The organism is Microbacterium azadirachtae, from assembly GCF_000956505.1.
Classification (GTDB): Bacteria; Actinomycetota; Actinomycetes; order Actinomycetales; family Microbacteriaceae; genus Microbacterium; species Microbacterium azadirachtae_A.
This window is the reverse complement of record NZ_JYIX01000031.1, coordinates 55923-113593: the sequence shown is the minus strand read 5'-3', so window position 1 is coordinate 113593 and position 57671 is coordinate 55923. Positions and strand designations below refer to the sequence as shown.

Sequence of the window (57671 nt, the reverse complement as noted above, 5' to 3'; positions counted from 1 at the left end):
CGACGACCAGCACGAGCTCATCGTGATCGACGGTCGAGGTGCCGAGATCCGCGGGCACCTCCGACGACTCGATGAACGCCAGGTCGGCATGCCCGTCGCGCACCAGGGCCTCGGCGTCCGTGCTGTTGCCGGACAGCAGCTGCACCGCCGTCGGGGTGCGCCCTGCCTCGACCTGGCGCCGGCGCAGCGCGACCAGCCACAGCGGCAGCAGCCGCGCCGACACCGTCTGGCTCGCGGCGATCGTGAGCCGTGCCGTGCTCTCGCCCCGCAGGGTCCGGGTCGCCGCGCGGAAGCGTCCCACCGCCGCCAGCACGTCGTCCGCCCAGGAGGCGACGACCTCGCCCTCGAGCGTGGGCCGCGTGCCCGATGGGGCACGATGGAACAGAGCCAGCCCGAGCTGGCGCTCGACCGCGCGCAGCCGCGCGGACGCCGACTGCTGGGTCACCCCGGTCTCCCGCGCCGCACCCGAGATCGACCCCGTGCGCACGACCGCGACCAGCAGTTCGAGCGATCCGATGTCCGGCATCGATCCGTCTGTCACCCCATTCGCCACAGTCCATGACTGTACCCCTATCGAGAGCCGCGGGATACCAGGGATGCCGAGGGCGGACGAGCCTGGATCCATGATGTTCCGCCCTGCCAGCACTTTCCCGCTCCGCCTCGCTCGACGAGGGGCGGAGGTGCTGCCGGGGCTGGCGCTCACCGTGCCGATCGCGATCGTCGCCACTCTGATCGGCACGGTCGTCCCCGTGCTCGGATCCGCCCTGCCCGCGATCGTGATCGGCGTGGTGGCCGCCGTGATCCGCCGCCCCGGCGCCCGCTTCCAGCCCGGGGTGGAGTACTCCGGGAAGTTCCTGCTGCAGGTGGCGGTGGTGCTCCTGGGCGCGCAGCTCTCGCTCGACGCGATCCTGCGCGTGGGGGCGGAGTCGCTGCCGGTGATGCTGTCGACCCTCGCCGTGTGCCTGCTCGGCACGTGGGTCATCGGCCGGGCGCTGCGCGTGCCGCAGCGGCTGCGCACCCTGATCGGCGTGGGAACGGGGATCTGCGGCGCCTCCGCGATCGCGGCGGTCTCGCCCGTGATCGGGGCGCTGAGCGCCGAGGTCTCCTACGCGGTGTCGACGATCTTCGTCTTCAACATCCTCGCCGTGGTGCTCTTCCCGCTGCTCGGCCATGCGCTGGGCATGGATCCGCACACCTTCGGACTGCTCGCCGGCACCGCCGTGAACGACACCAGCTCGGTCGTCGCGGCGGCCGGGGTCTTCGGCGCGGCGGCACTCGGCTACGCGGTCGTGGTCAAGCTCGTGCGCACCCTCATGATCATCCCGATCTCGATCGGGCTCTCGGTGATCGAGTCGCGCCGTTCCGCCGAAGGGCGACGGATGACCCTGCGCGGTGCGATCGGACTCGTCCCCTGGTTCCTCGTCGGCTTCCTCGCCGTCGCGGTGATCGGATCCCTCGGGGTGATTCCGCCGGGTCCCCGCGAGGCCATGGTGCATGCGAGCGGCTTCCTCATCGCGACGGCGATGGCCGGCATCGGTCTGTCCACCGACGTCGCCGCGCTGCGCCGCGCCGGCTGGCGACCGCTCGTGCTCGGCGCGATCCTATGGATCCTGGTCACCGCCACCGCCCTCGCGGTGATCGCGCTGACGGGCTTCGGATACTGACGCCTCCTACAGCCAGCCGCGCTTCTTGAACACCAGGTAGAGCACGAACGCGCCGCCGACCATGAGGCCGATCGCCATCGGATAGCCGGCGGCCCATTTCAGCTCCGGCATCACCTCGAAGTTCATGCCGTAGATGCCGGCCACGATCGTCGGAGCGAAGAAGATGGCCGCCCAGCTGGAGATCTTCTTGACCTCCTCGCCCTGACGGATGCTCTCCTCCGTCATCCGGCGCATCTCCTCGTTCTGGCGCCGGGCGACGATGGTCGCCTCCACGGTGAGCGCGTTGTCGAGGTTCGCGCGGAACGTCGAGACCCGCTCGGACAAGGTCAGGATGTGGTCCAGCACGTCGCGCAGGTAGCGCTGCAGTTCCAGGTCGACGGCGTACTTCGCGGATCCGCGCAGCAGGTTCTCCAGCATCGGCTGCAACGGCTGGGTCGCCTTCTGGAAGTCGATCACCTCGCTGGACAGCTCGTAGATGCGCTGGGTCACGTCGGACTCCTCGAGGAACAGCTGCGCCTCGATCTCGTCGATGTCGTTCTCGAGGCCCGCGAGCACCGGCGAGTACTCGTCGACGAGCTCGTCGAGGATCGCATAGAGCACGGCCTCCGGACCCCGGGCGAGCAACTCAGGATCGTGCTCCATCCGTCCGCGAACCCGGCTCAGGCTCGGCGTCTCGGCGTGCCGGATCGTGACGACGAAGCTGGGGCCCACGAACACGTGCAGCTCCCCGAACTCGACCTCCTCCGCGACATCGAGGTAGCGGGCGGGGCGCAGGACGATGAAGAGGGTTTCCCCGTAGCGCTCGAGCTTGGAGCGCTGATGCCCGGTCAGCGCGTCCTCGACCGCGAGCTCGTGCAGCCCGAACTCCGCGGCGACCTGTCGCACCTCCTCCTCGCTGGGGCGGTACAGGCCGATCCAGCCCATGCCCTCGCGGGCGTGCATGAGCTGGAACGTCTCATCCAGCGTGTGCGGGGTGTCGGTGCGGACGCCGTCCACATAGATGCCGTTGTCGACGATCGCCATGGCTGCTCCTCGGGTCGTGCGCGTACGTCGGCCTGCGGGCCCTGCCGAAGCGCGGGGAGGCGTCGAACGGACCGGTCAGCCCTGCGGCAGCGGGCAGATGGCCGCGCCGTCGACCGCCTTAGCGTAGTCGCCCGCGGTGAACGGCAGCGCGAACTCCGGTGCGGTCCCGCCCTTCCCGGCGGGCGCCTTGGAGGCGATCGCAGCGAGTTCGAACGCGAGGTCGCCGATGAACGCCTCGCCGGCCGTGGAGTCGTTCAGCACCACGGCGACGGTGAATCCGGTCGCAGGATCCGAGTAGGCCGCCGTCAGGTAGCCGGGCGTGCCGCCGTGCTGGCCGATCATGGATCCGACCAGCTTGGCCCCGCCCGTGGTCTGGTACCAGCTCGGTGCGCCGTCGGCGATCGGGAGCGGTGCACCGAAGCGCTTCGGCGTCTTCTTCAGGCGCAGCGCCTGCGCGGCCTCGGCCTGCACGTACCGGCCGAGATCCTCGATCGTGGAGACCACCCCGGAGTCGGTGTAGCCGTTGCTCGACGAGCTCACCGTGATGTCGGAGGGCTTCGCGCACTGGTAGGCGCCGTCGACCTGGGCCAGGTAGGACCCGTCCAGAGCGGGCGACGGAGTGGGCGCCGCGGCGCCGGATCCGGGCAGCGACGTCGAGTTCAGCCCGAGCGGGCCGGTCACGTACTGCCGGATGAGCTGTGCGGCGGTCTGGCCCGAGGCGCGCTCGAGCGCCTGACCGAGCAGCAGGTAGCCCGCGTCGGAATCGCGGTAGCCGGTGTGCGGAGGGGTGCGGTTCTGCGCGAGGCCGTACGACGCGAGCTCCTTCGGATCCCACTCGCGCGCGGGGTTGTTCAGCAGCATCGGCATCGCCGTCGCCTGGGACGACCCGATCCCGCCGGTGCCGTTGCACAGGTCGAGGAGGGTGACGTCCTGCAGATCCGGCACTCCGGAGACGTATTCGGTGATCGACGCGTCGAGCTTGATCTTGTCCGCGTCGGCCATCGCGTACAGCACGTCGCACGTCATCAGCCGGGTGACGTCGCCGATGCGGAACGACATGTCGGTGCTCACCGGCGTCTTGTCCTCGACGGACACCGTGCCGAGGCCGGTGACGTAGGAGCCGCCCCACGGCGCCCATACGCCCACGATCGCGCCGCTCGAACCGCTCTGCGCCATGGCCCGCGTGACCGCGGCCTTGATCTCGTCCTTCATCTCGGACGGCAGCTCGCCCTGCACCTGCGGCTTCGGGGTGTACGAAGGGGCCTGCGCGCTGCCGGAGCAGCCGCTCAGCGCCAGCGTCGCCGCAACGACACCGGCGACCAGCGCCCCCACTCGACGCCGTGTGATCCCACTCATTCGCCCCCCTGACATTCCTCACGATTGTAAGCGGCCCTTCTCAGGCCGCCGTCATCCCGAAGGATGATCCCTGATTTCGGGTGGAGATCGTGATGTACGGATCCGCGGGCACACGACGGCTCAGGCGCGTCCCAGCCCCTTCGCGATCGCCTGCGCGCGGTCGCGCACACCGAGCTTGGCGAAGACCGCGTTGACGTGCGTCTTCACGGTGGCGACCCCGACGTAGAGCGCCTGGGCGATCTCGCCGTTCGAGCGCCCCTGCAGGATGAGGGCGTAGACCTCGCGCTCCCTCGCGGTGAGCGCAGGGAAACGCGCAGCCAGAGCGTTCGCCGAGGCGGGATCCGCATCCGCGGCCGCGTCGGCGGCCACTCCGGACTCCGTGCCGGGCGTGACGGGCGCTTCGGACTCGGCCGCGTCCCGCGCCGGGTCCGGGGCTCCGATCCGTCCCAGCAGCACGTCGCGCACCGGCGCGGAGAACGTGGACTGCCCGGCGGCGACGGCGCGGATCGCGGCGGCGAGCTCCGCGCGTCCCGCGTCCTTGGTGAGGTACCCCCGCGCGCCCGCGCGCAGCGCGGCGACGATGTCGGCGTCGTCGGCGAAGGTCGTGAGCACCAGCACCGCCGTCTCCGGCGTCTCCTCGGTGACCCGCCGCGTGGCGGCCGCGCCGTCGAGCACCGGCATCCGCAGATCCATGAGGGCGACGTCGGGGTGCTCCGCGGCGATGAGCGCGACGGCCTCTGCCCCGTCGGCGGCGGTGCCGACGACCTCGAAATCCTCGACGAGGTTCAGCACGGTCTCCAGTCCTTCGCGGATGATCGCCTGGTCATCGGCGAGCACGATGCGGATCCGCGCGGTCATGCCGGTGCCTCCGCCCGCAGGACGAAGCGGTCGGCGTCGCTCTCCTGGCCTTTCGAGGCGCCTGGCTCCACGCCCGCCTGGACGGTTCCGCCGAGCACCGCGAAGCGCTCGCGCACGCCGCGCAGCCCGTAGCCGCCCCCGGTCGCGGCGAGAGCACGGTCCTGCGGCGGCGCCGCGGAGACCGGATTCTCGATCGTGCACTCCGCACGGTCAGGATGCCAGACGAGGCCGACCCGTACCGCGGCGCCGGGCGCGTGCTTGCGCGCATTGCTGAGCCCCTCCTGCACCGCGCGGACCAGCGCCTCGGCGAGCGCGGCGGACACCGGGTGCGCGAAGCCGGCGACATCGAGCCGGACGCCCTGCTCCGCGGCGATCAGCGCCCGGATGCGCGATTCGACCACGGCCGGCGGGACCGGATCCGCGGATCCTGATCCGCGCTCCGGCTCCGGTTCGCGCAGCGCCCGCACCGCCTCGCGGGCCTCGCCCAGCCCCTCGACCGCAAGACCGCGCGCCGCCGCCACGCGCGCGGCAGCCTTCTCTGTCTCGCCCGCGTCGAGCAGGGCCTCGACCGCATCCAGCTGCACCACGAGACCGCCCAGGCTGTGCGCGAGCACGTCGTGCAGGTCGCGTGCGATCGCGATGCGGTGGGCCGCGGCCTGCGCCCTCAGCGCCTCGGCGCTCGCGCGCTCCCGCTCCGCCAGCAGCACACGCTGGGCGCGCCGTCCCAGACCCACGACCACGGCGAGCGCGAGGGCCGCGAGGATGGTGATCAGGCCGAGCGCCGACGGGGTGAGTGAACCGGCGAATCCCGCCGCGGTGAGCAGCGCCCCGGCCGCGACGCCCAGAGCGCCCAGGATCGCCGCCGCGATCCCGAGACCCGGCGGCACCGCGGGGTCGCCCGTGAGCGTGATCACCGCCACGACGAGAAGGGCCGTTCCGAGACCCTGGGTCGGGACCGCCGTGAGCGAACCGGCGAGCCCCATCACGGCCAGCAGGATGGCGGCCGCCCAGGCCTGTGCAGCGTGACTTCTCGCGGCGACCCGACCGGCCGGCGCGGCTTCCTGGCCGGGCTGCGGCGCCGGGTCTCCGCCGTCTGCGGCGATCCGCACCGCGAGCACCATGCGCACGGCCCACGCGGCGAGCCCGGCGCCGAACAGCCAGACCACCCACGGCGCGGTCTCCGGCGCGACGCGCCACAGCACCCAGCCGACCGCGAGCAGGCCCGCGGTATTGACGGCGGCGCGCCAGCCCGTCATCGGCTGGATGCGCAGCGGGATTCGACTCACGGAACAATGATGCGCGCGGATCCGCTCTCCGCGCTCGTGCGGCGCAGCGCGTCCACCCGGCGGTGCAGCACCAGCACCCGTGCCGCACGGTTCGCGGCGAGCACGATGAGGATGAGTCCGGTTGCGACACCGATGTGCGAGCCGAGCTGCTCGAAGCCGAACATGAGGCCGACCCGGACGCCGATGAGCACGACCCAGAGCGCAAGCCCCCACGGTCCGGTGCGGGTCTCGAACTCGGCGGTCGCCTGCGCCGCGGCCCGGTCGGAGAGCCCCGCGGCGGGCTGGTAGCCGGCGGGACGGGCGATGCGGCGGATGTGCGCCATCGCGCCCATCGCCGTGCCGAGCGCGAAGGCCACGACGAGCTCGACCACGAGGGCGACCACGTCCATCACCCCGATCACCTGTCCGCTCAGCGTCTGCAGCGGCAGCACCACTCCGATCACCGCGATGATCGCGGGCAGCATCCAGTCGCGGCCGCCGAGCACGGGCCGCCAGGTCATCTGCCGGACGGCGATCACGCCGACGGCCAGGAGGATCAGCAGGACGTTGGAGACGATCGAGAGGTTCATGTCCTCGATGCTCCTCGGATCCGGGATCCACCGGCACCACCCGGGGGTGGAGATCCCCGGGTGGACGGGTGGAGATCTCATCCGCCCCTTCCGAGCGGCGCGAAGACGCCCGCGATGATCCGGCGACGGTCGTACGGGGTCCCACCGCGGGATCGCGGTCGATGCCAACCGCCGTAGGGGTCCCACCAGTGCGGTCCGCGGATCTCAGGGACCCCGCCACCCATCCGAATCCGCCACCCCGACGACTCCAGCGTGCGATGGTGATGCCAGCAGAGCGCGACGCCGTTGCTCGTATGCGTCGTCCCGCCCTGCGCCCATTCGCGGACGTGGTGGATCTCGCACCACGTCGCCGGGATCCGGCAGCCCGGGATCACGCATTCCCGATCGCGGAGCACGATCGCTCGACGCTGCACAGCGTTGAACAGCCGGGCACTGGTGCCGATGGACGCGATCTGCCCCCGATCATCGAACAGCACCCGCTGGACCCCGCCCGCGCAGGCCGTGTGGCGGGCCACCCCGATCAACGTGTCCCATTCCGTACCCTCGATGTGCGACCTCCCCGCGCCGCGCGCGTAGTCCTCGGCGGTCACCGAGACGACGAGGGTCGGCGCAGCGCCGCCCAGCTCGGGAAACCCACCCGAGGCGGCGGCGACGTTCACGATCATCGCGAACGCATCGTGCCGCTTCTGCGCCGGCGTCCGGTCGTCAGGAGGATCCGGCTGCGCATGCGCGTCCGGCAGATCGCTCCACCCCTGATCCGCCCCGTCTTCGGGCGCGAACGCCACCCGTCCCGCCGCCGGCGGCGGCGGCGCATCGGATGCGGCCGGGTTGTTCAGCGCGTCGATCAGACGCTGCACCGCGCCCGCGACCTCGGGCAGCAGCCCACCCGACACCGGCACCACGCCGTCTCTCAGCCGCCCCAGCGTGAACCCTCGACGCCGGTTCCCCGTTGCGTCATCGGGCTCCTTGCCGTCGGGATCCACTGCGAGAGCGAGCGCCGCCGCGAAGTCTGCCAATTCGTCGGTCGTCGGCGCCGGACCCGGCCGCCCCTGCGCGTCGGGAAGATCCCGCCCACGGGCCATGTCGGCCAGCAGCCGATCGATCGCCGCCCGTTCCTCGCCCCCGATCCGGTCGCCGCTCTTCGCCAGCGGCGCCGTCGCCGCAAGGAGCCCCGACACCGACATGACCCCGTCCCGCAACGTCGCGCCGAGCTCTTCGAACTCAGACGGAAGCAGCTCTCCCGAAGACAGTGCCCGGTCTCGATGGATGAGCCGAGCCGCGTGCACGAAACGTCGCGCCGTGCCTACGTCGACCCGCAGGGCGCGCCGCAGCAGCTCGGTCGCATCCCTGCAGCCTGCACGGGGCGAGACACGATCATCCGCCGGGCGGCCATCACGCTCATCCACGGCACCCGTGGCGGTCGTGATGATCGCGTCGAGCCGGCGCTGCACGCGCCCCGCCGCCTGCAGCACGTCGGTCAGGTCGGCCGCCGACAGCGTCTCGAGCTGCGCCTCGATCTCCTCCGACGCGCACGCCGCTTGGAGCAGCTGGTCGAGCTGCTCCAGTACGTGCGCCGTGGTCGACGTCATACCTCGATCCAACACCGTGCCACCGACATTAGAACTCCCGATCACAAGGGATTTCCAGAACTGTGCACAACTCTTCGGATCGGGCGTTCGGGGAGGAGGATCCATCCCGGCCGACCTGTCGGGACCAACCCGGCCGACCTGTCGGATCCAGCCCGACAGGCCCCGCAGGACCGGGAGCGACCAGGTGCTGCCCCGGGCGATGTGGTGCAGGCACCACATCGCTGTGGTGGCACCGCCATCGGCCCGCGCACCGTTGATTTCTAGCCTTCAGGGAGAAGAACTTCCCAGGTCGGGATTTCACAGTTGCCCCTCACGGGCAGGAGGAGAACGAACACCATGAACACCACGACTCATCGCCTCGTCGGAGCCGGGCTGATCGGCGCCACCGTGCTCGGCTCGATCGCGGTCGGCGCCATCACCGCGGCACCGGCGACCGCCGCGACACCGCGGGCCGCGACCGCCGCCGCCGACGTCACCCGCGGGTTCGACATCGTCAACACGACCAAGCACACCCTGGAGCTGCAGGGGATCGACGGTGCGGGTGACCGGGACGGCTATGCACCGACCGGCACGAAGATCGCGCCGGGGCAGTCCTACCACTACGAGAAGGTCTACTACCTCCTCAAGCGCGGCGAGACGACCCTCACGTTCAACTATCGCGAGGCGCTGGGCAACGGGTCCGAACGGATCTCCGCCTTCCAGGTCTCGCTCGTCGTCGACGCGGTCAGCGGCACGAGCATCCGCACCGACGCCGGTGACGCCTTCACCATCCACAATCAGGGTCTCTCCGGACGGTTGACGATCTCGGAGAAGGACTTCTCCGAGATCACGGTGCCGGCCTCGGATGCCCAGCGACAGGCCGAGCTACTCAACCAGACCTGCATCTCGGGCCTGGCGTCGTGCACGTTCACGCCCGTCGCGAAGGAAGAGGGCAAGGCCCAGATCCGGCTGGTCGCCGGGGGTGCGAACAACACGGAGAAGGCGCGTGAAGGAAGCGTCACCACCAAGGTCTCGGCCGGCACGACCTCATCGGTGGAGACCACAGGGTCGGCCAAACTGACCATCAACGGGATCCTGGAGGCCGGCCTGACCCACAAGTACGGCGGCACGTGGTCCAACACCAAGGAGGAGACCAAGGTCCAGCCGTACCAGGTGGGCGCCTACAAGAACTTCAACATGTGGTCCCGGGTGCTGACCGAGCGGGTGACCGGCGACTTCACGGTGAAGCTCGGCAAGACCACCTGGAAGCTATCCGGCGTGCACTTCGACATCCCGCGGGCGGACGCCGACGTGCTCTACGACAGCGCCGAGCGCGCGCTGACCGAGCAGGAGAAGGCCAACCTGCCGAAGATCGTCGACATCAAGCCGGTCAACTGATCCGTCGGACCATCGACGCCTGCGGCATCCGAACCGCCGTCCACCCCGGAAGGGTGTGGGCGGCGGTTCTCGCGCGGTACTGTCGGGTCACCGCCGGGAGTTCGCACACCGTCAGGCAGGAGCACGTATGCGCGTCGTCATCGCCGAGGACGAGTTCCTGCTGCGGGAGGGCATCTCCCGCATCCTCTCGGACGAGGGCCACGAGATCGTCGCGACGGCCGGAGACGCCGAGGACCTCATCGGCAAAGTCGGCGCGTATCGCCCGGATCTCGTGCTCACCGACATCCGGATGCCCCCGGACTTCACCGACGACGGCCTGCGGGCGGCGAAGCGGATCCGTCAGGATTTCCCAGGGACGGCCGTGGTCGTGCTCTCCCAGTACGTGGATGCCACCGGTGCGATGGAGCTGCTGGCGGACGGAGCGAACGGCATCGGCTATCTGCTGAAGCGCCGCATCCTCAATCTCGAGGATTTCCTCGATTCCGTGCAGCGGGTCGCGGCCGGCGGCTCGAGCATCGACTCGGACGTCATCACCTCGATGGTGCGCCGCGAAGTCCGCGATCACAAGGACGGCGGCATCGCCCAGCTCACGCCGCGGCGGCTGGAGGTGCTGCAGCTGATGGCGCAGGGGTACAGCAACGCGCGGATCGCCCGCGAGCTCTTCGTGACGGAGAAGGCGATCGCACGGAGCATCGCGCTCATCTTCGTGTCTCTCGACCTGCCTCCGGATCCCGACGACCATCGCCGGGTCCTGGCGGTGATGCGCTTCCTGGACCGGTGAGGGCCGCGCGCTCTCCGAGAGGCAGCTGCGCGCGCAATGTCGTCCCGCCGTCCCTCGCCGGCTCGAGCGTCATCGTCCCGCCCAGCGTCTCGACCCGGTCTCCGAGGCTGCGCATGCCGAATCCCGGGACCGCCCCGGCGGAGCCCTTCCCGTCGTCGCTCACGGCGATCCGCAGGCGGCCGTCCGAGACGGTCAGGACAACGACGATCTCCCGGGCGCCGGCGTGCTTCACGGCGTTCGTCAGGGCCTCCGCGATCACGAAGTAGCCTGTCGACTCGACCTCCGCGTCCATCCGGCCGAGGGGAGCTGCGACCTCGATCCGCACCGGGATCCGGATCTGATCGGCGAGCGCGGCGACGGCGGCCTCCAGGCCGTGGTCCTTCAGTCGACTCGGCATGAGCCCTTCGACCAGGCTGCGCAGCTCGTCGAGGAGGGATCCGCAGCGCTCCGCGATCCGCGCCGCCTCCGACCGGACGAACGAGGGATCATCGGCCTGCCGCGCCATCCGCTGCACGTCGATGCCGACCAGGACGATCCGCTGCTGGGCGCCGTCGTGGAGATCCTGCGCGATGCGCCGGCGTTCGGCGTCCGCGGCCACGACGATCCGGCGCCGGGAGGTCTGCAGCTCCTCCGCGGCCACGTGCAGCTGCTGCACCGCGGAACGCAGCTCGACGACCAGCCGCTGCTTCTCCATCGCGAGTCCCAGCTGCGCGCTCACGGTCGAGACCAGGCCGCGGTCCGCGATCAGCTCGCGATCGAACACGAGCCCGCCCACGGGCGCCTCGGGCGGGCCGATCGGCCACCAGCCGCGCTCGGGAGGCACGGGGAGCGCGTGCCCCGCACTGTCGACGAACCGAGCGGGATCCGCCGCCTCCGACGCCCACAGGACGCGGGCGCTGGGATCGCCGAGCGCCCTGACCGCGAGCGCATCGAGGAGCGCAGGCTCCACGGATGCCGCGGAGACGCCCGCTGCCACCTCCGCGACCTCGCCGGCATGGCCGAACGCGCCGAACGTCAGCCCCACGAGGAAGGCCACGGGAAGGCCGCCCAGCATCAGGAGCTGGACGACGGTGGCCGCCTGCTGCGCCCCGGGACGCGGGTCGACGTGCAGCACCACGACCGTCACGCCGATCACGGCGATGGCCGCGCACCCGTAGCCGATGAACGGGAGCAACTGGCGGCGCGGGAGTGCGGGCATCCGCGAGAGCCGAACACCCCAGAGGACGACCGTCGCCGCCAGCGCGCCCATCCCCACTGCGGCCTGCAGGGTCCAGGCGATCTCGGTGGCAGCCGGCCGCAGGACGACGACGATCTGCGGCGCCACGGAGACGAGATAGGACACCGCCACGATCGCGCGGGCGGCTCTGCCCCCAAGCCGGCCCGACGGGAACGCGAGCAGCAGGTGCAGGAGCAGTGCGAGCGGGAGGCTGGAGGTCAGCGTGCCCAGGACGCGCAGGGCCGGGATGCTGTCGTCGTACGTCCCGGACGCCCAGAGGGCCAGGGCCGCGAGCAGCATCAGCCGCCCGGTGGCGTTGTGCGGGCGGCGGTGCCACGCGGCCAGGCCCGTGACGGTGAAGATCGCGACCAATGCGCCGTCGAGGAGCGATCCGCCGAGCCCTCTCGACCGGGAGGGGATCGCGAGCTCGACCAGGCACAGAGCCGTCATCAGGATCCCGATGCCGATCAGCGCCGCGCGCAGGCTCGGCGCTCCGGACGCGCCCGCCGCCGCGGGGCGCCCGTCGGCTGCGGGGCGCCCGTCCGCCGAACCGTGGAGCGGTGTCATCGCACCAGGATCCCAGGACCGTGCGCGGAGCGGAACGGGTAGTCGGAACTGGGCGAGAAGGCCCGGGGCAAGCTGCCGATGATACCATTCTGGTATGGCAATGACGGTGCGGATCCCGGCGGAGCTGGACGCGCAGTTGAGCGAGCTCGCGGCACAGCGGCACACCTCCAAGCACGCGCTGCTCATTGAGGCGGCCGACAGGTTCGTGCGCGAAGAGGTCACGACCACGGAGGCCGTATCGATCGCGCTCGGCGTCGCCGACCGCTACGCCGAGCTGATCACGAAGCTCGAGGACGCGTGATCCGATACGTCGAGCTCCCTCAGGCGGTGGGAGTCCTCGACGCGCTGGGCTTGAAGATCCGCGATCTCGGGCTGCTGTCCTCCGCCCTCTCCCGTCCCGCGAGCTCGATGTTCGGCGTCGAGGCGTACCCCGAGATCGAGGTGAAGGCCGCCGCGCTGATGTCTTCTCTCGCGCAGAACCATCCGCTCTACGACGGCAACAAGCGATTCTCCTGGATCCTCACGCTGACGTTTCTCGAGCTCAACGGCATCCGGATCGACATGGACACCGACACCGCGTTCGGCCTCGTCCTCGGGACCGCCCAGAGCCGCCTCGACCTCCACGAGATCGCCGAGATCCTCGCGGCTCACGTCAGGGCACGCGGCTGAGCCGATCGCCTCAGCCCCTCGACTCCAGCACCGCGACGAGCGCACGATGGTCGGTGCCGCCCGTCGCGTCGACCACCCGCACCTCGCGGACGACCCACGCCGGACCGACGAGCACATGATCGATCGGCGCGGCGAGCCAGGCCGGTACCGTGGACGGCCACGTGCCCGTCGCCGCTGCGCCCGCCTCGACCGCCGCATCCCGGCATCCGCCGAGATCCAGGTGGTCGACGGTGGCGTTGAGATCGCCGGCGAGGATCAGGTCCGGGTGCGGCGAGCGGCATTGGGCGCGCACCCAGTCGAGCCCCGCGCGCCAGTCGTCCATGCCGTCGGTCAGCGGCGCGGCGGGGTGGGCGGCGATGATCGTCGGCCCCGTCCCGTCGACCGGACGCCAGACGCCGCTCGGCAGCCCTCTGGTCGTGCCCGCGGAGGCGTCGAGACGATAGGCGCCCAGGCGATCGGCGACGAGCAGTGAGGTCGGGATCCACGACGGGGTCGACGTCTCCGCGACGGCTCTGGTCGTCGCCGCCGTCATGCGGATGCCGCCGGCGCCCACCCGCCTCGCGACCTCGGCGGCGGCGTCGTCGTCCATCTCGGGCAGGCTGACCACGTCGGCGCGGACGGAGAGCACGAGTTCGGCGACCTCGGCGGGCGAGGTCGCGCCGCCCTGGGTGTTCCAGACGAGCACGGTGAGATCGCCGTCGCGCAATCCGGCGGCCTCGCTCTGGGCCTGTCCACGGGCCAGGAGCAGGGCGAGGTCCCCGCCCGCGGCGAGCGCGACGATGATCGCGAACACCCCGAGCACGCGCCGCACCCGTGCCGCGCGGCGGCGCAGCAGCAGGACGACGGATCCGACGACGATCGCGACGAGCGCCAGTCCGAGCGCGAGCGGCGCACGGAACGCGATGAGCTGCGCGACGCCGAAGAGACGCTGCGCACCGAACGCCTGAGGCCAGACCAGCAGCACGGCGGCCAGCACGCCGATCACGATGACGATCGCCGCGCCGAGGCCACCGCGGGTCGGTGGTCGATCGGTCATGGCTGCCCCCTTCGACGACGCGGATCCCGCTCGTCCATCAGCGACGCTACGGCAGCTGCGGCGTGGAATCGCCCTGACGCGCCTCCCAGGCGGCGCGCATGAAGCGGCGCACGTCCTCGTCGACGCGGATGTCGCGGGGGCGCAGCGGGCGGGAGAGATACAGCCCGTCGATCGAGGTCAGCCGCGACAGCGCGACGTAGGTCTGCCCGGGGGCGAACGCCCCGGATCCGAGATCCACGACCGCCCGCTCGTACGTCTTGCCCTGGGACTTGTGGATCGTGACCGCCCATGCCAGCCGCAGCGGGAACTGGGTGAACTCGGCGACCACCTCGCGCGAGAGCGTCTTCGTGCCGGGGTTGTAGATGTAGCGGTAGCGCTCCCAGACCGCCGGCTCGACGTCGACCTCCTCGCCGTCGATCTCCACGCGCACCGCGTCGCCGAGGATCCGCACGACCGTCCCGATCGTGCCGTTCACCCAGCGCGGCGGATCCGGCATCGCGGAGATGTCGTTGCGCAGGAACATCACCTGCGCGCCCTCCTTGAGCTGCAGCTCCTGGTCCGCCGGGTAGTTGGCGTCACCCCTGCCGAAGTCGCCGGAGATGTCCGCCCTGGCCTTCTGCACCTTGCCGGGCAGAGCCGCGAGATGGCGGGCGTTGATGCCGTTCACGATGTCGTTGCGCGTCGCGAGGGTGATCATGGGGATCTCGCCCGGGGCCGGATCCGGCGGCGTCCGCGCTCCCGCGTCGTTGAGGGCGCCGGCGATCTCCGCGGTCACCCGCCCGTAGCGCACGGCATTCAGCATCGCCTTGAACCCGGCGTCGGACTGCCGGTGGATGTGCACGAGCTCCCGCACGTGCAGCGTCGCGCCGTGCGTGCCGATGTCCAGCAGCCCGTCGGTGGCCTCGCCCCCGGTCCAGACCTTCGCGTCGAAGAACCAGAACGAGCGGTAGTGGTCCTGGATGTAGCGCAGCTCGTCGCCGCGCGGCGGCACGGGGGCCAGCTGATACGGATCCCCGAACATCACGACCTGCACGCCGCCGAACGCCTCGGCCCTGCGTCCTCGCGCCTGACGGAGCGACCGGTCGATCGCGTCCATCAGATCCGCGTTGACCATCGACACCTCGTCGATCACGAGCGTGTCGATCGCGTTCAGGATCTTGCGGGTCGCATCCGACTGGTCGATCTCGCTGTCGGCGATGAGGCCGATCGGCAGCCGGAACAGCGAGTGGATCGTCTGCCCCTCGACGTTGAGCGCCGCGACGCCGGTCGGCGCGCAGACGGCGATCTGCTTCTGCGTGTTGTAGGCGAAGTGCTGCAGCAGGGTCGACTTGCCGGTGCCGGCGCGGCCGGTGATGAACACGTGCTCACGGGTGTCCTCGATCAGCCGGAACAGTTCTTCCTGTTCGGCGGAGAGGGTCGGCGTGCTCACGGTCTACGGAGTCTACCGCGCCGCTTTCCCCACCCCCCCTCTCTGACCGCGAGACTCCAACTGGGCGACGAGACTGCGCGCGTGGGATGCAGTCTCGTCGCCCAGTTGGAGTCTCGCGGTAGAGGGCGGACTAAGAGGGCGCGCGGGCCACTCGGGGTTCCTGCAGGCTGCTCTTCGTAGACTTGCGCCATGGTGCAGTCGGCGGGGGTGCAGGCGCCAGGCGCGCGGTCGCGCCGGGCGCGGGCTGCGCGGCGCCGTGCCCCGCTCTGGTCCGACCTCGTCCTGCTCTCGATCGTGGGCGTCGTGCTGGTCGGCGCGCTCGCGGCCGGCGGACTCACCGCGTACCGCGAGTTCTACAGCCCGTCCGCGTTCGTCACCCGCTATCTGACGCTGCTCAGCGAGGGACGAGCGGCCGACGCGCTGCAGCTGCCCGGTGTCGCGCTCTCGCACGGCGACCTCGACAGCGACTCCTTCCGCTCCGCCTCCGACGCGCTGCTGCGCCGCGACGCGCTCGGCACGCTCACCGACATCACCGTGACCGATGAGCACCCCGACGGCGACGTCACCTCGGTCACCGTCCAGTACAAGGCCGGGGGTCACCTCGGATCCTCCACGTTCCGCGTCGCCCAGGACGGCTGGATCGGCGTCGCCCCCGCATGGGAGTTCGCGCAGAGCCCGCTCGCCGTGATCTCCCTCACGGTGCGTGGATCCGACCGGTTCTCCGTGAACGGCTTCGATCTCGACCGCCGCCAGGTCGCGGCGCAGGGCGCGGACTCGTCGGCGCTCGACCCGGTGCCGATGCTCGTGTTCTCCCCCGGGCTCTACTCGGTGTCGGTGAAGACGTCGACGGCGACCGCGAAGGGCATGGGCGTGCTCGCCGACAAGCCGCTCGCCGACGTGCCGCTGGATGTGCAGGCCACGCCCACCGAGGCCTTCGTCAAGATCGTGCAGCAGCGCGTCAACGAGTTCCTCAGCAAGTGCACGACGCAGCAGGTGCTGCAGCCCACGGGCTGCCCCTTCGGCTACGCGGTGCCGAACAGGGTCATCGACGGTCCGACCTGGAGCATGGTCACGAACCCCGACATCACCCTGCAGCCGGACGCCGAGGGCTGGAAGATCGCACCCACCCCGGCCACCGCGCACGTGCAGCTCGAGGTGAAGTCGCTGTACGACGGATCCGTGTCGCACGTCGACCAGGACGTGCCTTTCGACGTGGACGGCACGATCCGGTTCCTGCCCGACGGATCCGCCTCGATCAGCATCACGTCGCCCGAGCAGTCAGCACCTCCCCCCGGCTCCGAGGGCTGATCCGCGCGTTCAGCGCCCGCGGGTGGCGGCGCGGCGGTCCTTCTCGGCGAGCTCGGCGAGCCGCGCGTTGTAGTCCGCGAGTTCGGCGTCGCCCGAGCGATCGGCGGCCCGGTCCTGACGCTTCTGCACCTTCGCGTCGCTGCGGCTCCACTGGATCGCGACCGTGATGGCCAGGATCAGGGTCGGGATCTCCCCCACCGACCAGGCCACGCCACCGCCGACGTACTGATCCTGCAGCGGCGTCGCACCCCAGGCGCGCCCCATTGCCCCGAACCACTCGGCGACCATCAGACCCGACTGCATCATGATCGCCATGCCGAAGAACGCGTGCGTGGCCATCACGGCGATGAGCGTGATGAGCCGGCCCGCGTACGGGAGCCGGCGCGGAACGGGATCCACCCCGACCAGGGTCAGCACGAACAGGTACCCCGAGATGAGGAAGTGCATCGTCATCCACTCGTGCCCGATGTGGTCGGTCATCGCCCAGCGCACGAGGTCGGTGAAGTAGAACGCCCACAGCGACAGGACGAAGATCGCCGCCGCCACGAACGGGTTGGTGACCACACGCGAGAACGGCGAGTGCACGGCCCACAGGATCCACTCCCGGCCTCCGCGGGTGCCGTCGTCGCGCTTGTCGATCGCGCGCAGCGCAAGGGTGACAGGCGCGCCCGCGACGAGCAGCAGCGGGATCGCCATCGACAGCATCATGTGCCCGAGCATGTGCACGCTGAACAGGGTCTCCTGGTACGCGTTGATCGCGCCGCCGGTGACCCACACCAGCCCCAGCAGGCCGAGGATCCAGAAGACCGTGCGGTGGATCGGCCACGAGTCGCCGCGCTTGCGGAGCCGCAGCACGCCGATCGCGTACAGCGCGATGCCGAACGCCGCGGCGGTCGCCCAGATGAGATCGATGTTCCACGCCGTGATCCAGCGGATCGGGGTGAGCTCGGGCGGCAGCGGGGATCCGGTGAGGATCTCGGCCGGCGTGCGCACGGTCGCCACCTCGAGCCCGGTGGGCGGAGCCGTGCGCGACAGCGCGGCGGCGAGGCCCGAGGCGATGCCCATGAGCGCGAGCTCCAGCAGCACCAGCGTCCAGAACGGGCCGGATCCGCCCGCCTCGAGTTTCGGGATCAGGCGGGTGCGGTAGCGGGCGCCGAGCACGCCGAGCAGGATCAGCACCACCGCCTTCGCGATGATGAGGCCGCCGTACGGCGTGAGCATGCCGGCCCAGTCGCCCACGGCGACGATCGAGCGGGCGACGCCGGAGACGGCGACCACGATGTAGGCGGCGAGGGCGAGGGAGGAGTAGCGGCGCACGACGTCCGCGAAGCGGGCCGTGCCCTTCGTCTTCTTCGCGGGCTTCGCGCCGGGCTTCGCCGCCGTCGCTCCGGCCGTGCTCGCGGTCGCCCGTCCGGTGTCGGCGAGCTCGCTGCGGGATCCGCGCAGCACGATCAGCAGCACGAGGCCGCCGATCCAGACGGCCGCACCGATCGTGTGGAGCAGCAGGGAGTTCACGGCGGCGTCGTGACCGCTGAGCTCGCCCGCATGGCCCTGCGTGGCGAGCGGGACGAAGGAGGCGGCGGCGAGGATCGCGGTGAGCAGCGTGGCGGCCCAGCCGCGGAAGGCGAAGGCGGCGATCGTGATGACGGCGCCCGCGAGCACGGTCATCAGCCACGCCTGCCCCAGCGGGAGTTCGAGCAGGAACCGGCCCAGCTGTGCGCCGAACTCCGGCCCCGCGCTGAGCTTCACGCCGAGGGTCTGCAGGAACGTGAACAGGCCCGCCACGGCGCTCGCGACCGTGTAGACGGCGGCGCCGATCGACGCGGTGTCCAGCGCGATCTCGAACGAGCGGGCCCCGCTGCGCAGCGAGAAGAGCGCGAGTACGAGGGATCCGAGCATCGCCGCCGCGCCCAGATTGCTGATCGTCTTCACGACGGGGAGGCCCCAGCGCACGACGGGACCGGGGTCGAGCAGCAGGTTCGGGGCCGCACCCCCGCCGAACGCGAGACCGGCGACGACCGCGAGGATCCCGGCTCCGACGAGGATCACGGGACCCGCGATGCGCAGGGTCGGGGATCCGGCGGGCAGGGCAGAACGGGCGGCATCCGACCCGGTCTCGGGGCGGACCCCGGTGGCGGGGCGATTCACCCCTCCACCCTATTCCGGTGTCGCTCGGGGTCTGCCGGGAGCGGGCTTCGGCGGGATGGCCGGAGTCGCGGGACGGGGGGCCGGGCACCTCGGGTTCGGGGCTCGTTCCCACGTTTTGGGGCGCGTCACGCCCGATTCCACGGTCGCCGCGCGCCCCAAAACGGAGAAGCGCGCCCCAAAACGGAGTAGGTGCGTCCCGTACGGTCAGGCTCTGGCTCTGGCTCTGGCTCTGGCTCCGGGTCAGTCACCCTCGGCCGGGGCCGGGCACCTCGGGTTCGGGGCGCGTTTCCACGTTTTGGGGCGCGCCACGCCCGATTCCACGGTCGCCGCGCGCCCCAAAACGAGGAAGTGCGCCCCAAACCGGGAGGCAGGGCACGCGAAAGGCCGCCCCTCCGAGGAGGGACGGCCCTGCGAGGCGAAGCCGAATTACTTGACGGCGGCCTTGAGCTTGGAACCAGCGGTCACCTTGACGCGCTTGCCGGCCGGGATCTTGATCTCGGCGCCGGTCTGCGGGTTGCGGCCCGTGCGGGCAGCGGTCGCGACCTGCTCGAAGGAGATCCAGCCCGGGATCGAGACCTTGCTGCCCTTGGCAACAGCGTCCGAGACCGTGGCGAACAGGGCGTCGAGAACGCCGGAGACGGCAGCCTGGCTCTGGCCGGTGGCGCTGGCGATGCTCGCGACGAGCTCGGTCTTGGTGATGGACTTGTCAGCCATTTCATCCTCCAGCGACGGGATCCCGTCGCTTCGTATCAGAGTTCCGGATGGGCGGATGCCCCCCGTTGGTCGAACGACCGCCTTGAATGTATCAACCAAACCCCCGCTTTCCGCGTCATTTCGCGGGTTTTGACGTTTTACGGCGGCGTGTCGCGTCTCATCCGTCACTCCAGTCACACGTCGGATCCAGTGTCCGCCGATCGGGCTCCCCCGGATCCGGGCGGGAAGGTCCCCGGATCCGGGCACGCAGAAGGGGCGAGGATCCGAAGATCCCCGCCCCTGATTCCCTGAACCCTTCGACAGGCTCAGGGTCTGGAAAGACTTACCAGCTCGACTTGGTCACGCCGGGCAGCTCGCCGCGGTGCGCCATGTCACGGAAGCGGACACGCGAGATGCCGAACTTCGTGAGGACACCACGGGGGCGGCCGTCGATGGCGTCACGCGAACGGACGCGCGCCGGCGACGCGTTGCGCGGAAGCTTCTGCAGGCCGACGCGGGCGGCCTCACGGGCCTCGTCGGTCGCGTTCGGGTCGACCAGGGTCTTCTTCAGCTCGGCGCGACGCTCGGCGTAACGCTCGACGACGACCTTGCGCTGCTCGTTGCGCGCGATCTTGCTCTTCTTAGCCATGGATCAACGCTCCTCTCGGAATTCGACGTGCTTGCGAACCACCGGGTCGTACTTCTTCAGCACGAGGCGGTCGGGGGTGTTGCGACGGTTCTTCTTGGTCACGTAGGTGTAACCCGTACCTGCCGTCGAACGCAGCTTGATGATCGGACGGATGTCCTGTGCCTTCTTGGCCATTAGAGCTTCACACCCTTCGCCTGGAGGTCAGCAACAACCTTCTCGATACCCCGGGCGTCGATCACCTTGATGCCCTTGGCGGACACGTTCAGCGTGATCTTGCGACCGAGCGACGGAACAAAATACGTCTTCTTCTGCACGTTCGGGTCGAAGCGGCGCTTCGTCCGGCGGTGCGAGTGCGAAATGTTGTGACCGAAGCCGGGAACAGCACCGGTCACCTGGCACACTGCTGCCATGATGACTCCTTCTCTACCGTGAGGCCGGACGGCCTCACCCAAGATCCCTTGTCTGCACACCTCTCCCCTGCTGTCCTTCGACGAGCTCAGGACCGGAACGGGGAGGAGGCATACGAACTGCGCACAGGAGTGTGCGCAGACAAAGAGCTACTTTAGCACGGATCCGATGCCGGGCGTGTCGGCCGCCGCGGCGGCCTCTGCGGCACCCCGCCCCCAGCGGAACGGGGACACCGTCGGATCCCCGGGGATCCAGAACCGCCACGGGAAGGCACCGGTGCCGGCATGCCCCGCGACCCCCACCCGCGGACCGGATGCGACCTCGGCGAGCGGATCCGCGAGCCACAGCTCGGCGCGGGCTCCCTCCCACTCGGCGCCCGTGAGCGCGTCGATGCCGTCGTGGCGGGGGTGCCGCAGTCCCGAGGCCTGGCCGAACCGGCCGGGACCGCGGGCGAGGTCGCGCAGCTGGGTCGCGCCGAGTTCGGAACGGGCTCCAGGCCGGATCCCCCGCCGCTCCGCCGCCGGGTCGACACCGAGCTCCACCGCGCCGGCCCGGAGCAGCACACCGCCGGCCACCCCGTCGGGCCCGCACACCACGTTCACGCAGGAGTGGATGCCATGGCTGAGGTACACGTACAGATGCCCCGGTTCGCCCCACATCGTGGCGTTGCGCGCGGTGCGGCCCATCCGGGCGTGCGAGCCGGGGTCGGGAACGGGCCCCGCGCCCTTGCCGTGATAGGCCTCGACCTCGGTGATCCGCAGCTGCACCGCCGCGCCGTCCACGATCGTGCGCAGCCGGGCGCCGAGCAGGCGCGGCGCCACCTCGAGTGGCAGGGCCAGCAGGTCCTCTCGGCGAGCGGGACGCAGCCCGTCGCCGACGGAGGGCAGCCGGGTGCCGGCCATCAGCGGTGCGGGGCCTGCGCGCACCACGACGGGTCGAAGCCGGCCAGCACCACGAGCTCCTTGCCGGTCTTCGTATCGACGATGTGCGTCTGCATCGTGGTCGGCAGCGGCAGCAGCGACTGGTCGTACGGGTTGTTCACGAGCTTCGGCGCCACCACGATCGCGCTGTACTGCCCGCTCGGCGAGGGGCAGGCCTGCATGATCGCGTCGGATCCGGTGACGCTGAACAGCTTCGTGGCCTTGCCGTCGTCGTCCACGCGCGTGACGATCTGCCCCGTCGGCAGGCCGCTCGCGTCGCGGGTGGCGACCTGGCGCAGCGTCCCTCCGGGGAACGGGGCGATGGTCCCCGGCACCCCGAAGTCGGGGGTCGATGCGGCCAGCGGCTTCTCGGATCCGTCGGCGAGGTTCAGCTCGACGAGGTCGTTGCCCCGGCTGACGATCGCCGTGTAGGTGCCCCGGGAGATGCCCTCGACGGTCTGCGCGGAGCCGAGCGCGGTCGGGGCCGCTTTCGCATCGGCACGGTCTTGGACGAACAGGGCGCCGCTGAAGTCGATGAACAGGACAGACGAGGAGTCGGGCACGAACGCCCACTGCGAGATGCTCGGCATCTTGTCGCCGATCTTGACGATCTGCGGATCCCCGTCGCCGGTGAGCGACTGCGTCACCAGGATGCTCGCCCGGCCGCTGGTGGCGCTGATGCCCTTGTCCGTGAAGGTGTAGCCGACGAGATTGCCGCGCTCCGACACCTGCAGGTTCGAGAGGAACCCGGGGCCGGGGAGCTTGAGTCCGCGCTGATTCTTGCCCTTCCGGTCCATCACGAGCAGCTCGGAGATCCCGTCCTTCTCGGTCGCCACCACGAGATGGTCCGCGGTCGCGCGGAAGTCGTCGATCTTCTCGTGCTGCACGACCGGGACGGCGTTCTTGCCGCCGAGGTCCGTGAGGAAGATGGTGTCGTCGCCCTTGGCGTTGCGCTGCAGCAGGAAGATCGTGGACTTCGGCGTCTGGAAGCTCGCCTGCAGTGTGCTCTGACGCTGCTTGTCCGTTCCCGTCGCGTCCTTCACGGTGACCGTGTAGTTCGTGTCGTCGTCGAGCGGCACGGTGAAGCGGATCCCGAGGTTGCGCCCCGACGTGTCGACCGTGAACGGCGCCTGGGGGCTCACCGAGACCTGCTTCGGATCCACCTTCGCGAGCGGCTGGCTGGCCGTGATGATCATGCGCGTGCCGGAGGCGTCGATCGCGGACTGCGCGTCGATCTTGACGCCGCTGACGCGCGGTCCCTGCAGGAGCGTGATCACGCCGAACCCGGCGACCACGACGACGAGCACCCCGATCACCGCGCCGAGGATCAGCGGGAACCGGCGGCGGCGCGCGACCGGCGAGGGCGTGGGGTGCGGCTGCCACTCCGGCGTCTCGAGCCGCGGATCCGGCGCGGCGTCCGCGACCGGGGCGGCATCGAAGATCTCGGCGTCCGCGGCCTCGGCCGGTGGCCGTTCCGGACTCGTGACCGCTTCTGCGGCCGGCACGGGGCTCAGGTCCACATCGGCCTCGGGGACGCTCTCGGATGCGGTCGACGGCTCGGATCCGCCGTTCGGCGTGCGACGAGGTCCCGGCGCCCGGTCGAAGACCTCCGCGGGCGCGGCGGAGCGCGTGACGGGCTCGTCCGCGGGAGGAACCTCCGGCACGGCGGGCGCGGCAGCCGCGGCCTCTTCGGCCGCGCGGCGGGCGCGCAGCTCGGCGCGGGTGAGGGGGCGATCCGCGTCGTCAGTGCTCATAGGGGTCCTTCGGCTCCGAGATCTTCGACACACTGGCCGGCACGATCGAGAGCTTGCCGTCCGCTGTCGCGCGGACCGTCCCCTTCACCTGAACCCAGTCGCCCACAGCGTACTGGCCCTGCCACCCGCCGATCTGCACCGGCACCGACGCCGGCTGCGCGTCGAGCACGCAGTGCGTGATGACCATGCGGGTCAGATGCGCCTGATCCTTCGCGGATCCGCTGGGGGTGAGGAAGCCCGTGAGCGTCACCGAGGAGCCGTCGTACTTCTCCGGCCGGCTGCCCGTGGCGAACACGCTGGCCCAGCCGCCCACGCCGAACGTGCTGGTGTCGGTGTTCGCCCCGAGCGCGACGTTGTCCGCGCCGGCGAACAGCACGTTGCCCACGGGCGCGCGCTGCATCGCCATGTCGACCGAGAGAGAGGCGGGCGGCAGCAGCAGCGCCCCCGCGACGACACCCGTCGCGATCACTCCGCCGGTCGCGCCCACCACGGCGCCCAGCACGCGGCGGCCGGATGCGGCGGGCGCGTGGTCGTGGTCGTCGTGTCCCGCGTCTCCGTGATCGTGCCCGTGGTCCTGCTCCGCGCCGAGCGGCAGCATGCACGACCACACGGCGCCGATGAGCGTCACGATCGCCGCCGCGACTGCGAACCACACCGTCTCGGGGCTGATGTAGAGCGTGAGCTGCCCGGCGAAGGCGAGCACCAGCGTCGTGACGGCGAGCGCCGCGGCCAGGCCGGCGCCGAGCCAGCGGGTACCGAGCGCCTGCGCGCGGGAGGGCCGGTGCGCGGTCGTGGACTCAGGCAAAGACGTTCACCCCGATCCCCAGGGCGAAGCCGAACAGGATCACGATGCCGACGATCCCGGCAAGGGTGCGCGCGGTGAAGGTCGTGCGCAGCAGCGCCATCATCTTGATGTCGACCAGCGGGCCGACCAGGAGGAAGGCGACGATCGCGCCCGGCGAGAACGTCGAGGCGAAGGAGAGTGCGAAGAACGAGTCGATGTTCGAGCAGATCGCCACCGAGATGGCCAGCGCGATCATCGCGACGACCGAGAGCAGCGGGTTCGAGCCGATCGCGAGCAGCACGTCGCGCGGCACGAGCACCTGCACGGCGCCCGCGAGCGCCGATCCGACGATCAGCGCGGGCATCACGGCGCGCAGCTCGATGAGGAACTGGGCCAGACTCCGGCGGACCCCGGATCCCTCCTCGTGGACGACGACCTCGCAGGTGTCCCGGAACCGCGCCGTGAGGAGCGCGTCGGGATCCGGGTGCCGGCTGTACACCCAGCCGATCAGGTTGGCCACGAGGTAGCCGCCGACGAGACGGGCCACGAGGATTCCGCCGTCGAAGCCGAAGGCCGCATGCGTCGTGAGGATCACGATCGGGTTGACGATGGGCGCCGCCATGAGGAAGGTCAGCGCCTCCGCAGGGCCCAGGCCCCGCATCATGAGCCCGCGCGCGAACGGCACGTTGCCGCACTCGCACACGGGGATGAGCATGCCCAGCAGCGACAGCACGGCCCGTCGCGCCCAGCCGCGCTTCGGCAGGATCCGCTCGATCACGCCCGCGGGCAGCCACACCTGGACCACGATCGAAAGCAGGACGCCGAGGATCACGAACGGCAGCGCCTCGAACAGCACGCTCAGGGAGAGGGTGAGCCCGTCCTGGAGCCGGTTGGGCAGCCGCGCGGAGAACAGGTGCGGCGCGAACACGTCGATCGCGACGAGGACCGCGACCACGGCAGCGCCGATCGCCGCGCCGATGAGCGCCGTGCGGCCGGACAGCCGCGGCTTCGGGGCGCGCAGGGCGTGCGGCGTCTCCGCTCCTTCTCGCGCGGCGGTCGCGCGGCGGCCAGGGGTCGTCAGGGTCACGCGACGATCACTCCTGCGCGGCGGCGTTGGCGCAGCTCGCGCACAGTCCGAAGATGTCGACCACGTGCTCTGCATCGCGGAAGCCGTGCAGGGCCGCGGTGCGCTGCGCCCACTGCTCGACGTCGGTGGCCTCGATCTCGACGGTCATCCCGCAGGAACGGCAGATCAGGTGATGGTGGTGGCCTTCGCTGCTGCACGCGCGGTACAGCGCCTCGCCCTCGGGACTCTGCAGCGAGTCGGCCTCGCCGGAGGCCGCGAGCCCGGCCAGGGCGCGGTAGACGGTGGCCAGGCCGATGCCGGTGTTGGCCTCGCGCAGGGCCTGGTGCAGGGACTGCGCGCTCACGAATCCGCGCACGTCGGAGAGCTCCTCGCGCACGCGTTCGCGCTGCCACGTGTTCCGCTGGGCCATGCCCCGAGTCTAGAGCCGCCCCCTGGTCCACGGCTGGGAGCAGTCCTTCCAGCCGCTGGATGCCCTGCCCCGGCCGACCGCGCCCGGGGCAGGGTCGCTCAACGACCGCGGGGCAGGGTCACTCGGCGGACGCGGCCTCAGCGTCTCCGGAAGGCTCGGTCTCGGCGGCGGGGGCGGCCGGAGCGGATCCGGATGCCTCGCTGCCGAGAGCGCCGTCGGGGCGGATCAGCTCGCGCACCTCGGCCATGAAGCTCGTGAGCTGCTGCTGCTGCCAGCGCAGCTGACGGGCACGATCGTCCGCATCACGGACGACGTTCCCGGTGTGCGCGGTCACCATGTCGACGATCTTCTGCGACTTCGTGCGGGCGCGGTCAAGGGTCTCCCTGGCGCGCACCTGCGCCTCGGCTTCGATCGCGCTCGCCTGGGAGCGCATCAGGCGCTCGTAGTCCTCGGCCTTCGCCGAGATCCGCTCCGCGTGCGCGAGCGACGAGGAGACCTGCTCGTTCGCATCGGCGGTGATCCGCTCCGCGTGCGCGACGGCCTGGTTGTGCAGCACCAGGAACTCCTGCTGCGCATCGTCCTGCCGGCGCGTGAGGGACTCCTCCATCTCGAGCACGCGCGCGTTCATCTCGCGCACCTCGCGCTCGGCCGAGACACGCAGATCCGTCGTCTCCCTGGTGACCATCGCGCGCAGCGCCGCCGCACCCTTCTCCGCCTCGGTGCGGATCGAGTGCGCCTCCTGCTCGGCGTGGTTCACCTTCTCGGCCGCATGCGCGGCCTCGCGCTCGACCTGCGCGGTGTGCGCGGTGAACTCGGTCTCCATCTTCAGCCGCACCTGATCCGCGTCGCGCTCGGCCTGCGCCGTGATCCTGGCCACATCCGCGTCGAGCTCGGCGCGCTTCGTGGCCGCCTCGTCACGCGCGGCTTCGAGCAGCCGCTCGGCCTGCACCGCGGCGTTCTGGATCAGGACGCTCGCCTGCTCCTCCGCCACGCGCAGCACGGTTTCGAACTGCGAACGGGACGTGGCCTCGTCGATGTCCTCCTGAGATCCGGCGAGCGCCGTGCTCAGCGACTGGATCTGCTGCGCCGACTCGGTGACCTTCGCGTTCGCCGTCGCGAGGTCGGACTCGAGCTTCGTCGCGCGCTTGTCGTGCGCGGCTGCGGCCTTCGCCAGCTCCTGGCGGTGCTTCTCGGCCGCCTTGTCGAGCTCGCCGCGCAGGTGCGCGTCGGTCTTCGCGCCGGACTCCGCAGCGCGGCGCAGCTCCTCCTTGAGGGCCGTCAAGTGCGCGTCGACCTCGGTCTTGTCGTAGCCGCGGAAGCCGATCGTGAAGGACTGCTGCGTCGTCGGGTTGTCCAGCAGCTGATCGAAGAAATCGCCCTGCTGCGCCTTGTCCTCGGTTGCTCGATCCTCGGTTGCCTCGGCCACGTGCGGCGCCTTTCTGTTCGCCCCTCCTGCTCCCAGGCAGGGGGGATGCGCCGGGAGGGATGGATGCGGAGGGGGAATCGCGTCGTCCGGCATCCCTGGGTGCGGGGGCCGCGATCCGCGCGAGTCCTGACGATCCTAACCCGCGGTTCCGCCCTGCCGACAGGGCCGGTCGAGTGCGGGTTCCCCGGCTGCGGGGGATACGCGGCAGAGCGGTCCCCTTCACTCTGAGCCCATCCGGCGCAACGCGCGATAGGCGGCCGCAACCGACCCGAAGCCGACCGCGCTCACCACGCTCTGGATGGGCATCGGCGGATGGGAACGCCGGAGCGTCAGCGCCTCCCTGGTGCGAACCCTTCGCAGCTCGCCCGCCGGTGTCATGCCGGATTCTTTGAAGGCAGCGTGAAGAGTGCTCCGTGAGATCCCCAGGCTTTGTGCGATCTTGTCGATCGACAGATCCGGCTCCGGGTATCTCGAGGCGATGATCTCGAGGGCGCTGCGGACGACGTCCGCACTGCCGTGCGGACGAATCGTCTCGAAGCCCAGAATCTGTGCGACCGCAGCGCGACACACGCCCCGCATGGCACCTAGGACGTGCGTCGCATTGTCGTAAGTGCCCTCCGGCATCGCGCAGGTCGTGGAGAGGACCGCGTAGATGAGGCCGCTCAGCACCGCAGGAGGAAACGTGCGCGTCTCGGGGGAACGCTCCACGATGAGGTCCTTGACGAAGGCCTCAGGGAACCCCACGACCAGGATCTCGGATCGCCGGCCCGTGGTGCTGATCACCACGTCATCCGTGCCGGAGAGGAAGAGGAGCGTCCCGTCGCCGCGAGTGACGGGACGCTCTTCAGACTCGACCTCGACCTCGCCGGTGTTGGCAAGCAGCAGGAGGACCTGATCCTTCCGCTTGTTCACCGTGAGTTCCGCCTTGGGCGTCGCCAGATTGAGAAGCCAGACGTCGCCCACCACCGCGTGGCGCAGCACCGCCGGCCCCGGCTCCGAGATCCGCCGGAACTCGATGCCGGCATCATTCATCCGGCGCGTGAGCCCCGGCGGCAGTGGCCTGTCACCCCATTGGATGTGCCAGCGGTTGACCTGGAACGCCCGGTCATGTGTCGTGCATGATGACATCCCGCCACGCGACCGCGTCGCGGGACGTGACGATCTCAGCCCGATCACGGGCTGATCGAAATCGACAAGAGACACTGCAACCCCCATAGGCACGCGACGGCGCCTGATCCCCGGAGCCCCTCAGATAGCCCCTCGGTGATTCTGCGATTCCCCGGTAGCTCGAGCCCGCGAAGCCGAACCAGTTAACCCTCTGATTCACCCATCGGCAGCGTGAGGCCTCCGCGCGCTGCAGATGCTTCGCCCCCATCACAGGGATTCAGGAGGAGCCGCCGACTCCAGGCCCCCAGATGTACCCGGCTTCGATGGCTCGCACGACAGCTTCCCTCGCCGACTTCGCACCGAGCTTGCGGTAAAGAGAGCGCTGATGGGTCTTGATGGTGTTCGGCGAGCGGAACAGCTCTCTCGCGATCTGCTCGCGCGTCAGACCGCGCGCAAGCCGCTCGAGGATCTCCAGCTCGCTCGCGCTGAGATTGGGGACGTCGATGCCGCCCTCGGCACGAATTCTCATCCCCGCGGGGAGCAGATCAGGTCCGCATTGACCCACGAAGGCAAGCAATCGCGGGGCGAACGCTTCCATGACAGCGAGGTCGAACGCACCCAGGGTCTGATCCGTCCCTGCCAAGACCTCGACGATGCTCGAAAGGGCCGCCTCGTCTTCGACCGTTTGGTAAGCGAGCGCCAGCACGAGCAGCCGGTGACGCTCCGCCTGGGTCAGATGCGCAGTCATCGACCGCGCGTCGCGGAGGAGCCGGATCGCGGCCTGAGACGCACCTGAGGCGATCGCCACCAAGCATTGCGTGATGCGAGAAGGCCACATCTGATCGTCGGGGTTCCCCTGCTCACGTCGCGCCCCCGCGACGTTGCCGCACATCAACGCGTCGAGGGCCAGGATCGTCTGCGGCACGCTGCCCGGTAGACCGGTTCCGCCGTCGCCCAGTCCGCTGGCGAGGAGCGTGCGTATGCGCTCGCACAGTTCGCCGCCCCTGCCCGCGATGATGCCTGTCCTCTGCAGGGCCAGCAGGTAGAACGGCCACATCTCGCCCATCTGCCCGTAGGTGAGCGTCATCGCCGCATCGAAGGCGCCGTCCGGATCCCCGTCTGAGAGCAACGCTTCGACGAGACTCTGCTCCGAGTCGAGCTGCATCTCCGCCCAACTGGTCGAGCGGGGGACGCGGCGCGCCTCGGCCAAGTGCGAACGCGCAACAGAGGCGTCGCCGTAGAGTCCGTGGATCATCGCCGCCCGCAGGTTCGCCTCGCGTGTGAAGAACTCGACGCCTTCGGAGGGCGGCACACGAAGCAACCTCGTGTAAAGGGCCAAGGCATCCTGGAATCGCCCCGCCAGCGCTGCCGTCATCGCGGCCTGCTCGATCGCGAACGCGCGAGCGCCATGGGTCGGGTCCAGAACGGTCGGAGAGGAGTCCCGCACGTCGGGCAGTTCGCTGAGGATCCCATATGCATGCCCGACATCACCGACGAGGCGGGCCTGGGCGCCCTCGATGAGGCCGATCCAGTGACGATGCCGTTCGAGAGGGAGCAGCTCTCGGACCGCCGACAGCTGGCTCGAGGAAAGCCCTCCCTCGCCCATGGAGAGCAGGTGCAGCACGAGAGTCGCTTCCAAGCTGCGGTGAAGCTTCTCCTCGGCCACGGCGCCGAGCATGAAGGACAGCTCCGGCGGGGGCACTGAGAACCAGAGCTGGATCGGTCGCAGTGAGAGCAGCTCAAGGAGCGCATCGTCATCGCCGGCGAGCGACGCCTCCCGCGCTCGCGTTGCGATGTAGTTCATGAGCACCTCACCACTTCCCGGATTGGGATATTCCAGTATCTCGAACGGGTGACAGCTCACCCGATCACGCCGATCACGCCGATCACGCCGATCACGCCGATCGACTATCCGGCGCACTTTGTCCGAGTCTTCGACCATTTCCTACGAATGTCCCGCGAATAGCCCGCCCTTCAGTATCTTTTGAAAAGGCGGAGGCGTCCCCAGCGTCCTGCGCCGGTTGCAGAAGAAGAGGTCGGGTCCCCAGCCCGTTCGCATCGATGGCCCTCGAGCCGGTAGATGACTCGGCGGGGCGCGACGATCGTCGCGCCCCGCCCAACCGCATCCCGCGCGGTCGGCTTGAGCGGCGCTCGGCCTCGCGATCGTGGGCGAAGACGTCCCCGTCAGCGCAACGGCCGCGAGCGAGCGGAGTCCTGCGCGCCGACTTCTCACCGCTCTGACGCTCGGATCCGATCGGGGCGAGCGCTGCCGAGCACCGCCCGCCCCGATCCGCGTTGAGGGATCAGCCGATCAGCAGCTCCAGCTCAGCGTGACGCTTCCCGCCGTGCGGACTCCCGCAACCGATGCGGCCCCGCCGGAGTTGTCGATCGTGCCAGCGACGCCGCTGGCCACGTAGCTTGCACCGCCGGCGCCGGCGCCGCCATAGTTCTTGTGAACATCGGTCGCGTTGTCATCGATGTAGGCGATGGCCCCGGACCCGCCGCCCGTATAGCCGCCACCGCCCGCACCGGTTCCGATGTACTCGACATCGGTGCGGTTGGCTCCGAGTCGGCCGGTGACCACCCCGTCTGCGCCGTTGTGTCCCGATGCCGCCTGGCCGGCCGTGGTCTCCTGATAGGGGCCGGATGCAACGCCACCCGTGCCATCGGCGTGACCGCCGCCAGCAACGAAGCCATCGGCGCTCACGGCACCACCGTCAGTGCCGGCATCCCCGCCCACTCCGCCCGTCGGCCAGGTGCCGTAGATCCATCCCAGGGTGCCGGCGCCGCCGCCACCGCCGGCTACCACCAGTGGGGCGCCGTTGAAGACGATCGCGGACGCCCCGCCGCCTCCTCCACCGAGCAGGCGGTATGCAGGCACAGGGCTGATGGTGGTGGAGCCGCCGGTACCGAAGCCACCACCACCCGTGTTCTGGGAGCCTCCGCCGAGCCCGCCCTGCCCGATATTGATGGTGAGGACATCCCCCGGGGTGACCGCCAGAGTACCGATCACGCGAGCTCCATGACCGCCGAGAAGGTGACTTGCCCAACCTCCAGCGCCGCCGGTCACGACATAGCTCACGGCGGTGACGCCTGCCGGCACCGTCCAGTTCTCGAGACCGCCCGCAGCATCCGTCGCGCTGGGGACGGTGAAGGACTTCTGACCTGGCGTGCACCCGGCGACGGACGCGGCATGCGCGGGAACCGCGATCGCGGCCGCCACCACGGGAACGGACCACGCCGCACCCTTGATCAGGGTCCGCCTCTTGACGCTGCTCGGCGTCGACGAATCTGTCATCTTGTTCTCCCCTATAGATCGTTCGGCTGCCCGGCAGCCCTGTTGACCCTGTCCATGCTGATTCGCAGGCACGCCTCGAACGCTCCGATCGGATGATTCGAACCGGCGCTGGATAAAACGGCACAGGAGAGCTCAGTCGGCCGCCGCGCGGGGTGGGCGCGGAACGATCGCGCTCATCGCGCCGTGGATCGAGTGCGCCGTCGGCACCGCCTCCGGATGCCGGCCACGCGCCGGGGTGTCAGGCGCTGCCGGATCGGATCCCGGCGATCACGGCACGGATCGCGATGGCTCCGCGACGGCGCTGCTCCCCCCGTTCCACGCCCGCGAGCGGTCCGCGCAGGCAGAGCTCCGCGAAGCCGTGCACGGTGGCCCAGCACGCCCAGGCGGCGTCGTCCCGGCTGGCCGCGGAGAGATCGCCGGCGACCACGAGATCATCGAGCGCGGCGGTCAGCGCGTCGGCAATCGGATGACCTGGTACTCGTCCGCGGAGTCGGCCTTCGGCGCCGACATGGACTCCGGCCCCGGCGAGGGATTCGGCTTCAACGTGTTCCTGCGCGACGGCGATGACGTCTACCGCACCTGGCACACGAACGGCAGGGGCGCCGAGCGGTTCAGCGTCTCGTTCGCGATCTCCGACGTGCTCCCGTACGGACGGCAGGAGCAGTGGCAGGACGTGCCGGAGGGCTGGCCGCAGGATCCGACATACTCCCGCTGGTTGACCTCGCAGGACGTGGCCGCGATGTACGGCGACGCCCGCGCCTGACACAGCGCCGCGGCGCGGAGTGCACGCGGGTCACGCGACGGCCCCCTCCGAGACGCGGGGGGAGAGCCGCACGACCCGCTCCTGACGGGCGCCCACGATGCGGCAGACGAGGTAGATCGCGAACGAGATCGTCGTGATGTACGGGCTCACCGGAAGCGTGCCCATGACGGCGAGCAGAATTCCGCCGACGGCCGAGACCAGACCGAAGAGCGCCGCGAGCAGCGGCACCGCGATGGGGCCGGAGCGGATCCGCATCGCAGCGGCCGCGGGCGTCACCACGAGCGCCATCACGAGCAGCGCGCCGATGATGTGCACGGCGACGGCGACCACGAGCCCGAGCAGCAGCATGAACGCGAACGAGACGCCGACCGTGGGCACGCCGCGCGCGGCCGCGGACTGCGGATCGAGCGACTCGAAGCGCAACGGCCGCCAGATGAGGAGCAGCCCGACGAGCACGACGGCGCAGATCGCGGCCAGCCAGCCGAGCTGGGTCGACTGCACCGAGACGATCTGCCCGGTGAGCAGGCTGAACCGTCCGGCCGCGCGGCCGCTGTAGAGCGACAGGCAGAGGATCCCGAGGCCCAGCCCGAAGGGCATCAGCACGCCGATGATCGAGTTGCGGTCGCGAGCGCGGGCGCCCAGCCACCCGATGATCGCCGCAGCGAGGAGCGATCCCACGATCGATCCGGCGATCACGTCGACGCCGAACAGCAGCGCCGCGGCGGCACCCGCGAACGAGAGCTCGCTGATGCCGTGCACCGCGAACGCCATGTCGCGCTGCATCACGAAGACCCCGATGAGTCCGCCGACGAGGCCGAGGATCGCGCCGGCCCACACCGAGTTCGAGACGAGCCCGAGGATCTCGCCGTACTGCGAGAGGCCGCCGAACATCGCCTGGCCGATGTCGTCGATGTTCATGCGCCGTCCTCGTGGTCGTCGTGCTCGTGGTGGTGCGCGGCGATCTCCGCGTCGGGGGCGCCGACGACCACGAGCCGGCCGCCGACCTCCTGCACGAACACGGGCGCGCCATAGAGCGCGCTCAGCACCCGTGTGGTCAGCACCTCGCGCGGGGTGCCGAGCGTGAACCGCCCGTTCGCGATGTAGAGGATCCTGTCGACGATGTCGAGCACCGGGTTGATGTCGTGGGTCACGAGCAGCACGCCGGCTCCCGTGCGGCGATGCGCGTCGATGAGCCCGGTCACCGCCTGCTGATTCGCGAGGTCGAGACTCGTGAGGGGCTCGTCGCAGAGCAGCAGGCGCGGATCGTCCGCGAGCGCCTGTCCGACGCGCAGCCTCTGCTGCTCGCCGCCGGAGAGCACGCCGACCGGACGGTCCGCGAAGTCGCGGGCGCCGACCGCGTCGATGAGCGCATCGACGTGGGCCCTGTCGCCGCGGCGCGGGAACGGAAGGCCGAAGCGGTGCCCGTCCACGCCGAGCGCGACGAGATCCCGCCCCCGCATCGAGGTCTCGGCGGGCAGGGGCCTTGCCTGCGGCAGGTACCCGATGCGGCGGCTGCCGCGGCGTCGCACCGGTTCTCCGAGCGCGACCACGGTCCCCGCGGACAGCGGCTGGAGCCCCAGGATCGCCCGCAGCAGCGTGGTCTTCCCCGTGCCGCTCGGCCCGAGCACGGCGACGAGCTCACCGGGGGCGACGTCGAGGTCGAGTCCGCTCCAGAGCTCCCGGTCGCCGCGGTGGATCGCGGCGCCACGGATCTGCAGCACGGGCGCCGGAGCGGACGTCCCGTCGGACGCCGTCCCGGCCCGCGTGGCGTCGGAGGAGAAGGTCACTTGTCGAGATTACGGGTCAGAGTCTCGATGTTGTCCTGCATCCAGGTCAGGTAGGTCTTGCCGTCAGGGACGAGCTCGGTGACCTCCTGCACGGGGATGCCCTTGCCCTTGGCCGCATCGATCACGCGCGTGGTCTCGGCGCCGCCGGTCTGCGCGTTGGCGAAGAGCACCTTCACGTCGCCGGAGTCGATGAGCTTCGTGGCTTCGAGCAGGGTCGCCGGCGGCACGTCCTGTCCCTCCTCGACCGCGTGGCTGAACGCGTCGGGTGTGACGTTCACCAGCCCTGCCGCCTCGGTGAGGTAGAGCGGCACGGGCTCCGTCACGAAGATCTTGGAGCCGTCATGCGCGCCCTTGATCGCGGCGAGCTTCGCATCCAGGCCCTTCAGCCCCTCCTCGAAGGAGGCGAGGTTCTTCTCGAAGTCGGCTTTGTGCGCGGGGGCGATCGCGCCCAGCTCGTCGGCGATCTTCTTGGCCACGTCGTCCACGACCGCGGTCGAGTACCAGACGTGCTCGTTGAAGCCCTCGACCGTCTTGGCGCCGTCCTCGCCCTTCGGCCAGCCCGGGGCGAACGTGACGGCGGAGACGACCGGCACCGAGTCGGCGGCCTTCGCGACGAGGTCCCCCATGAACGCGTCGTACCCTCCGCCGTTCTCCAGGACGAGCTTCGCCTTGCTGACCGTGAGCTGGTCGGCCGCGGTCACCTCGTACTCGTGCGGATCCTTGGAGAGCGAGTCGATGACCGAAGTGACCTCGACGTGGTCGCCGCCGATCTGCTTCGCCACGTCGCCCCAGACATTCGTCGAAGCCGTCACCGGGATCCGGTCCGCGGAACCCCCGGTAGGCGATCCCGCCGCCGTCGTTGCGGAGCATCCCGCGAGCGCGAGGAGCGAGGCGGCGGCGAGGGCGAGGGCGGCGAGGGGCTTGGTCATGTCCTCGACCCTACGTTAAATGAGAATCATTATCAAAACGGACCACCCGCGGGATCCGACTTATTTTCCGGTCTGGCTCCACTTTGATTCTTGCTGTCAGAATCTAATTCGCCTCGCCGACGGCGCCGGGCTCGAAGATCAGAGGAGATCACCCATGGCGAACGGATCCCACGTCCTGCTCGCGCACGCTCATCCCGACGATGAGAGCTGCGCGACGGGGGGAACGATCGCGCGGCTGGTCGCCGAAGGGCACGGCGTGACCGTGGTGACGTCGACGCAGGGCGAGCAGGGCCGGATCGCCGTCCCCGAGCTGTCGCACCTGCACGTCGACCAGGACGACGCGCTCGGCCCGGAGCGTGCACGCGAGCTCGACGCGGCGATGTCCGCGCTCGGCGTGGCGGACCACCGCTACCTCGGCGGGCCGGGCCGCTTCCGCGATTCCGGGCGGATGGGGATCGCCGCCAACGACCGCGCCGACGCCTTCTGGCAGGCCGACCTCGATGAGGCGGGGCTGCTCATGGCGGAGATCATCCGCGAGGTCCGCCCTCAGGTCGTCATCACCTACGACCCGAACGGCGGCTACGGGCACCCCGATCACATCCAGACCCACCGCGTCGCGATGCGCGGCGTCGAGCTCGCCGCCGACCCCGATGCCGCACTCGACGGCCCGGTGTGGGACGTGCCGGCCGTCTACTGGACGGCCGTGCCCCGTCGCCTGATCGTCGACGAGCTGACCGCCCTCGCCACGCACGCGGACGAACTCGGGCTGTGGGTCGACCCGGATCCGGCCGAGTACCCCGACGGCGTGCACGACGACGAGGAGATCGACGTCGAGTTCGACGTGTCGGCGCACCTCGACGCGAAGGCGGCCGCCCTCGACTGCCATCGCACGCAGCTCACCGTGAAGGGCCCGTACTGGGTGCTCGCCTCCGGGCGGGGGATGCGTATCCAGGATCGCGAGTGGTTCATCCGCGTGAAGGGCGGGCACCGCACGTCCGCGGACTACGAGACCGAGCTGCTGCCCGTGGCGGCGCGATGATGGCGCGCCCGACCCTCGCGCTCGACGACCGTCGCACCCAGCGCGCCCGCATCGTGGGCGCCCTGCACGAGCAGCGCAAGAGCCGCACCGACCTCGTCGAGCAGTTCGGCGTCAGCTCCTCCCTCATCACCCGCGTCGTGCGCAGCCTTCTGGATGACGGCGTGCTGCGCGAGGTCGGCAACCAGGCCCAGAGCATCGGCCGCCCGCCCGTGCAGCTCGAGGTGGTGCGCGACTACGGAGCACTGCTATCCGTCTCCTGCGCCTCGGACTCGCTGCGGGCCCGCAGCATCAACCTGCACGGCGGCGTGATCGCCGAGACCGTCGCGCCCGCGACGTCGGGCCGGGTCGACCCGGCCGCCATCATCGAGCTCGTCGCGGGCCTGGTCGAGCGCACGCCGCACCTCCTGGCCATCGGCGTCGCGGTGCCGGGCGTGGTCGACGCGGAGACCGGCGACGTGAGCGCGGCTCCCGATCTCGGCTGGGAGTCGGTGGTGCCGCTGCGCACCATGCTGCGCGACCGCTTCGGGACCGTCGTCACGATCGACAACGACGTGAACCTCATGATGGCCTCCGAACGCCGCAGCCTCGACCTGCGCGCCGGCCGCAACGCCGTCTATCTCTACCTCGGCGAGCGCGGCATCGGCGCGGGCATCATCGCGGGCGGCCGTCTCATCGAGGGCGACCACGGCGCCGCGGGCGAGATCGGGCTCTTCCCGCTCAGCGCCACCGATCGCACCGACTTCGAGGACTCCACCTCCACGATCGCCATCGCGGCGCGGCTCGAGGCCGCCGGCCACGACATCGGCGGACAGGCCGTGGACCGCCTGCTCGCGCTGGCGGACGCCGGCGATCCCGCGGCCCAGACCCTCCGCACGGAGATCCTCGCCTCGTTCTCGCACGCGATCGCGGTCATCACCGCCATCCTCGATCCGCACGTGATCCTGCTCGGCGGGCACGCAAGGGCCTTCCGTCCGGAGGACCACGCGGAGATGCTCGAGCCCGTCCGCAGGAATCTCCCGTTCGCCCCCGACGTCAGAGCCGCCCGCGCGAATCCGAACGCGGTGCTCGACTCGGCGGTGAACCGCTGCTGGCAGCAGCTGCTCACGGGAGGCCTCTGATCGCATCCCCCATTCCCCCGAACCCCACCCGATCCGCGGCACCCGCCGCACCACTTCGACGAGGAAGACAAATGAAGGCACACAAGATCACCCGACCCCTGCTCGCCGCCGCGGGCCTCGCCTCCGCCGGAGCACTGCTGCTCTCGGGCTGCGCCGGCGACGTCAGCGCTGCGAAGCCGACCCAGACCAAGGCGTCCGCCACGGATGCGCCGAGCGAAGGCCTCACGATCTACACCGGGCGCGACAAGGACGAGGTCGCCTGGGTCGTGGGCGAGTTCGAGAAGAAGTTCCCCGAGTACAAGGGCAAGGTGCAGACGGTCATCGCCGGCGCACAGGACAACCTCGACCGGGTCCGCGCCGAGAAGGGCAACCCGCAGGCGGGCTTCCTCTGGGGCGGCACCCAGCAGCAGTTCGAGCAGGCCGCCTCCGAGGGGCTGCTCGACGCGTACACGCCGAAGAACGACAAGGGCGTTCCGGACAAGTACAAGGACCCCGAGAACCGCTGGACGGCGGAGATGCTGCTGCCGGAGGTCATCATCTACAACTCCGACCTCCTCACCGAGAAGACCGCTCCGCAGGATTGGGCGGACCTCGCGAGCCCCGAGTGGAAGGACAAGATCGTCATCCGCGACGTCATGCCCTCCGGCACGATGCGCACGATCTACGCCTCGATGGTCTACTCGGCGTTCGCGAAGGACGGCAAGCCAGAGGCCGGCTACGACCTCCTGAAGAAGATCGACGCCAACACCGTCTCGTACGCCGCCAACCCCGACGACATGTACACCCAGCTCGACCAGGGCACCGGTCAGGTCACGGTCTGGAACATGCAGGACGCGCTGATCCAGCCGCTCAAGAACAACCGCCCGTGGGGCTACATCATGCCGAAGTCGGGCGCTCCCGTGCTCGTCGACGGCGTCGGCATCATCAAGAACGCGAAGCAGGCATCCGCCTCCAAGTCGTTCATGGACTTCCTGATGGAGCCGGGGATGCAGGCGAAGCTCGCGACCGACTACTACCAGATCCCCGCGATGGACATCCCGAAGGACAAGCAGCCGACCTGGATGAAGGACTTCAAGATCAACGAGATGAAGATCGACTGGAAGGTGTTCGCCGACCACCAGAGCGAGTGGATGACCTACTGGGCCGACAACATCAAGGACAAGGGCTGATCTGACGCATGGTCTCGGTCTCTCTGCACCAGCTCCGCAAATCGTTCGCCCGCTCCGGCACCGTCGTGAACGGCATCGACCTGACGATCGACGACGGGGAGTTCTTCACCCTCCTCGGCCCGTCGGGTTGCGGCAAGTCGACGACGCTGCGCATGATCGCCGGGTTCGAGGAACCCGACAGCGGCACGATCCACTTCGACGATCGTGATGTGACGTACGCTCCGGCGAACAAGCGCGACGTGGGCCTGGTGTTCCAGAACTACGCCCTCTTCCCGCACATGTCCGTGAGCCGCAACGTCGGCTTCGGGCTGGACGTGCGCGGGGTGCAGAAGGCCGAGGCCGCCCGTCGGATCTCCGACGTCCTGCAGCAGGTGGGCCTCTCGGCCCAGGCGAATGCACGCGTGGACGAGCTCTCGGGCGGGCAGCAGCAGCGCGTCGCGCTCGCCCGGGCGCTCGTCTTCCGTCCGCAGCTCCTGCTGCTCGACGAGCCGATGTCGAACCTCGACGCGAAGCTGCGACTCGAGATGCGCAGCGCTCTGCGCGACCTGCACGCCGAGACCGGGATCACCTCGGTCTATGTCACCCATGACCAGGCGGAGGCGCTGGCGATGTCCACCCGCATCGCCGTCATGAACACGGCCGTCGTGCACCAGGTGGGCACCCCGGACGAGGTGTACAGCCGGCCGCTCACCGCGTTCGTCGCCGGATTCCTCGGACGCAACAACCTGCTCCGCGCCACCGTGCGCCGGAGCGACGGCGGCCGCGCCGAGCTCACACTGTCCGACGGCAGCACTCTCGCGGTGCGCACCGGCTCGGCCGCCCCCGGCGTCGACTTCGCCGTCGGATCGGACGTGATCGCGACGATCCGCGCCGAGAACGTCCGCCTCGCCGGCGCCGCCGACGACGCCAACGCCGTCTCCGGCACGGTGGCGGACGTCGACTTCATCGGCCACTCGCTCTCCTGCGAGCTGGACACCGCGGTGGGCCGCATCAAGGTCGACCTCACCGGGTCCCACATGCGCCCCACGCGCGGCGACGCCCTGCGGGTGGTCCTGCCGGAGGACGCCGCGTACTGCGTGCCGGCGGACAGCTGATGGTCACGCTCACCAACGCCCAGCGCGTCGTCGGGCCGTCGAAGCGCCCGTCCTGGATCCGCCGACGCTGGTCGACGGCGCTCACCCTCGCCCTCCTGCTCGTCGTCCTGCTCGGCTACGTCATCGGGCCGATGATCGCGACCGCACGACGCAGCGTCTCGCAGGACAAGGCCGAGATCCTCGGGTTCTCGTTCAAGGCCTGGGGCGACTTCTTCGCCAACCCCACGCAGACCTCCGCGATCGGCGGATCGATCGTGCTGTCGCTGCTGTCCGTGCTGTGCGCGGGAGTGCTCGGCACCGGCGTGGCGATCCTGCTCACGCGCTGGGAGTTCCCCGGCCGACGCGTGTTCCAGGTGCTGGCGCTGCTCCCGATCGCGCTGCCCCCGCTCATGGGCGTGTGGTCGTTCAAGCTCCTGTTCGGCGTCGGCGGACGGATCCCGTTCGCCCTGCACGAGCTCTTCGGCGTCGATCAGAAGGCCTTCTGGCTGCAGGGCGTCGCCGGCGTGCTCATCGTGCACGCCATGACGATGTACCCCTACTTCTTCCTCACGGTCTCGGCGGCGCTCGCGAACTCGGACGCGTCGCTCGAGGAGGCGGCGGCCTCGATGGGGGCGCGAACCGCGCGCATCTGGGCCAAGGTCGTGCTGCCCATGCTCACGCCGGCGCTGGTCGCGGGCTCGCTCATCACCTTCATGTCCGCGATGTCGTCGTACACCGCCCCCTTGCTCTTCCAGTACACCGACGTGATGACCCAGCAGATCGTGATCGCCAAGACCAACGGCGACATGAGACTCGCGTCGATCATCTCCACCACGCTCGCGGTGATCTCGATCGTGTTCCTCGCGATCATCCGCTCCTACGAGCAGCGCAAGGTGTACCGCACCCAGTCCAAGGGCGGCGGACGCAAGCGGTCGACCGTGGCCTCCACGCCCCTCCGGGTGCTGCTCTTCGTCGTCGCCGTCCCCGTGACGCTGTTCCTGGTGCTGCCGATCCTCATGATCGCGGTGCTCTCGGTCACGGCGAAGGGCGGCTGGCGGATGAGCGCGCTGCCCACGCAGTACACGCTCGAGTGGTGGGGCCAGCTGTTCAGCGGCTTCGAGTTCTGGCGCCCGGTGACCAACTCCCTGCTGATGAGCGTGATCGCCGTCGGCGGCGCCATGATCCTCGGCGCCGGCGCGGCCTACGTGATGAGCCGGATGCGGTTCCGCGGCAAGCTCGCGCTCGACATCGCGATCATGCTTCCCTGGGCGCTGCCGGGCACGGTGGTCGCCATCAACCTCATCACCGCGTTCTCGAGTCCCTCGCCCTTCGCCTTCGGGCAGGTGCTGGTCGGCACGTTCGCGATCCTTCCGCTCGCGTACTTCGTGCGGTTCAACCCGCTGATCTTCCGATCCACCGTCGCGTCCTTCTCGCAGCTCGACCCGAACCTGGAGGATGCGGCCCGCAGCCTCGGCGCGAGCTGGTGGTACGCGTTCCGCCGCGTGGTGCTGCCGCTCATCTCGCGCGGCATCATGGCCGGTGCGCTGCTGGCGTTCGTCGACGGCGTCGGCGAGTTCGTGGCGAGCATCCTGATCTACACCCCCGAGTGGATCCCCCTGTCGATCGCGGTGAACAACGAGAACTACCAGGGCAACATCGGCACCGGTTCGGTGTACGGCATGATCCAGGTCCTCCTGGTGCTGGTCGTGCTGATCGTCACCCGGCGCATGGAAGCCAGGGAAGCGGCGACGCCCGCCTTCTGACCGCCGCCCACAGACCCTTCAGAGAGAGATAGAGAATGAACCGCGACGAGATCGTCCAGCGCGACGGCGCATCCTTCCCCGGCGAGAGCTACACCACGGCCGTGCTGCGCCCCGCGTACAACGAGGCCAAGCGGATGCTGCTGCCGTCCATGATCCAGATCCACCGGGCGCACCTGGTGATGCTGCACGACGCCGGCATCCTCGGCGATGCGGAGGCCGCGACCATCGCGTCGGCCATCGACGGGCTCGACCTGGGCGCCCTCGCGGCCAGCGAGTACACCGGCGAGTTCGAGGACCTGTTCTTCACCGTCGAGCACGAGCTCATGCGGATCGGCGGAGAGGTCACCGGCAGCCTGCACACGGCGCGCAGCCGGAACGACATGGGCATGACCCTGTACCGCATGGTCATGCGGCGCCAGCTGCTGAAGGTGCTCGACGCCGCCGGCGAGCTCTATGCGACGCTGATCCGGCTCGGCGCAGAGCATGCCGACACGCTCACCCTCGAGCACACCCACACGCAGCCGGCGCAGCCCTCCGTGCTCGGGCACCGCTTCCTGGCGATCGCCGACGTGCTCGGGCGGGACATCCGCCGCGTCGAGCAGGCGTACGAGAGCCTCGACTTCTCGCCGATGGGCGGGGCGGCGCTCACCGGCACCGGCTTCGCGATCGACCGCGAGAACATGGCGCGCCTGCTCGGCTTCGGCGGGCTGGTGGAGAACTCCTACGACGCCGTCGCCGCGACCGACTACATCGCGCACTCCGCGATCGCGCTGCAGCTCATGGCGATCGACACCGGGCGCAGCTGCGTCGACTTCCTCACCTGGTGCACGGCGGAGTTCGGCCTGTACCGGGTCGCGGCCCCCTACGTGCAGATCTCCTCGATCATGCCGCAGAAGCGCAACCCGGTCTCCATCGAGCACTCCCGGTCCCTGCTGTCGGCGGCGTCGGCGAGCGCGGCGACCGTGCTCACGATGATGCACAACACCCCGTTCGGCGACATCGTCGACACCGAGGACGACCTCCAGCCGTACGCGTGGCGCGCCGTCGACACCCTCACCGACGTCCTGCACCTGCTGACCGGCGTGCTCGGGACGATCCAGGTGAACACCGACGTGATGCGCGAGCGCGCACTGGCGTCGTTCGCGAACGCCACGGAGCTGGCCGACACGCTCGTGCGCGACGGAGGGCTCACCTTCACCCAGGCGCACACCGTCGTCTCCCGGATCGTCCGCGAGGCCGACGCCGCGGGGATGACCGACGTGCGGTCCGTCTCCACCGACCGCGTGCGCGAGGTCGCCCAGGAGGTGACGGGTCGCGAGGTCCCCCTCACGACCGACGACGTCGCCCGTGCGCTCGACGCCGACAACTTCGTCGCCGTGCGCACGTCGACCGGCGGCGCCGCCCCGAGCGAGGTCGCCCGCATGGCCGCAGCCCGGCAGGAGACCGAGCAGGAGCTGCGCCGCTGGCGCGACGCCAAGCGCGATCACCTCGACGCCGTCGCCGACCGGCTGGTCGAGGCGACGGCCGCCCTTCAGGCGTGATCGGGCGGATGTCGCGCCGGATGAGCGTTCTCGGAATCGACTTCGGCGGCACCAAGGTCGCGCTCCGCGTGGAGTCCGCCGACGGCTCGCGCAGGGACGAGCGCCTGCGGATCGGCCCGGACGAGCCCGCCGTCAGCGTGCTCGAGCGGACCTTCGCGGCCGCCGCGCGCCTGGCGGAGCCAGGAGTCGTCGACGCGGTGGGGGTGTCGACTCCGGGGATCGTGTTCGACGACAGGGTCGACCTCGCCCCGAACGTCATCGGCTGGTCCGAGCTCGACCTCGCCGGCCGCTTCCGGGACGCCTTCGGAGCCGTCCCGGTCGCGATCGAGAACGATGTGAAGGCCGCCGCCCTGGCGGAGGCCAGAGCGGGCGCGCTGCGGGGCACGAGGGTGGGGCTCTACGTCAATCTCGGCACCGGCATCGCGATCGCCCCGGTGCTGGACGGCCGGGTGCTCCGCGGCGCCCACGGTGCCGCCGGCGAGATCGGATACGGCATCGTGGGCGCGGTGTCCGAGTGGCGCGCGGGCGTCCCGACCCTGGAGGAGTTCGCCGGCGGCAGCGGTCTCGAGAGAAGGGTCGCGGCCGACGGCCACGTACCCGCCTCCGACGTCCCCGGGTTGATCGCGGCGCTCGGCACGAGCCCCGCAGCCGACGAGATGTGGTCGGGCACGGTCGACGAGATCGCGCGGCATCTCATCACCGCGGCGCTCACCTGCGATCCGTCGCGGATCGTCGTGGGCGGGGGGATGACCCGGGCGGGATCCGCCCTGTTCCGGCCGCTGTCGGAGCGTCTCGGATCCGCCCTCCCCTATGCGCCGGAACTGCTGCTCTCCGAGTTCGGGCCCGATGCGTCGCTGCGCGGCGCGGTGATGCTCGCGGACGACGCCGTAGAGGCGTGATCTCCGCCGCCCGTTCCGCAAGGGACGCGGCGGCGGAGATATTTTCCGGCGTTGACGCCCATCCCCGGCACCTGTGGAATTGCTGTTAGCGGTTATTTCTACACAGAAAGAAAGTATCGCTTCCCCTCTCCACCGAATGCGCGGGACGTGACGTCGACGTCCGCTCGCGCGGAAGGACGACTCATGGACGATCGACTCCCCCTGTCCCAGCGCGCGATGTCCCGCCGCACCCTCTTCAAGGCCGGAGGCGTGCTCGGCGTCGCCGCCGCGGCCGGCGCCGCCTTCCAGGTCTCGCCGCTGAGCGCGGCGGAACAGGCGCTCGCGGCCCCGGGCGGCGCCGTCAAGCTCAACGTGCTGTTCATCGGGGCGCACCCGGACGACGAGGCGGGCAACCTCGGCGTGTTCGGTCAGTGGAACGAGTTCTTCGACGTGAAGGCCGGCGTGATCACGGTCACCCGCGGCGAGGGCGGCGGCAACGCCGTCGGGCTCGAGGAGGGGCCGCCGCTGGGCATGATGCGCGAGGCCGAGGAGCGCAAGGCCGTCGGCTACGCGGGCATCGAGCACGTCTTCAACCTGGACGGCCTGGACTTCTACTACACCGCGAGCGCGCCGCTGTCGCATCAGGTCTGGGGTGGCGACGCGGTCCTCGGCCGCATCGTGCGCGTGGTGCGCGCGACCCGGCCGGATGTCATCGTCACGATGAACCCGTCGGCCGTCGAAGGCAACCACGGCAACCACCAGCAGGCGGCGATGTTCGCCGTCGAGGCCTACCTCGCGGCCGGCGACCCCAGCCGCTTCCCCGAGCATCTCGCCGAGGGCTTCGCGGCCTGGCAGCCGCGGCGCATCCTCCGCGCCGGCGCGAACGGCACGGGCGCGAACGGCGAGGGCGGCGTCGCCGCAGGCTACACCCCGTCCGTCGCATCCGACGTCGTCTTCGGCTGCTGGAACGGCACCCCCAGCGCCCGCAACGGCCGCCGCTGGTCGGAGATGCTCGACCTCGCGCGCTGGGCCTATGTCACGCAGGGCTGGGCCGAGATGGCCGCGAGCCCCACCGACCCCGCCAAGATCTCCACCTCGTGGTTCACGGTCATCCACTCCCGCACCCCGCTCGCGGACCCCCGCTCCGGCGGCGATGCCGCCCTGCGCGGTGCTGCGCTGCCGATCGACGGCGGCCTCCCCTTCGGCACCCTCATCGACGTGCGCCCCGCGCGGTTCGAGGCGGTCGCTGGTCAGAGCCTCGCCGTCGATGTGACGATCACCGCGCCGGACGACGCGAAGCTCGCGGGCGGCGCCGTGACGCTGGCGGTCCCGAGCGGATGGTCGGTGAGCGGATCCCAGTCCGTGCGCGCGCTCAAGAAGGGCGGATCCCAGCGCCTCACGTTCCAGGTCACCGCCGGATCCGACCCGGTGGGCACCCAGGCGCGCGTCGAGGCGACGCTCACCGCGGGCGGCGCCTCCGGCACCACGTTCGCCCCGCTCCGCGTGGCAGGGGCGGTCGAGGCGACCATCAGCCCGCTGCCCGAGATCCGCCTGTTCCGGGAGTGGACCGCGGGACTCGGGATGAAGCACCTCGACGTGCTCGTCCCCGAGCTGTTCCCCGTCGGCCAGGGCCGCACGCGTCCGCTGGACGTGATCGTGCAGAACTTCTCCGACCAGGTCCGCTCCGGCTCGGTCTCGCTGGAGCTCCCCGCCGGGTTCGCCGCATCGCCGGCCGAACTGCCCTATGCGGGGCTCGGGGCCGGGGCGACCGCCACGCTCACCTTCGACGTCGCCAACACCGACACCGCGATCCCCACCGCGAACCGTGCGAGCAACGGCGGCAACTGGCCCGTGACCGTCCGCGCGGTGAGCGATGCCGGCACCGCCGCCCGATCGGTCACCATGAACCTCGTGCCCGCCTATGCGGTGCAGCGCGCCGAGGTCGCCCCCGTGCTGGACGGCGTGCGCCGGGACGACGAGTACCCCGGCGATCCGATCCCGGTGGAGACGATCTGGGACGGATCCCCGATGGGCGGCACCACCGCCTCGATCAGCGCGAAGACCTGGATCACCCACGACGACGCGAACCTCTACCTGTTCATCTCGGTCGCCGACGACATCCGCGGGACGATCCTCCCGGCCGCGGACAACAAGCGCCAGCGCCGCACCGATTCGGTCGAGATCTACGTCGACCCCCGCGGGGACGCGCCCAACACCGCGCACACCTTCATCGGCGGCATCATGCCCTCGATGGACACCATGACGGGCGCACCCGGCGTGGGCCGCGACAGGGACAACTGGCAGGGCGAGGCGGCCGTGACGGCCCCCGGTATGGAGGTGGCGGTCCGGATGGCGCCGACCGCCGCCGAGTACGCCGGCTACGACCTCGAGGTGAAGATCCCGTTCTCAGTGCTGCCCGACAACCTCGACCCGGCCCACGTCGGGTTCAACGTGGTCGTGAACGACTCGGACACCCAGAACAAGGCCGCGCAGAACCGCGTCGGCTGGTCGACGTTCCCCGGCATGCGGGCGGATCCGTGGCGCTGGGGCATCATCACGCTCGACGGCATCGCCGACGCGGGTGCCGGCCCCAAGGATCCGACGCTGCCCGACACCGCGGCGCGGTCGGTCGCCTCACCGCAGTCGATCCTGCAGTCCGCCGGCGACCAGGTGCCCCTCGGCGGATCGTCGAAGGCGGACCACGCGCTCAAGGTGCTCTCGTCCTCCGTCTCGGGCGGCATCGCGAAGGTCGCGCTGCAGACCCCGCGGGCGGGCACGGCCCGGGTGTTCCTCTGGGACGGCGCCAAGGTCCTGGGCAGCACCGAGAAGGCCGTGGGCTCTGGACGGACCGACGTCGGCTTCCCGGTCAGCACCACCGCGAGCGGCACGGGCGACAGCCTCACCGGCACGCCGGCCTCTCCCGTGCTGGCCGTGTCCTTCGAGTCGCAGAGCGGCGTCTCCGCCGCCCGCGCGCCGCTGGGCGGGCGCTCCCGCTGAACGAACGGAGGGGCCGACGCGATCATTCGCGTCGGCCCCTCCCCTGTCCGCCCACCGGTGGCTCATCCCGCAGGGCGGGATCCTCCGGAGGCGGATCCGCTCAGCCGCGCAGCCAGACCGTGCTCTCGCCGGCCACCGCGCCGTCGACGAGCGCGCCGAGCACCGGCTCCTCGCCGGCGGCGAGCGCGAACGGCTCGGTGCCGAAGTTCGTCACGACCTGCCAGCCGTTCGGGCGGACGAAGCGGAGCACGTCGTCGCGGCCCGTCTCGATCCAGTCCAGGCTCTCGCCGGTCTGCAGCTCGTGGCGCAGGGCGAGTGCGCGCCGGTAGGCGTTCAGCGAGGACGCCGGATCCGCATCCTCGGCCTCGACCGCGTAGTCCGCGAACCAGGCCGGCTGCGGGATGTGGGCGCCGGCGGCGCCGAACCCGAACGAGGATCCGGAGCGCGCCCAGGGCAGCGGCACGCGGCAGCCGTCGCGGCCGAGCCCGTCGCGGTCGGGGTCGGCGCCGCGGAAGAACGCGGGGTCCTGCCGGTCCTCGGCCTTGATGTCGGCGACCTCGTGCAGGCCGAGCTCCTCGCCCTGGTACAGGTAGGTGCTGCCGGGGAGGCCGAGGAGGAACAGCGACGCGGCGAGCGCGCGGCGTCCGCCCCGCTCCAGGTCGACCTGGTCCGCGGGACCGCCGGCGAGGATCCACGCGGACCCCTGCTTGACGTCGCGTCCGTTCAGCGGCGCCAGGCCGTAGCGGGTGGCGTGACGGACGACGTCGTGGTTCGAGAGCACCCAGGTGGAGCTGGATCCGGTCGCCTCGCTCTGCGCGAGATTGTCGGTCACGATGTGCCGGAACTGCGCGGCGTCGAAGTCCGCCTCGAGCAGGTCGAAGTTGAACGCCTGGCCGAGCCCGTCCGGGGTCGCGTACTTCGCGCGGCGCTCGGCCGTGGCCACCCACGCCTCGGCCACCGCGATGCGCGGCGGGTCGTACTCGTCGAACACCTGCCGCCACTCGCGGTAGATGTCGTGCACGGCGTCGCGGTCCCACATCGGGTGCTGACCGTCGGTCGTGTCCATCGCGTCGAGCTCGGCCTGGCTCGGCAGCACGTCCGGCAGGTCCTTGCTCAGTCCGTGCGCGACGTCGATGCGGAAGCCGTCGACCCCGCGGTCCGACCAGAACCGCAGCGTGCTCAGGAACTCCGCGTGCACGTCGGGGTTGTCCCAGTTGAAGTCGGGCTGCTCGGTGGCGAAGAAGTGGAAGTACCACTGGCCGTCGCCGACCGGCTCCCAGCCGGCGCCGCCGAACACGCTCGTCCAGTCCGCGGGCGGCAGCTCCCCGTTCTCGCCCAGCCCGTCGCGGAAGATGTAGCGGTCGCGCTCCGGCGAGCCCTTGGGCGCGGCGAGCGCGGCCTGGAACATCGCGTGCTGGTCCGACGAGTGGTTCGGCACGATGTCGACGATCACCTTGATGCCGCGGGCGTGCAGGGCGGCGATCATGTCGTCGAAGTCGGCGAGGGTGCCCAGACGCGGATCCACGTCGCGGTAGTCGGCGACGTCGTAGCCGCCGTCGGCCAGCTCCGACGGGTAGAACGGGCTCAGCCACACCGCGTCGACGCCGAGGCCTGCGAGGTAGTCGGCCTTCTCGACGACACCGCGGATGTCGCCGAGGCCGTCGCCGTTCGTGTCGGAGAAGCTGCGCGGATAGACCTGGTAGACGACGGCCTGGCGCCACCAGGCGGCGTCGGCGGATCCGGTCACGAGGGTGTCGGTCGTGAGGACTGCATCGGTCATGGGGTTCCCTTCTGGGGTTTGCGGTTCGGGAGGTCTCGGCGCCGGGCCGTCGACAGGCTCGGGGTCAGCCCTTGACGGCGCCCTGGGTCACGCCCTCCATCACCCAGCGCTGCGTGAACAGGTAGGCGACGATCGCGGGGGCCATGGCCATCAGGTACGAGGCGAAGGACACGTTGTAGTTGTTGCTGAACTGCGTCTGGAACAGGTTCTGCCTCACCGGCAGGGTCTGCAAGGCCGGATCCGAGATGATCAGCGACGGCATCATGAAGTCGTTCCAGGCGTAGAGGAAGGCGAAGATGCCGACCGTGGCGCTCATGGGGCCGAGCAGCGGGAAGATGATCCGCCAGAACGTCTGCCAGGTGCTCGCGCCGTCGATGCGGGCGCTCTCCTCGAGTTCGAGCGGGATCGAGCGCAGGAACGCGGTGAACAGCAGCACGCTGAAGCTCAGCTGGAACATCGTGGCGAGGATGACCACGCCGAACGGGTTGTCCAGGTGCACGAGCCCGGTGAGCTGGATCTGCGGCAGCGCGACCACGGGGAACGGGATGAACATCGCGGCGAGCAGGTAGAAGAACGAGTACCGGAACAGCTTCCGGTCCCAGTTGCGCACGATCGCATACGACGCGAACGCCGCCAGCACGATCGTGAGCACCACGGTGCCCGCGGTCACGAACAGCGAGATGCCGGCCCCGACCGGGAACGTCGTGAGGTTCCACGCCTGCACGAAGCCGTCGATCGAGAAGGGGGCGGGCAGCGAGAACGCGTTGCCGTCGACCGCCTGATTCGTGGTCTTGAACGCCATCGAGATCGTGACGTAGAGCGGCAGCAGCACGGTGATCGCGCACAGGATCAGGATGATCGTGCCCGACCAGTTGACGCGCTCCATGCGGACGCGCCGCCGGCGGCCACGGGCGGATCCGGTGGTGAGGGACTCGGTCGTGAGTGCCTCGGTCGCGAGCAGGGTCTGGGTCGACATCAGAGGGCGTTCCTTCCGCGCGTCAGCGAGAGCTGAAGGAGGGAGATGAGGATGGCGACGACGAAGAAGATGGTCGCGTTCGCCATCTGGTAGGCGTAGTCGCCGCCGTTGAAACCGGCGATGATCGTCATCGCGACGCTGCGCGTCGCGGTGCCGGGGCCGCCGTTGGTGAGGCCGATGATGATGTCGTAGGCGTTGAGGAAGCCCTTGAACCCGAGGATCACGTTGATCACCACGTAGCCGAACACGAGCGGCACCGTGATCCGGGTGAGCTGCTGGGTCTTCGACGCCCCGTCGATCGCGGCGGCCTCGTACACCTCGCCGGGCACCGAGAGCAGGCCGGCGATGTAGATGAGCAGCGTGCCGGGGATCGCCTGCCAGGCCGTCACGATCACGATCGCGACCCAGGCGAGGTCGGGGTTGGCGAGGATGCTGGTCTGCAGCCACTCCAGCCCTGTCGCGTTCCCGAGCCCGGGGATCGAGTTCGAGAACAGGAAGTTGAAGACGTAGGCGATGATGATGCCCGAGATCACCATCGGGATCACGAAGATCGTGCGCAGACCCGTCTTGAACCGGATCCGCGAGGTGAGGCCGACCGCGAGCAGGAAGCCGATCACGTTCACCACGATCACCGTGGCGAGGGAGAAGCCGAACGTGAACAGGTAGCTCTGCAGGATGGCCGGATCGCTGAACGCCGCGAGGTAGTTGGTCGCCCCGTTGAAGCTCCAGTCGCCGATGCCGATCGAGTCGGTGAAGCTGAAGAAGATCCCGATGGCCGCAGGGACCGTGATCGCGAGCGTGAACAGGATCAGGCTCGGCAGCAGGAAGAGGTAGTAGATCGGCTCGACGCGCCGCGCGCTGCGGCGCACCGTGCGGTCACCCTGGGTGACGATCGCGGTCGTGGTGCTCACTGCGCTGCTCCCTTCGTGTCACGGGCGGCCGGGGCGCGGAACGCGAGTCGCGCCCAGTCGGCGTCCATGGTCGCGAGGGTGGTCTGCGGCTTCGCACCCAGGGCCATGGCCTGCGCGTAGTTGAAGACGGGGATGGTCTTGGGCACGAGCACGGACGGCCCCTGGTAGATGTGTCCCTCGTCGACGTACGGGATCATCCCGGCCACGCGAGGGTCGTCCGGCGCCGGCGCCGAGGTGGTGGGGGTGAACCCGAGCTGCGACGCGTTGTACGCCTCGATGTTCTGCGGCTGGTACAGATACTCGAGGAAGTCCCTCGCGGCGGCCTTGTGGTGCGAGCCCTCGGGGATCATCGCGGCGAGGTCGAGGTTGACGCGCACCTTGAGGTCGGAGGCGCTGTCCGTCATCGGCAGCGGGAAGGTGCCGAGTTTCAGATCGGGCGCGGTCTTCGCGATCTCGCTGAACGCCCAGGGGCCCTGGAGGTACATCGCGGCCTGTCCCTTCGAGAAGGCCAGGTTGCCGTCGCCGTAGCCGCGGCTGGCCGCGTCCTTGTTGACGTAGGCGCCGAGCAGTTGCTGCATCTTCGCCATCGGCGCGGCGAAGTCCTTGGAGAACGAGGTCGCCGAGTCCGGTCCGACCTTCGCCCCTTCGGCGTTCAGCTTCTGGAACACGTCGAGCACGTCGAGGGATCCGCCCGCCGCGTAGTCGTACCAGCCCTGACCTACGGTCCAGTCGTCCTTGAGCGTCGCGTAGAACGGCGTGACGCCGGCGGCCTTCAGCTCGTCGCACGCCGCGATCAGCTCGTCCCACGTCTTCGGCACGGCGATGCGGTGCTCGGCGAAGATCTGCGTGTTGTAGATGACCGACGCCGCCATGACCGAGTACGGCAGCGCACTGGTGCGGCCCGCACAGGTGCCGTACTGATCGAGCAGCGGCTGGTAGGTGGCGGCGATCTCGCCGGCGGCCTTCGTGCCGCTCAAGTCGCTGAGCGCGCAGCGCGAGACGAAGCGCGCGACCTCCATGTTGTAGTTCGCGAGCATGAGGTCCGGCGGGTTGCCCCGCACGAAGCTCGCCGAGACGACGTCGACGCCCGAGGTGTCGATCACGACCCTGACCTTCGACTGCGAGGCGTTGTACTCCGCGACCTTCTTCGTCATGAAGTCGATCGCCTCGCGTTTGCTGAACGTGAAGCGGATCGTCTCGCGCCCGTCGGTCGGGGCGCAGCCGGCGAGGGCTCCCCCGGCGACGGCGAGCGCGGCGAGGCCGGCGAGCGCCCTCGCGATCCGCGTGCGTGGTGCAGACACCTTCGTCCTCATCCCTTCCGACGGGCTCCGGGTCGTCGTGCGCATCTCGGCACGACCGGCGGATCCTTGTTTCGGAGATTAGATTTTGTGTCCGAATCAACTCGGACAAGGGTTACTCTGACAGAGGTCCACCCGAGAGGTCAAGCATCATGTCGACATCCGCCGCCGACGTCGGCGCCACCAGGCCGAGCCTTGGTCAGGTGCTGGACTTCGCCTGGGGACGCGGTCCGTTCACCGCCACGGAGGCCATGGCGGGCGCCTCGCTCACGCGGTCGACCACGATCGATGCGATCGACACGCTCGTCGAGACGGGCGTGGTGCGCGAGCTCGCGAACGCCCGGGACGCCGGCGAGTACTCGGCCGGACGCCCGGCCCGGCGCTTCGAGCTGCCGGCCGACCTCGGCGCCGTGATCGCGCTGGATGCGGGCGACACGCACCTGGGCGTGACCGTCACCGACCTCGCGCGCGCCCCGCTCGCGCAGGTGCGCGCCGACCTGGATCCGCAGCACACCGTCGGGCAGCGCCGCACGGCGATCCTCCGCCACCTCGACGCGGCTCTGACCTCGAGCGGCGTGCCCCGCGACCGCGTTCTCGCGCTGTGCGCGGGCGTCGCGGCGCCCGTGGCGCGGGATGGCTCGTCCCCGCCGCACCCCGACGGCTTCTGGGAGCGCACCAACCCCGGCCTCGCCGAGGTGCTGGCCGGCTGGGCACCGGTGGTCGAGATCAAGAACGACGCCGTGCTCGCCGCCGCCGCCGAGGGCGACCTGGGCCAGGCCGTGGGCTGCCGCGACTACATCGCGCTGATCGCCGGCGAGCGGTTCGGCGCCGGCGCTGTGGTGGACGGGCACATCCTGCACGGCGCGCACGGCGGCGTGGGCGAGATGGTGCTGCTGGACCACGTGCGCGGTGTCGGGTCCGCCGAAGGACTCGGCCCGGCGATCACGCGGATCGCCCAGGAGTTGCTGGCCTCCGGGAAGGTCGCGGCCGACGGCGCCCTGGCCGAGCTCGTCGCGAACGGCCTGCGCGCGGATCGCGTGCTCGCCCTCGCCGCCGCCGGAGACCCCGACGCGGCGCAGGTCGTGCGCGGCGCCGGGGAGTACCTGGCGCGCGTCGTGGCAGTGCTCGGCAGCACCTACGACCCGGAGCGCGTGATCGTCTGCGGCGCGATCGCCGACGCCATCGAACCCGTGCTCGACGCGGCGCGCGACGTGCTGCGCCCGCTGCTGGACCTGCCGGCGCCGACGATCCTGCGCTCGCACCTCGGCGCCGACATCGTGCTCGCCGGCGCGGTCTCCACGGCCCTGGCCTCAGCCAGGACCGTGGGCCTGCCGCGGCTCGTGGCGCAGCGGCTGCGCGGCTGAGCCGGATCCCGGAGGGGCCAGATCCCTCAGTCCACGAGCAGCGCGGGCTCCTCGAGCACGGCGGCCACGTCGGCGATGAAGCGGCTCATGCCGTCGCCGTCCACGACGCGGTGGTCGAAGGATCCGGCCACGGTGGTCACCCAGCGCGGGCGCACCTCTCCGTCGACGACCCACGGCTTCTGGCTGATCGTGCCCATGGCGACGATGCCGGCCTCGCCCGGGTTGATGATCGGGGTGCCCGCATCCATCCCGAACACGCCGATGTTGGTGATCGTGATGGTGCCGCCCTGCTGCTCGGCGGGGGTGGTCTTGCCCTCGCGCGCGGTGGCGGTGAGGCGGTTCAGCGCACGGGCGAGGTCGCGCATGCCGAGGTCCTGCGCGTCCTTGATGTTCGGCACGAGCAGGCCGCGCGGCGTGGCTGCGGCGATCCCGAGGTTCACGTAGTGGCGCACCGCGATCTCGGCGCCGTCGGCGGTGTCGATCCAGGCGGCGTTGACCATCGGGGTGCGGCGCACGGCCCAGATCACGGCGCGCGCCATGATCAGCAGCGGGGACACCTTGACGTCGGCGAAGTCGGGCGAGGCCTTGAGCCGCTTGACGAGCTCCATCGTGCGCGAGGCGTCGACCTCCTTCCACACGGTCACGTGCGGCGCGGAGTAGGCGCTCTGCACCATCGCGGAGGAGGTCGCCTTGCGGACGCCCTTGACCGGGATGGACTCGGTGCGGCTCTCGTCGGCACCGGCCCCTGAGCCTGTCGAAGGGCGGGCAGGCGCGAGTCCGCGGGCGAGGCCCACCGGCCCTTCGTCGGTTCCTGAGCGAGCCGAAGGCGAGACGAAGGACGCTCGCTCAGGGACCGGAAGCTTCTCCTCGCGCACGTCGCCCCACTCCGGGGTCTGGATGTTGCGGAACACGCTCGCCTGCTCGGCATGGCGCATCACGTCGTCGCGGGTGACCTCGCCGTCCGCACCGGTCGGGGCGACCTGGGTGAGGTCGACGCCGAGGTCGCGCGCGAGCTTGCGGATCGGCGGCTTCGCGATCACGCCGACCGTGGAGCGTACAGGGCGCTCGGCGGGGCGACGACGACGCGAGGTGGCCTCCGCACCGGAGCCGTACCCGACGAGGACGGATCCGGATCCCTCCTCCGCGGCCGGAGCCTCGGGCGTCGCCGCCGGGGCGGCCGGCTCGGCCGCGCCCGTCACGAAGGTGATGATCGGGGTGCCGACGTCGATCGTCTTCCCCTCGGGCACGAGGATCTCGCCGACCGTGCCGGCATGCGGCGAGGGCAGCTCGACGAGCGACTTGGCGGTCTCGATCTCGCAGATCACGTCATCGACCGCGACGGCATCGCCCGGGGCGACCCGCCACGTGACGATCTCGGCCTCGGTCAGGCCCTCCCCGACGTCAGGGAGGGTGAAGGTCTGGGTGCTCATGGTCGGGATCCTTTCACACGACGGCGGCGTCCTTCGTCTCGTCGCTGGGCTCCTCGTTCAGGAACCAACACGGCTCCGGTTCCCGAGCGAGCGAAGCGAGACGAAGGACGCTCGACGACCGGACAAGACATCAGTAGGCGAGAGACCGGTCGACGGCCTCGAGGATCCGGTCCGGATCCGGCAAGTAGGTGCTCTCGAGCTTCGCGGGCGGGAACGGGGTGTCGTAGCCCGAGACGCGCAGCACGGGCGCCTCGAGCGCATAGAACGCGCGCTCCATGACGGTCGCCGCGATCTCGCTGCCCAGGCTCACGAAGCCCGGCGCCTCCTGCGCATAGACCATGCGGCCCGTGGAGCGCACCGAGTCGAGGAGGGGCCCATAGTCGACCGGCGACAGCGAGCGCAGGTCCACGACCTCGCAGCTCGTGCCCTCGGCCTCGGCGAGCGCGGCGGCCTGCAGCAGCGTCGACACCATCGCACCGTGTCCGACCAGCGTGACGTCGGAGCCGCGGCGCACAACCCGCGAGGCGTGCATCGGGAGCGCGGGGGCCGACAGGTCGACCTCGCCCTTGGGCCAGTACCGGCTCTTCGGCTCGAGGAAGATCACGGGATCGTTCGACGCGATCGCCTCCTGGATCATCCAGTACGCGTCGTTCGGGGTCGACGGCGAGACCACGCGCAGGCCCGGGGTATGCGCGAAGTACGTCTCCGGGCTCTCCTGGTGGTGCTCGACCGCGCCGATGTGCCCGCCGTAGGGGATCCGGATCACGATCGGCATCGAGATCCGACCGCCATGACGGGCCGTGATCTTCGCGAGCTGCGTGGTGATCTGGTCGAAGGCGGGGAAGACGAAGCCGTCGAACTGGATCTCGATGACGGGACGGAACCCGCCCATCGCGAGGCCGATCGCGGTGCCGACGATGCCCGACTCGGCGAGCGGCGTGTCCAGCACGCGCTGCGGTCCGAAGTCGCGCTGCAGGTGCTCGGTGATGCGGAACACCCCGCCGAGGGGGCCGATGTCCTCGCCCATGAGGATGACGCGCGGGTCGTCCTCCATCGCCTTGCGCAGGCCCGCGTTCAGGGCCTTGCTGAAGGGCATCGTCTCGATGCCGGTCCTGGTCGTGTCCACCGTGGTCATCGGTCACCCTCCTGGAAGGAAGCCTCGTACTGCGCCTGCCATGCCTTCTGCTCCGCCATGAGCGGATGCGGATCGCTGTAGACGTGGTCGAAGATCGCCTCGGCGGTCGGCGAGGCGAGCTCGGGGGTGCGCACGCGCAGATCCTCGGCGGCGTCCGCGGCCTCGGCCTCGGCGTCGTCGAAGACGGATCCGGCGGCTCCCCTGTTCTCCAGGAACGCGCGCATGCGGGCGATCGGATCCCGCAGCGACCACTCCTGCTCCTCGTCACTGCCCCGGTACTTCGTGGGGTCGTCGCTCGTGGTGTGCGCGCCCATGCGGTAGGTGACGGCCTCGATCGCACGCGGCCCGCCGCCCGTGCGCGCCTCATCGAGCGCGCGGCGGGTCACCGCCCAGCTCGCGAGCACGTCGTTGCCGTCGACGCGGACCGACTCGATCCCGTAGCCGGCGCCGCGCTGGACGAGCGGAACGCGGGACTGGGTCTTCACCGGCACCGAGATCGCCCAGTGGTTGTTCTGCAGGAAGAACACCTCCGGGGTCTGGTAGCTCGCGGCGAACACCATGGCCTCATGCACATCGCCCTGGCTGGAGGCGCCGTCGCCGTAGTAGACCATCACGGCCTGGTCGCGGTCGACGTCGCCGGATCCGCACTTGCCGTCGAAGACGAGCCCCATCGCCAGGCCCGTCGCGTGCAGGGTCTGCGAGCCGAGCACGAGCGTGTAGATGCGGGTGTTGCCGTTGCGGGGATCCGTCGGATCCCAGCCGCCGTTCGAGGTCCCGCGCATGAGCTTGATGATGTCGATCGGATCCACGCCGCGGATGCGGGTGACCGCGTGTTCGCGGTAGGAGGGGAAGAGCGTGTCCTGCGGACGGGCGGCGCGGGCGGATCCGACCTGGGCGGCCTCCTGTCCGCGACTCGGCGGCCACAGGGCGAGCTGGCCCTGGCGCTGCAGGTTCGTGGCCTGGGTGTCGATCGCGCGGATCACGACCATGTCCCGGTAGAACTGCTCGAGGTCGCCGTCGGGCAGGGCCTCGATGAGGGGCAGATACTCCTCCGCTGCGGGGCTCGGAATGAAGCGGCCGTCGGCATCGAGGACGCGGACGGTGGGGATATCGGCGTCAGTCACCTTGTCTACGCTAACCGAGGTTTCCGCCTTCGCAGTGGAGGGTGCGCACAAACGATCACCGGCCCGCTGTGACGATCCCCACGGACGCATGCGGGTGCGCGGATATCCAGGTGTCCCACGCATTAATGCCAGGTCCCCCTAGCTTTTTGCGTGGGACGCCTTGCATCGGAACGGGCTCACGACGGACGCCCGCGCGACGGATGCACGATCCCGGCACGGATGCACGACGGATCCGCCAGATCGGTCCTGCATCTGTGCCCTCGTCCTGCATCCGTACGCGCGCGACAGGCGCGGCAGGCGCAGACGCGGCGGGCGGGCGGGCCGTCAGGCCCGTTGTGCGGCGGCGACGGCGAGCACGCGGGGCAGCGACTCCGCCTCGCCGACCGAGATCCGGATCCCATCCCCGGGGAACGCGCGCACGATGAGGCCGGCCTCCTCGAACGCGGCGGCGACGTCGGCGGTCGCCTCTCCGGTGGGGAGCCAGACGAAGTTGCCCTGGGCGTCCGGGACGTCCCAGCCCTGTGCGCGCAGACCCTCGACCAGTTCCGTGCGGCGCTCGACGATCACGGCGACGCGGGCGCGCAGCTCGTCCTCGGCGTCGAGGCTGGCGATCGCGGCGCGCTCGGCGGCCGCGGTGACCGACAGCGGGATCGCGGTCGTGCGGGCCGCATCCAGCACGCGCGGGTGGCCGATCGCATAGCCGACGCGCAGGCCCGCGAGCCCGTACGCCTTGGAGAACGTGCGCAGCACGACGACGTTGGGGTGCGCCTCGAAGATGCGCTCGGCCAGGCCGTCGACGGCGTCGGGTGCGGTGACGAACTCGGCGTAGGCCTCGTCGAGCACGATCAGCACGTCCTGCGGCACCTTTTCGACGAACGCCGCGAACTCGGCGCTCGTGACGATCGGACCGGTCGGGTTGTTGGGCGTGCACACGATCACCACGCGGGTGCGCTCGGTGACCGCGGCGGCCATGGCGTCGAGGTCGTGGCGGGCGTCGGCGGTGAGCGGCACCTGCACCCCGGTCGCCCCGGCCACGAGCGGCAGTCCGGGGTAGGCCTCGAAGGAGCGCCAGGCGTAGACGACCTCGTCGCCGACGGTCGCGGCGGCCAGCACGAGCTGGTACAGGATCGCGACGCTGCCAGAGGCGACGTGCACCGCATCGGGCGCGACGCCGTAGCGCTCGCC

At 70.5% G+C, this 57671-nt stretch carries 52 protein-coding genes (2 of these 52 cut by a window edge); 16 read left to right on the top strand and 36 right to left on the bottom strand.

Going from position 1 to position 57671, the window contains the following annotated elements; all coding sequences use genetic code 11:
- On the bottom strand, positions 1-541 hold the 5' portion of the coding sequence (locus tag RS86_RS06930; protein ID WP_160299675.1) for a LysR family transcriptional regulator. 467 nt of this gene lie to the left of the window's left edge; only the first 541 of its 1008 coding nucleotides appear in the window; its start codon is at positions 539-541; its stop codon lies off the left edge, out of view.
- Positions 542-623: 82 nt separating this feature from the next.
- Between RS86_RS06930 and RS86_RS06925 the strand changes: the two genes are divergently transcribed.
- The gene (locus RS86_RS06925) at positions 624-1664 is read left to right on the top strand and encodes a YeiH family protein (protein ID WP_235281672.1); all 1041 of its coding nucleotides are present in this window, start codon (positions 624-626) and stop codon (positions 1662-1664) included.
- 6 nt (positions 1665-1670) lie between these two features.
- On the opposite strand, the gene RS86_RS06920 is transcribed toward RS86_RS06925, so the two are convergent.
- From RS86_RS06920 to RS86_RS06895, 6 genes are all read right to left on the bottom strand, one after another.
- A complete protein-coding gene (locus RS86_RS06920) occupies positions 1671-2687 on the bottom strand; it encodes a magnesium and cobalt transport protein CorA (protein ID WP_045271484.1) in 1017 nt (338 codons plus the stop codon).
- Positions 2688-2762: 75 nt separating this feature from the next.
- Positions 2763-4043 (bottom strand): serine hydrolase domain-containing protein, encoded by a 1281-nt coding sequence (locus RS86_RS06915; protein ID WP_045271483.1) that lies wholly within the window; start codon positions 4041-4043, stop codon positions 2763-2765.
- A gap of 120 nt (positions 4044-4163) precedes the next feature.
- Positions 4164-4901 (bottom strand): response regulator transcription factor, encoded by a 738-nt coding sequence (locus RS86_RS06910; RefSeq protein ID WP_045271482.1) that lies wholly within the window; start codon positions 4899-4901, stop codon positions 4164-4166.
- Entirely contained in the window at positions 4898-6187 is a 1290-nt protein-coding gene (locus RS86_RS06905) for a sensor histidine kinase (RefSeq protein WP_152642108.1), read from the bottom strand. The genes RS86_RS06910 and RS86_RS06905 overlap by 4 nt, the downstream gene beginning before the upstream one ends.
- Positions 6184-6756, bottom strand: coding sequence for a hypothetical protein (locus tag RS86_RS06900; RefSeq protein WP_045271480.1), 573 nt, complete (start codon positions 6754-6756; stop codon positions 6184-6186). Before RS86_RS06900 ends, RS86_RS06905 begins: the two co-directional genes overlap by 4 nt.
- A gap of 77 nt (positions 6757-6833) precedes the next feature.
- Positions 6834-8345, bottom strand: coding sequence for an HNH endonuclease signature motif containing protein (locus RS86_RS06895; RefSeq protein ID WP_045271479.1), 1512 nt, complete (start codon positions 8343-8345; stop codon positions 6834-6836).
- 336 nt (positions 8346-8681) lie between these two features.
- On the opposite strand from RS86_RS06895, the gene RS86_RS06890 reads away from it, so the two are divergent.
- On the top strand, positions 8682-9722 hold the full coding sequence (locus RS86_RS06890; protein WP_045271478.1) for a hypothetical protein: 1041 nt from the start codon (positions 8682-8684) through the stop codon (positions 9720-9722).
- 127 nt (positions 9723-9849) lie between these two features.
- A complete protein-coding gene (locus RS86_RS06885; protein ID WP_045271477.1) occupies positions 9850-10503 on the top strand; it encodes a response regulator transcription factor in 654 nt (217 codons plus the stop codon).
- On the opposite strand, the gene RS86_RS06880 is transcribed toward RS86_RS06885, so the two are convergent.
- On the bottom strand, positions 10421-12286 hold the full coding sequence (locus RS86_RS06880) for a sensor histidine kinase (RefSeq protein WP_045271476.1): 1866 nt from the start codon (positions 12284-12286) through the stop codon (positions 10421-10423). The two genes, RS86_RS06885 and RS86_RS06880, sit on opposite strands and share 83 nt — an antisense overlap.
- 94 nt (positions 12287-12380) lie before the next feature.
- Between RS86_RS06880 and RS86_RS06875 the strand changes: the two genes are divergently transcribed.
- Both RS86_RS06875 and RS86_RS06870 read left to right on the top strand, forming a co-directional pair.
- Positions 12381-12587, top strand: coding sequence for a ribbon-helix-helix protein, CopG family (locus RS86_RS06875; protein WP_045271475.1), 207 nt, complete (start codon positions 12381-12383; stop codon positions 12585-12587).
- Entirely contained in the window at positions 12584-12955 is a 372-nt protein-coding gene (locus RS86_RS06870) for a type II toxin-antitoxin system death-on-curing family toxin (RefSeq protein ID WP_045271474.1), read from the top strand. Before RS86_RS06875 ends, RS86_RS06870 begins: the two co-directional genes overlap by 4 nt.
- 10 nt (positions 12956-12965) lie before the next feature.
- Here the strand turns inward: RS86_RS06870 and RS86_RS06865 are convergent, their stop codons facing one another.
- A complete protein-coding gene (locus tag RS86_RS06865) occupies positions 12966-13991 on the bottom strand; it encodes an endonuclease/exonuclease/phosphatase family protein (RefSeq protein WP_045271473.1) in 1026 nt (341 codons plus the stop codon).
- A gap of 46 nt (positions 13992-14037) precedes the next feature.
- Positions 14038-15420 (bottom strand): ATP-dependent DNA helicase, encoded by a 1383-nt coding sequence (locus tag RS86_RS06860; protein WP_045271472.1) that lies wholly within the window; start codon positions 15418-15420, stop codon positions 14038-14040.
- Between the two features lie 189 nt (positions 15421-15609).
- On the opposite strand from RS86_RS06860, the gene RS86_RS06855 reads away from it, so the two are divergent.
- The gene (locus RS86_RS06855; protein ID WP_045271471.1) at positions 15610-16728 is read left to right on the top strand and encodes a hypothetical protein; all 1119 of its coding nucleotides are present in this window, start codon (positions 15610-15612) and stop codon (positions 16726-16728) included.
- Positions 16729-16737: 9 nt separating this feature from the next.
- Here RS86_RS06855 and RS86_RS06850 read toward each other — a convergent pair whose 3' ends face one another.
- The 15 genes from RS86_RS06850 to RS86_RS20930 all read right to left on the bottom strand — a co-directional run bounded on the left by RS86_RS06850 (position 16738) and on the right by RS86_RS20930 (position 31838).
- Entirely contained in the window at positions 16738-18777 is a 2040-nt protein-coding gene (locus RS86_RS06850; RefSeq protein ID WP_082076646.1) for a cytochrome c oxidase assembly protein, read from the bottom strand.
- Between the two features lie 525 nt (positions 18778-19302).
- Complete coding sequence (locus RS86_RS06845) at positions 19303-19590, bottom strand: HU family DNA-binding protein (RefSeq protein ID WP_045250850.1); 288 nt, start codon at positions 19588-19590, stop codon at positions 19303-19305.
- A gap of 322 nt (positions 19591-19912) precedes the next feature.
- Positions 19913-20218 (bottom strand): 30S ribosomal protein S14, encoded by a 306-nt coding sequence (gene rpsN, locus RS86_RS06840; protein ID WP_045250847.1) that lies wholly within the window; start codon positions 20216-20218, stop codon positions 19913-19915.
- Between the two features lie 3 nt (positions 20219-20221).
- Positions 20222-20392, bottom strand: coding sequence for a 50S ribosomal protein L33 (rpmG, locus tag RS86_RS06835; protein WP_045250846.1), 171 nt, complete (start codon positions 20390-20392; stop codon positions 20222-20224).
- The gene (rpmB, locus tag RS86_RS06830; protein ID WP_045271470.1) at positions 20392-20628 is read right to left on the bottom strand and encodes a 50S ribosomal protein L28; all 237 of its coding nucleotides are present in this window, start codon (positions 20626-20628) and stop codon (positions 20392-20394) included. The genes rpmG and rpmB overlap by 1 nt, the downstream gene beginning before the upstream one ends.
- A gap of 147 nt (positions 20629-20775) precedes the next feature.
- Positions 20776-21528, bottom strand: a complete 753-nt coding sequence (locus RS86_RS06825) for a DNA-3-methyladenine glycosylase (protein WP_045271537.1) — start codon at positions 21526-21528, stop codon at positions 20776-20778.
- A complete protein-coding gene (locus tag RS86_RS06820; RefSeq protein ID WP_052680121.1) occupies positions 21528-23300 on the bottom strand; it encodes a TolB family protein in 1773 nt (590 codons plus the stop codon). Before RS86_RS06820 ends, RS86_RS06825 begins: the two co-directional genes overlap by 1 nt.
- Entirely contained in the window at positions 23290-24105 is an 816-nt protein-coding gene (locus tag RS86_RS06815; protein WP_045271469.1) for a TIGR03943 family putative permease subunit, read from the bottom strand. The genes RS86_RS06820 and RS86_RS06815 overlap by 11 nt, the downstream gene beginning before the upstream one ends.
- Complete coding sequence (locus RS86_RS06810; protein WP_045271535.1) at positions 24098-25084, bottom strand: permease; 987 nt, start codon at positions 25082-25084, stop codon at positions 24098-24100. Before RS86_RS06810 ends, RS86_RS06815 begins: the two co-directional genes overlap by 8 nt.
- Positions 25085-25178: 94 nt before the next feature.
- Entirely contained in the window at positions 25179-25580 is a 402-nt protein-coding gene (locus RS86_RS06805; RefSeq protein WP_045271468.1) for a Fur family transcriptional regulator, read from the bottom strand.
- A gap of 118 nt (positions 25581-25698) precedes the next feature.
- Complete coding sequence (locus tag RS86_RS06800; protein WP_200892759.1) at positions 25699-27006, bottom strand: cell division initiation protein; 1308 nt, start codon at positions 27004-27006, stop codon at positions 25699-25701.
- A 219-nt stretch (positions 27007-27225) separates the two neighbouring features.
- A complete protein-coding gene (locus tag RS86_RS06795; RefSeq protein WP_160299674.1) occupies positions 27226-28134 on the bottom strand; it encodes a helix-turn-helix domain-containing protein in 909 nt (302 codons plus the stop codon).
- A 256-nt stretch (positions 28135-28390) separates the two neighbouring features.
- Positions 28391-30055, bottom strand: coding sequence for a helix-turn-helix transcriptional regulator (locus RS86_RS06790; protein ID WP_082076633.1), 1665 nt, complete (start codon positions 30053-30055; stop codon positions 28391-28393).
- Between the two features lie 369 nt (positions 30056-30424).
- A complete protein-coding gene (locus RS86_RS21080; protein ID WP_052680120.1) occupies positions 30425-31411 on the bottom strand; it encodes a hypothetical protein in 987 nt (328 codons plus the stop codon).
- A 238-nt stretch (positions 31412-31649) separates the two neighbouring features.
- Complete coding sequence (locus RS86_RS20930; protein WP_235281670.1) at positions 31650-31838, bottom strand: hypothetical protein; 189 nt, start codon at positions 31836-31838, stop codon at positions 31650-31652.
- Between RS86_RS20930 and RS86_RS06775 the strand changes: the two genes are divergently transcribed.
- Entirely contained in the window at positions 31770-32174 is a 405-nt protein-coding gene (locus tag RS86_RS06775) for a DUF899 family protein (RefSeq protein ID WP_419177695.1), read from the top strand. The genes RS86_RS20930 and RS86_RS06775 overlap by 69 nt on opposite strands.
- A gap of 30 nt (positions 32175-32204) precedes the next feature.
- Here RS86_RS06775 and RS86_RS06770 read toward each other — a convergent pair whose 3' ends face one another.
- From RS86_RS06770 to RS86_RS06760, 3 genes are all read right to left on the bottom strand, one after another.
- On the bottom strand, positions 32205-33092 hold the full coding sequence (locus RS86_RS06770; protein WP_045271465.1) for a metal ABC transporter permease: 888 nt from the start codon (positions 33090-33092) through the stop codon (positions 32205-32207).
- Complete coding sequence (locus RS86_RS06765; RefSeq protein WP_235281677.1) at positions 33089-33895, bottom strand: metal ABC transporter ATP-binding protein; 807 nt, start codon at positions 33893-33895, stop codon at positions 33089-33091. The genes RS86_RS06770 and RS86_RS06765 overlap by 4 nt, the downstream gene beginning before the upstream one ends.
- Positions 33896-33957: 62 nt before the next feature.
- The gene (locus tag RS86_RS06760) at positions 33958-34890 is read right to left on the bottom strand and encodes a metal ABC transporter solute-binding protein, Zn/Mn family (RefSeq protein WP_045271463.1); all 933 of its coding nucleotides are present in this window, start codon (positions 34888-34890) and stop codon (positions 33958-33960) included.
- Between the two features lie 154 nt (positions 34891-35044).
- On the opposite strand from RS86_RS06760, the gene mshB reads away from it, so the two are divergent.
- The 8 genes from mshB to RS86_RS06720 all read left to right on the top strand — a co-directional run bounded on the left by mshB (position 35045) and on the right by RS86_RS06720 (position 46468).
- A complete protein-coding gene (gene mshB / locus RS86_RS06755) occupies positions 35045-35929 on the top strand; it encodes an N-acetyl-1-D-myo-inositol-2-amino-2-deoxy-alpha-D-glucopyranoside deacetylase (RefSeq protein WP_045271462.1) in 885 nt (294 codons plus the stop codon).
- Entirely contained in the window at positions 35929-37047 is a 1119-nt protein-coding gene (locus RS86_RS06750) for an ROK family transcriptional regulator (protein ID WP_045271461.1), read from the top strand. Before mshB ends, RS86_RS06750 begins: the two co-directional genes overlap by 1 nt.
- A 71-nt stretch (positions 37048-37118) precedes the next feature.
- Positions 37119-38216: an extracellular solute-binding protein gene (locus RS86_RS06745; protein WP_052680119.1), complete on the top strand. Its 1098-nt coding sequence runs from the start codon at positions 37119-37121 to the stop codon at positions 38214-38216.
- 8 nt (positions 38217-38224) lie between these two features.
- On the top strand, positions 38225-39310 hold the full coding sequence (locus RS86_RS06740; RefSeq protein ID WP_045271460.1) for an ABC transporter ATP-binding protein: 1086 nt from the start codon (positions 38225-38227) through the stop codon (positions 39308-39310).
- Entirely contained in the window at positions 39310-41052 is a 1743-nt protein-coding gene (locus tag RS86_RS06735; RefSeq protein ID WP_045271459.1) for an ABC transporter permease, read from the top strand. Before RS86_RS06740 ends, RS86_RS06735 begins: the two co-directional genes overlap by 1 nt.
- Positions 41053-41087: 35 nt before the next feature.
- Positions 41088-42593 (top strand): argininosuccinate lyase, encoded by a 1506-nt coding sequence (gene argH, locus RS86_RS06730; protein WP_045271458.1) that lies wholly within the window; start codon positions 41088-41090, stop codon positions 42591-42593.
- Positions 42594-42613: 20 nt separating this feature from the next.
- Entirely contained in the window at positions 42614-43492 is an 879-nt protein-coding gene (locus RS86_RS06725) for an ROK family protein (protein WP_052680118.1), read from the top strand.
- 183 nt (positions 43493-43675) lie between these two features.
- Positions 43676-46468, top strand: a complete 2793-nt coding sequence (locus tag RS86_RS06720) for a PIG-L family deacetylase (RefSeq protein WP_052680117.1) — start codon at positions 43676-43678, stop codon at positions 46466-46468.
- 100 nt (positions 46469-46568) lie between these two features.
- Here the strand turns inward: RS86_RS06720 and RS86_RS06715 are convergent, their stop codons facing one another.
- The 4 genes from RS86_RS06715 to RS86_RS06700 form a co-directional block, all read right to left on the bottom strand.
- On the bottom strand, positions 46569-48248 hold the full coding sequence (locus tag RS86_RS06715; RefSeq protein ID WP_045271456.1) for a glycoside hydrolase family 13 protein: 1680 nt from the start codon (positions 48246-48248) through the stop codon (positions 46569-46571).
- A 64-nt stretch (positions 48249-48312) separates the two neighbouring features.
- The gene (locus tag RS86_RS06710) at positions 48313-49224 is read right to left on the bottom strand and encodes a carbohydrate ABC transporter permease (RefSeq protein WP_045271455.1); all 912 of its coding nucleotides are present in this window, start codon (positions 49222-49224) and stop codon (positions 48313-48315) included.
- Positions 49224-50135 carry a carbohydrate ABC transporter permease gene (locus RS86_RS06705; RefSeq protein WP_045271454.1) on the bottom strand — a complete coding sequence of 304 codons (912 nt, stop codon included), beginning with the start codon at positions 50133-50135 and terminating at the stop codon, positions 49224-49226. Before RS86_RS06705 ends, RS86_RS06710 begins: the two co-directional genes overlap by 1 nt.
- Positions 50132-51436 carry an ABC transporter substrate-binding protein gene (locus RS86_RS06700; RefSeq protein WP_045271528.1) on the bottom strand — a complete coding sequence of 435 codons (1305 nt, stop codon included), beginning with the start codon at positions 51434-51436 and terminating at the stop codon, positions 50132-50134. The genes RS86_RS06705 and RS86_RS06700 overlap by 4 nt, the downstream gene beginning before the upstream one ends.
- 149 nt (positions 51437-51585) lie before the next feature.
- On the opposite strand from RS86_RS06700, the gene RS86_RS06695 reads away from it, so the two are divergent.
- Complete coding sequence (locus RS86_RS06695) at positions 51586-52797, top strand: ROK family protein (protein WP_045271453.1); 1212 nt, start codon at positions 51586-51588, stop codon at positions 52795-52797.
- A gap of 26 nt (positions 52798-52823) precedes the next feature.
- On the opposite strand, the gene RS86_RS06690 is transcribed toward RS86_RS06695, so the two are convergent.
- The 4 genes from RS86_RS06690 to RS86_RS06675 all read right to left on the bottom strand — a co-directional run.
- Positions 52824-54227 carry a dihydrolipoamide acetyltransferase family protein gene (locus RS86_RS06690; protein ID WP_045271452.1) on the bottom strand — a complete coding sequence of 468 codons (1404 nt, stop codon included), beginning with the start codon at positions 54225-54227 and terminating at the stop codon, positions 52824-52826.
- Between the two features lie 130 nt (positions 54228-54357).
- On the bottom strand, positions 54358-55362 hold the full coding sequence (locus RS86_RS06685; RefSeq protein ID WP_045271451.1) for an alpha-ketoacid dehydrogenase subunit beta: 1005 nt from the start codon (positions 55360-55362) through the stop codon (positions 54358-54360).
- Positions 55359-56486 carry a thiamine pyrophosphate-dependent dehydrogenase E1 component subunit alpha gene (locus tag RS86_RS06680; protein ID WP_045271450.1) on the bottom strand — a complete coding sequence of 376 codons (1128 nt, stop codon included), beginning with the start codon at positions 56484-56486 and terminating at the stop codon, positions 55359-55361. The genes RS86_RS06685 and RS86_RS06680 overlap by 4 nt, the downstream gene beginning before the upstream one ends.
- A gap of 324 nt (positions 56487-56810) precedes the next feature.
- A protein-coding gene (locus tag RS86_RS06675; protein ID WP_045271449.1) for a histidinol-phosphate transaminase crosses the window boundary here: on the bottom strand, positions 56811-57671 show its 3' portion. The gene runs 210 nt beyond the window's last position; only the last 861 of its 1071 coding nucleotides appear in the window; its start codon lies off the right edge, out of view — the gene reads right to left on this strand; it ends in the stop codon at positions 56811-56813.

Coding starts and splice junctions, on each gene's coding strand:
- RS86_RS06925 (WP_235281672.1), top strand. CDS start 624: ATGATGTTCCGCCCTGCCAGCACTTTCCCGCTCCGCCTCGCTCGACGA.
- RS86_RS06920 (WP_045271484.1), bottom strand. CDS start 2,687: ATGGCGATCGTCGACAACGGCATCTATGTGGACGGCGTCCGCACCGAC.
- RS86_RS06915 (WP_045271483.1), bottom strand. CDS start 4,043: ATGAGTGGGATCACACGGCGTCGAGTGGGGGCGCTGGTCGCCGGTGTC.
- RS86_RS06910 (WP_045271482.1), bottom strand. CDS start 4,901: ATGACCGCGCGGATCCGCATCGTGCTCGCCGATGACCAGGCGATCATC.
- RS86_RS06900 (WP_045271480.1), bottom strand. CDS start 6,756: ATGAACCTCTCGATCGTCTCCAACGTCCTGCTGATCCTCCTGGCCGTC.
- RS86_RS06895 (WP_045271479.1), bottom strand. CDS start 8,345: ATGACGTCGACCACGGCGCACGTACTGGAGCAGCTCGACCAGCTGCTC.
- RS86_RS06890 (WP_045271478.1), top strand. CDS start 8,682: ATGAACACCACGACTCATCGCCTCGTCGGAGCCGGGCTGATCGGCGCC.
- RS86_RS06885 (WP_045271477.1), top strand. CDS start 9,850: ATGCGCGTCGTCATCGCCGAGGACGAGTTCCTGCTGCGGGAGGGCATC.
- RS86_RS06880 (WP_045271476.1), bottom strand. CDS start 12,286: ATGACACCGCTCCACGGTTCGGCGGACGGGCGCCCCGCAGCCGACGGG.
- RS86_RS06875 (WP_045271475.1), top strand. CDS start 12,381: ATGGCAATGACGGTGCGGATCCCGGCGGAGCTGGACGCGCAGTTGAGC.
- RS86_RS06865 (WP_045271473.1), bottom strand. CDS start 13,991: ATGACCGATCGACCACCGACCCGCGGTGGCCTCGGCGCGGCGATCGTC.
- RS86_RS06855 (WP_045271471.1), top strand. CDS start 15,610: ATGGTGCAGTCGGCGGGGGTGCAGGCGCCAGGCGCGCGGTCGCGCCGG.
- RS86_RS06845 (WP_045250850.1), bottom strand. CDS start 19,590: ATGGCTGACAAGTCCATCACCAAGACCGAGCTCGTCGCGAGCATCGCC.
- rpsN (WP_045250847.1), bottom strand. CDS start 20,218: ATGGCTAAGAAGAGCAAGATCGCGCGCAACGAGCAGCGCAAGGTCGTC.
- rpmG (WP_045250846.1), bottom strand. CDS start 20,392: ATGGCCAAGAAGGCACAGGACATCCGTCCGATCATCAAGCTGCGTTCG.
- rpmB (WP_045271470.1), bottom strand. CDS start 20,628: ATGGCAGCAGTGTGCCAGGTGACCGGTGCTGTTCCCGGCTTCGGTCAC.
- RS86_RS06825 (WP_045271537.1), bottom strand. CDS start 21,528: ATGGCCGGCACCCGGCTGCCCTCCGTCGGCGACGGGCTGCGTCCCGCT.
- RS86_RS06820 (WP_052680121.1), bottom strand. CDS start 23,300: ATGAGCACTGACGACGCGGATCGCCCCCTCACCCGCGCCGAGCTGCGC.
- RS86_RS06805 (WP_045271468.1), bottom strand. CDS start 25,580: ATGGCCCAGCGGAACACGTGGCAGCGCGAACGCGTGCGCGAGGAGCTC.
- RS86_RS06795 (WP_160299674.1), bottom strand. CDS start 28,134: ATGTCATCATGCACGACACATGACCGGGCGTTCCAGGTCAACCGCTGG.
- RS86_RS06790 (WP_082076633.1), bottom strand. CDS start 30,055: ATGGTCGAAGACTCGGACAAAGTGCGCCGGATAGTCGATCGGCGTGAT.
- RS86_RS21080 (WP_052680120.1), bottom strand. CDS start 31,411: ATGACAGATTCGTCGACGCCGAGCAGCGTCAAGAGGCGGACCCTGATC.
- RS86_RS06770 (WP_045271465.1), bottom strand. CDS start 33,092: ATGAACATCGACGACATCGGCCAGGCGATGTTCGGCGGCCTCTCGCAG.
- RS86_RS06760 (WP_045271463.1), bottom strand. CDS start 34,890: ATGACCAAGCCCCTCGCCGCCCTCGCCCTCGCCGCCGCCTCGCTCCTC.
- mshB (WP_045271462.1), top strand. CDS start 35,045: ATGGCGAACGGATCCCACGTCCTGCTCGCGCACGCTCATCCCGACGAT.
- RS86_RS06750 (WP_045271461.1), top strand. CDS start 35,929: ATGGCGCGCCCGACCCTCGCGCTCGACGACCGTCGCACCCAGCGCGCC.
- RS86_RS06745 (WP_052680119.1), top strand. CDS start 37,119: ATGAAGGCACACAAGATCACCCGACCCCTGCTCGCCGCCGCGGGCCTC.
- RS86_RS06740 (WP_045271460.1), top strand. CDS start 38,225: ATGGTCTCGGTCTCTCTGCACCAGCTCCGCAAATCGTTCGCCCGCTCC.
- RS86_RS06735 (WP_045271459.1), top strand. CDS start 39,310: ATGGTCACGCTCACCAACGCCCAGCGCGTCGTCGGGCCGTCGAAGCGC.
- argH (WP_045271458.1), top strand. CDS start 41,088: ATGAACCGCGACGAGATCGTCCAGCGCGACGGCGCATCCTTCCCCGGC.
- RS86_RS06725 (WP_052680118.1), top strand. CDS start 42,614: ATGAGCGTTCTCGGAATCGACTTCGGCGGCACCAAGGTCGCGCTCCGC.
- RS86_RS06720 (WP_052680117.1), top strand. CDS start 43,676: ATGGACGATCGACTCCCCCTGTCCCAGCGCGCGATGTCCCGCCGCACC.
- RS86_RS06715 (WP_045271456.1), bottom strand. CDS start 48,248: ATGACCGATGCAGTCCTCACGACCGACACCCTCGTGACCGGATCCGCC.
- RS86_RS06710 (WP_045271455.1), bottom strand. CDS start 49,224: ATGTCGACCCAGACCCTGCTCGCGACCGAGGCACTCACGACCGAGTCC.
- RS86_RS06695 (WP_045271453.1), top strand. CDS start 51,586: ATGTCGACATCCGCCGCCGACGTCGGCGCCACCAGGCCGAGCCTTGGT.
- RS86_RS06690 (WP_045271452.1), bottom strand. CDS start 54,227: ATGAGCACCCAGACCTTCACCCTCCCTGACGTCGGGGAGGGCCTGACC.
- RS86_RS06685 (WP_045271451.1), bottom strand. CDS start 55,362: ATGACCACGGTGGACACGACCAGGACCGGCATCGAGACGATGCCCTTC.